This is a genomic window from Nonomuraea montanisoli, assembly GCF_013363975.1.
Lineage (GTDB): Bacteria > Actinomycetota > Actinomycetes > Streptosporangiales > Streptosporangiaceae > Nonomuraea > Nonomuraea montanisoli.
In genome coordinates, this window is the sequence record NZ_JABWGN010000002.1 from 460,036 (window position 1) to 517,706 (window position 57,671).

The 57,671-nt window shown below is 71.9% G+C and carries 48 protein-coding genes (2 of these 48 only partly in view); 31 read left to right on the top strand and 17 right to left on the bottom strand.

Annotated features, from left to right (window positions below; all coding sequences use genetic code 11):
- Both HTZ77_RS05595 and HTZ77_RS05600 read left to right on the top strand, forming a co-directional pair.
- A protein-coding gene (locus HTZ77_RS05595) for a DUF3159 domain-containing protein (RefSeq protein WP_175588325.1) crosses the window boundary here: on the top strand, positions 1-120 show its 3' end. The gene continues 549 nt to the left of window position 1, outside the view; only the last 120 of its 669 coding nucleotides appear in the window; its start codon lies off the left edge, out of view; its stop codon occupies positions 118-120.
- A 121-nt stretch (positions 121-241) separates the two neighbouring features.
- The gene (locus HTZ77_RS05600; protein ID WP_268959920.1) at positions 242-865 is read left to right on the top strand and encodes a DUF6000 family protein; all 624 of its coding nucleotides are present in this window, start codon (positions 242-244) and stop codon (positions 863-865) included.
- Between the two features lie 37 nt (positions 866-902).
- On the opposite strand, the gene HTZ77_RS05605 is transcribed toward HTZ77_RS05600, so the two are convergent.
- Positions 903-1,562 (bottom strand): potassium channel family protein, encoded by a 660-nt coding sequence (locus HTZ77_RS05605; RefSeq protein WP_175588327.1) that lies wholly within the window; start codon positions 1,560-1,562, stop codon positions 903-905.
- A complete protein-coding gene (locus HTZ77_RS05610; RefSeq protein ID WP_175588328.1) occupies positions 1,562-2,227 on the bottom strand; it encodes a potassium channel family protein in 666 nt (221 codons plus the stop codon). The genes HTZ77_RS05605 and HTZ77_RS05610 overlap by 1 nt, the downstream gene beginning before the upstream one ends.
- A gap of 101 nt (positions 2,228-2,328) precedes the next feature.
- Between HTZ77_RS05610 and HTZ77_RS05615 the strand changes: the two genes are divergently transcribed.
- Both HTZ77_RS05615 and HTZ77_RS05620 read left to right on the top strand, forming a co-directional pair.
- On the top strand, positions 2,329-4,371 hold the full coding sequence (locus tag HTZ77_RS05615; protein WP_175588329.1) for an APC family permease: 2,043 nt from the start codon (positions 2,329-2,331) through the stop codon (positions 4,369-4,371).
- A gap of 92 nt (positions 4,372-4,463) precedes the next feature.
- Positions 4,464-5,720, top strand: a complete 1,257-nt coding sequence (locus tag HTZ77_RS05620; protein ID WP_175588330.1) for a class I SAM-dependent RNA methyltransferase — start codon at positions 4,464-4,466, stop codon at positions 5,718-5,720.
- A 1-nt stretch (position 5,721) separates the two neighbouring features.
- Here HTZ77_RS05620 and HTZ77_RS05625 read toward each other — a convergent pair whose 3' ends face one another.
- Positions 5,722-6,729, bottom strand: a complete 1,008-nt coding sequence (locus HTZ77_RS05625) for an SMP-30/gluconolactonase/LRE family protein (RefSeq protein ID WP_175588331.1) — start codon at positions 6,727-6,729, stop codon at positions 5,722-5,724.
- A 100-nt stretch (positions 6,730-6,829) separates the two neighbouring features.
- Between HTZ77_RS05625 and HTZ77_RS05630 the strand changes: the two genes are divergently transcribed.
- The 4 genes from HTZ77_RS05630 (at position 6,830) to HTZ77_RS05645 (ending at position 9,538) form a co-directional block, all read left to right on the top strand.
- Positions 6,830-7,273 carry a MarR family winged helix-turn-helix transcriptional regulator gene (locus HTZ77_RS05630; RefSeq protein WP_205302097.1) on the top strand — a complete coding sequence of 148 codons (444 nt, stop codon included), beginning with the start codon at positions 6,830-6,832 and terminating at the stop codon, positions 7,271-7,273.
- A gap of 136 nt (positions 7,274-7,409) precedes the next feature.
- Positions 7,410-8,327 (top strand): class I SAM-dependent methyltransferase, encoded by a 918-nt coding sequence (locus tag HTZ77_RS05635; RefSeq protein WP_175588332.1) that lies wholly within the window; start codon positions 7,410-7,412, stop codon positions 8,325-8,327.
- 323 nt (positions 8,328-8,650) lie between these two features.
- Complete coding sequence (locus tag HTZ77_RS05640; RefSeq protein WP_175588333.1) at positions 8,651-8,809, top strand: hypothetical protein; 159 nt, start codon at positions 8,651-8,653, stop codon at positions 8,807-8,809.
- Positions 8,810-9,028: 219 nt separating this feature from the next.
- Complete coding sequence (locus HTZ77_RS05645; RefSeq protein ID WP_175588334.1) at positions 9,029-9,538, top strand: DUF732 domain-containing protein; 510 nt, start codon at positions 9,029-9,031, stop codon at positions 9,536-9,538.
- A gap of 7 nt (positions 9,539-9,545) precedes the next feature.
- Here the strand turns inward: HTZ77_RS05645 and HTZ77_RS05650 are convergent, their stop codons facing one another.
- The 3 genes from HTZ77_RS05650 to HTZ77_RS05660 form a co-directional block, all read right to left on the bottom strand.
- Positions 9,546-12,014, bottom strand: a complete 2,469-nt coding sequence (locus HTZ77_RS05650; RefSeq protein WP_175588335.1) for a polynucleotide kinase-phosphatase — start codon at positions 12,012-12,014, stop codon at positions 9,546-9,548.
- A complete protein-coding gene (locus HTZ77_RS05655) occupies positions 11,998-13,491 on the bottom strand; it encodes a 3' terminal RNA ribose 2'-O-methyltransferase Hen1 (protein ID WP_175588336.1) in 1,494 nt (497 codons plus the stop codon). The genes HTZ77_RS05650 and HTZ77_RS05655 overlap by 17 nt, the downstream gene beginning before the upstream one ends.
- Before the next feature lie 75 nt (positions 13,492-13,566).
- Positions 13,567-14,481 carry an LLM class F420-dependent oxidoreductase gene (locus HTZ77_RS05660; protein ID WP_175588337.1) on the bottom strand — a complete coding sequence of 305 codons (915 nt, stop codon included), beginning with the start codon at positions 14,479-14,481 and terminating at the stop codon, positions 13,567-13,569.
- A 118-nt stretch (positions 14,482-14,599) separates the two neighbouring features.
- On the opposite strand from HTZ77_RS05660, the gene HTZ77_RS05665 reads away from it, so the two are divergent.
- The 5 genes from HTZ77_RS05665 (at position 14,600) to HTZ77_RS05685 (ending at position 20,375) form a co-directional block, all read left to right on the top strand.
- The gene (locus HTZ77_RS05665; protein WP_175588338.1) at positions 14,600-15,790 is read left to right on the top strand and encodes a glycoside hydrolase family 18 protein; all 1,191 of its coding nucleotides are present in this window, start codon (positions 14,600-14,602) and stop codon (positions 15,788-15,790) included.
- A 67-nt stretch (positions 15,791-15,857) separates the two neighbouring features.
- The gene (locus HTZ77_RS05670; RefSeq protein WP_175588339.1) at positions 15,858-17,012 is read left to right on the top strand and encodes a sensor histidine kinase; all 1,155 of its coding nucleotides are present in this window, start codon (positions 15,858-15,860) and stop codon (positions 17,010-17,012) included.
- On the top strand, positions 17,009-18,145 hold the full coding sequence (locus tag HTZ77_RS48035; protein ID WP_175588340.1) for a sensor histidine kinase: 1,137 nt from the start codon (positions 17,009-17,011) through the stop codon (positions 18,143-18,145). Before HTZ77_RS05670 ends, HTZ77_RS48035 begins: the two co-directional genes overlap by 4 nt.
- Before the next feature lie 148 nt (positions 18,146-18,293).
- Positions 18,294-18,893: a response regulator transcription factor gene (locus tag HTZ77_RS05680; protein ID WP_175588341.1), complete on the top strand. Its 600-nt coding sequence runs from the start codon at positions 18,294-18,296 to the stop codon at positions 18,891-18,893.
- An 81-nt stretch (positions 18,894-18,974) separates the two neighbouring features.
- A complete protein-coding gene (locus HTZ77_RS05685) occupies positions 18,975-20,375 on the top strand; it encodes a sugar porter family MFS transporter (RefSeq protein WP_175588342.1) in 1,401 nt (466 codons plus the stop codon).
- Between the two features lie 12 nt (positions 20,376-20,387).
- Here HTZ77_RS05685 and HTZ77_RS05690 read toward each other — a convergent pair whose 3' ends face one another.
- On the bottom strand, positions 20,388-20,804 hold the full coding sequence (locus tag HTZ77_RS05690; protein ID WP_175587991.1) for a LacI family DNA-binding transcriptional regulator: 417 nt from the start codon (positions 20,802-20,804) through the stop codon (positions 20,388-20,390).
- Between HTZ77_RS05690 and HTZ77_RS05695 the strand changes: the two genes are divergently transcribed.
- From HTZ77_RS05695 to HTZ77_RS05725, 7 genes are all read left to right on the top strand, one after another.
- Complete coding sequence (locus HTZ77_RS05695) at positions 20,797-21,123, top strand: beta-xylosidase family glycoside hydrolase (RefSeq protein WP_175588343.1); 327 nt, start codon at positions 20,797-20,799, stop codon at positions 21,121-21,123. The two genes, HTZ77_RS05690 and HTZ77_RS05695, sit on opposite strands and share 8 nt — an antisense overlap.
- 5 nt (positions 21,124-21,128) lie before the next feature.
- Complete coding sequence (locus tag HTZ77_RS05700) at positions 21,129-21,845, top strand: alpha/beta fold hydrolase (RefSeq protein ID WP_205302098.1); 717 nt, start codon at positions 21,129-21,131, stop codon at positions 21,843-21,845.
- Positions 21,846-21,889: 44 nt separating this feature from the next.
- Positions 21,890-22,390 carry a G/U mismatch-specific DNA glycosylase gene (mug, locus tag HTZ77_RS05705; protein WP_328808432.1) on the top strand — a complete coding sequence of 167 codons (501 nt, stop codon included), beginning with the start codon at positions 21,890-21,892 and terminating at the stop codon, positions 22,388-22,390.
- Positions 22,391-22,684: 294 nt separating this feature from the next.
- Entirely contained in the window at positions 22,685-29,758 is a 7,074-nt protein-coding gene (locus tag HTZ77_RS05710; protein WP_175588345.1) for a LamG-like jellyroll fold domain-containing protein, read from the top strand.
- A 1,449-nt stretch (positions 29,759-31,207) separates the two neighbouring features.
- Positions 31,208-32,287, top strand: a complete 1,080-nt coding sequence (locus tag HTZ77_RS05715) for a polyprenyl synthetase family protein (protein WP_175588601.1) — start codon at positions 31,208-31,210, stop codon at positions 32,285-32,287.
- Positions 32,288-32,464: 177 nt separating this feature from the next.
- Positions 32,465-33,877, top strand: a complete 1,413-nt coding sequence (locus HTZ77_RS05720; RefSeq protein WP_175588346.1) for a phytoene desaturase family protein — start codon at positions 32,465-32,467, stop codon at positions 33,875-33,877.
- Positions 33,874-34,830 (top strand): phytoene/squalene synthase family protein, encoded by a 957-nt coding sequence (locus tag HTZ77_RS05725; protein ID WP_175588347.1) that lies wholly within the window; start codon positions 33,874-33,876, stop codon positions 34,828-34,830. The genes HTZ77_RS05720 and HTZ77_RS05725 overlap by 4 nt, the downstream gene beginning before the upstream one ends.
- 28 nt (positions 34,831-34,858) lie before the next feature.
- Here the strand turns inward: HTZ77_RS05725 and HTZ77_RS05730 are convergent, their stop codons facing one another.
- The 4 genes from HTZ77_RS05730 to HTZ77_RS05745 form a co-directional block, all read right to left on the bottom strand.
- On the bottom strand, positions 34,859-35,557 hold the full coding sequence (locus HTZ77_RS05730; RefSeq protein ID WP_205302100.1) for a spheroidene monooxygenase: 699 nt from the start codon (positions 35,555-35,557) through the stop codon (positions 34,859-34,861).
- Positions 35,558-35,622: 65 nt separating this feature from the next.
- The gene (locus HTZ77_RS05735) at positions 35,623-36,786 is read right to left on the bottom strand and encodes a glycosyltransferase family 2 protein (protein ID WP_175588348.1); all 1,164 of its coding nucleotides are present in this window, start codon (positions 36,784-36,786) and stop codon (positions 35,623-35,625) included.
- The gene (locus HTZ77_RS05740) at positions 36,783-38,228 is read right to left on the bottom strand and encodes a phytoene desaturase family protein (protein ID WP_328808433.1); all 1,446 of its coding nucleotides are present in this window, start codon (positions 38,226-38,228) and stop codon (positions 36,783-36,785) included. Before HTZ77_RS05740 ends, HTZ77_RS05735 begins: the two co-directional genes overlap by 4 nt.
- Entirely contained in the window at positions 38,216-39,046 is an 831-nt protein-coding gene (locus HTZ77_RS05745; RefSeq protein WP_328808434.1) for a carotenoid biosynthesis protein, read from the bottom strand. The genes HTZ77_RS05740 and HTZ77_RS05745 overlap by 13 nt, the downstream gene beginning before the upstream one ends.
- Positions 39,047-39,247: 201 nt before the next feature.
- On the opposite strand from HTZ77_RS05745, the gene HTZ77_RS05750 reads away from it, so the two are divergent.
- The 3 genes from HTZ77_RS05750 to HTZ77_RS05760 all read left to right on the top strand — a co-directional run bounded on the left by HTZ77_RS05750 (position 39,248) and on the right by HTZ77_RS05760 (position 40,296).
- Positions 39,248-39,418 carry a hypothetical protein gene (locus HTZ77_RS05750; protein ID WP_175588349.1) on the top strand — a complete coding sequence of 57 codons (171 nt, stop codon included), beginning with the start codon at positions 39,248-39,250 and terminating at the stop codon, positions 39,416-39,418.
- A 59-nt stretch (positions 39,419-39,477) separates the two neighbouring features.
- The gene (locus HTZ77_RS05755) at positions 39,478-39,915 is read left to right on the top strand and encodes a hypothetical protein (RefSeq protein ID WP_175588350.1); all 438 of its coding nucleotides are present in this window, start codon (positions 39,478-39,480) and stop codon (positions 39,913-39,915) included.
- Positions 39,916-40,116: 201 nt separating this feature from the next.
- Entirely contained in the window at positions 40,117-40,296 is a 180-nt protein-coding gene (locus HTZ77_RS05760) for a hypothetical protein (protein ID WP_175588351.1), read from the top strand.
- On the opposite strand, the gene HTZ77_RS05765 is transcribed toward HTZ77_RS05760, so the two are convergent.
- Entirely contained in the window at positions 40,297-40,695 is a 399-nt protein-coding gene (locus HTZ77_RS05765) for a barstar family protein (protein WP_175588352.1), read from the bottom strand.
- A 2-nt stretch (positions 40,696-40,697) separates the two neighbouring features.
- Positions 40,698-41,099: a ribonuclease domain-containing protein gene (locus HTZ77_RS05770; RefSeq protein ID WP_175588353.1), complete on the bottom strand. Its 402-nt coding sequence runs from the start codon at positions 41,097-41,099 to the stop codon at positions 40,698-40,700.
- A 236-nt stretch (positions 41,100-41,335) separates the two neighbouring features.
- Between HTZ77_RS05770 and HTZ77_RS05775 the strand changes: the two genes are divergently transcribed.
- The 4 genes from HTZ77_RS05775 (at position 41,336) to HTZ77_RS05790 (ending at position 49,877) form a co-directional block, all read left to right on the top strand.
- Complete coding sequence (locus HTZ77_RS05775; RefSeq protein ID WP_175588354.1) at positions 41,336-42,559, top strand: NAD(P)/FAD-dependent oxidoreductase; 1,224 nt, start codon at positions 41,336-41,338, stop codon at positions 42,557-42,559.
- 147 nt (positions 42,560-42,706) lie between these two features.
- Entirely contained in the window at positions 42,707-48,550 is a 5,844-nt protein-coding gene (locus HTZ77_RS05780; protein WP_175588355.1) for an SDR family NAD(P)-dependent oxidoreductase, read from the top strand.
- A complete protein-coding gene (locus tag HTZ77_RS05785) occupies positions 48,547-48,996 on the top strand; it encodes an acyl-CoA thioesterase (protein ID WP_175588356.1) in 450 nt (149 codons plus the stop codon). Before HTZ77_RS05780 ends, HTZ77_RS05785 begins: the two co-directional genes overlap by 4 nt.
- A gap of 38 nt (positions 48,997-49,034) precedes the next feature.
- A complete protein-coding gene (locus HTZ77_RS05790; protein WP_175588357.1) occupies positions 49,035-49,877 on the top strand; it encodes a class I SAM-dependent methyltransferase in 843 nt (280 codons plus the stop codon).
- Positions 49,878-49,933: 56 nt separating this feature from the next.
- Here HTZ77_RS05790 and HTZ77_RS05795 read toward each other — a convergent pair whose 3' ends face one another.
- Entirely contained in the window at positions 49,934-50,341 is a 408-nt protein-coding gene (locus HTZ77_RS05795) for an acetyltransferase (RefSeq protein ID WP_175588358.1), read from the bottom strand.
- 137 nt (positions 50,342-50,478) lie between these two features.
- Between HTZ77_RS05795 and HTZ77_RS05800 the strand changes: the two genes are divergently transcribed.
- Positions 50,479-50,961, top strand: coding sequence for an NUDIX domain-containing protein (locus tag HTZ77_RS05800; protein ID WP_175588359.1), 483 nt, complete (start codon positions 50,479-50,481; stop codon positions 50,959-50,961).
- Positions 50,962-51,027: 66 nt separating this feature from the next.
- A complete protein-coding gene (locus tag HTZ77_RS05805; protein ID WP_175588360.1) occupies positions 51,028-52,929 on the top strand; it encodes a glycoside hydrolase family 15 protein in 1,902 nt (633 codons plus the stop codon).
- A gap of 27 nt (positions 52,930-52,956) precedes the next feature.
- On the opposite strand, the gene HTZ77_RS05810 is transcribed toward HTZ77_RS05805, so the two are convergent.
- A complete protein-coding gene (locus HTZ77_RS05810; RefSeq protein WP_205302101.1) occupies positions 52,957-53,505 on the bottom strand; it encodes a DUF1707 SHOCT-like domain-containing protein in 549 nt (182 codons plus the stop codon).
- A 4-nt stretch (positions 53,506-53,509) separates the two neighbouring features.
- Positions 53,510-54,244 carry a PadR family transcriptional regulator gene (locus HTZ77_RS05815; RefSeq protein ID WP_235994333.1) on the bottom strand — a complete coding sequence of 245 codons (735 nt, stop codon included), beginning with the start codon at positions 54,242-54,244 and terminating at the stop codon, positions 53,510-53,512.
- A gap of 339 nt (positions 54,245-54,583) precedes the next feature.
- On the opposite strand from HTZ77_RS05815, the gene HTZ77_RS05820 reads away from it, so the two are divergent.
- Positions 54,584-55,312, top strand: coding sequence for a metal-dependent hydrolase (locus HTZ77_RS05820; RefSeq protein WP_175588361.1), 729 nt, complete (start codon positions 54,584-54,586; stop codon positions 55,310-55,312).
- A 51-nt stretch (positions 55,313-55,363) separates the two neighbouring features.
- On the opposite strand, the gene HTZ77_RS05825 is transcribed toward HTZ77_RS05820, so the two are convergent.
- On the bottom strand, positions 55,364-55,591 hold the full coding sequence (locus HTZ77_RS05825) for a hypothetical protein (RefSeq protein ID WP_175588362.1): 228 nt from the start codon (positions 55,589-55,591) through the stop codon (positions 55,364-55,366).
- A 425-nt stretch (positions 55,592-56,016) separates the two neighbouring features.
- On the opposite strand from HTZ77_RS05825, the gene acnA reads away from it, so the two are divergent.
- Positions 56,017-57,671: the 5' portion of an aconitate hydratase AcnA gene (gene acnA, locus HTZ77_RS05830; RefSeq protein WP_407940479.1), read on the top strand. Its footprint extends 1,138 nt past the window's final position; 1,655 of the gene's 2,793 nt are visible here — the first part of the coding sequence; the start codon lies at positions 56,017-56,019; its stop codon lies beyond the right edge, outside the window.

Below are 57,671 nucleotides of genomic sequence, written 5' to 3' on the forward strand. Positions count from 1 at the left end.
GCGGCGCTGGGCGTGGCCAAGATCGCCATGGGGTGGCCGCTGCAGATCGCCGCGCTGGCGGCCATGGTGTGGATGCTCGGCCGCGGCCGCACCCCGATCAACCCCGTGGCCCCGGCCTGATTCTGCCGCGGGCCTCGGAGGGCGGGGCCGGTAGCCCCATGCCCCCGTGGCGGGGCCCCGGCCCCTTCTCGGAAGGGAGGATGGGCGCGTGCCCTTACCGACCTCTTCCGAACTCCGGCTCATGCTGGCCGTTCGGCGTTACGTCACCCCCGGAAGCGGAGCGGCCCGCCGCTATATGCAGCTCATGGGCGGATTCATGATGCTTCCCGACCGGGAGTTGATCCGCTTCGGCCGTTCCTTGGCCCGGGACGCACGACGGATCAGCGACAAAGATCTTCAGCGGCTCCTGGCGTTCGAGTGGCGCTCGCGGATGACCGCCGCCTGGCTGATCGGCCTCGACCGGCGTGCGCGTTTCCGTGAGCAGCTCGGCCGCGTGCTCCTGGAGAGCCCGCTCGGCCACGCGAGCCACGGATACTGCTTCGCGCTCGCCCGCTTCGGGGAGGAGCGCGACGTCGACCTGCTCACCGCCTACCTCGATCGCCGTCCGCCCCGAGTGGACAACCCCCATGAATGGGGTGACGCGATCAGTGCGCTCGGATACCTCGACGAGCTACGGGGCACGGATCACGCCGCACGCTTCGTCGCCCGGGGCGGGGCGGGGGAGGAGTCGGCGGCGGATGGGACAGATCTCGCTGAACGCTCGGCCTACATGGCGGAAAGGTGCGCGTTCGCGGAGAGTTGCATGACCGGCACGGTCGAGGAGTGGCTGCCCCGGCGGCGGCTCTTCCTCGACCGGTGGTCCTGACGTCATCCCAGGCCGGGCGCCGGCAGGGGCGCCCGGGTCAGTGCTGCGACAGCAGGTGGGCGAGCTCCTGCTCCACCTCCTGGGTGGCCACGAACAGCAGCTCGTCCCCCGCCTCCAGCGGGTCGTCGTCGGACGGCACCAGGACCCGCCCCTCGCGCAGGATCGCCACGAGCGCCGAGTCGGCCGGCCACGGCACCGAGCCGGCCCGCTGGCCCACCACGGGCGCGTCCTCGGCGAGCGTGAGCTCCACCAGGTTGGCCTGCCCCTGCCGGAACGTCAGCAGGCGCACCAGGTCGCCGACGCTGACCGCCTCCTCGACCAGGGCGCTCAGCAGGCGCGGCGTCGAGACGGCCACGTCCACGCCCCACGACTCGTTGAACAGCCACTCGTTGTTGGGATGGTTGATCCGGGCGACCACGCGCGGCACGCCGTACTCGGTCTTGGCCAGCAGCGACACGACCAGGTTGACCTTGTCGTCCCCGGAGGAGGCGACGACGACGTGGCAGTTGTTGAGGCCCGCCTCGTCGAGCGAGGCGATCTCGCAGGCGTCGGCGAGCAGCCACTCGGCCCGCGGCACGCTGTCGATCTTGATGGCCTTCGGGTCGACGTCGATGAGGAGGACCTCGTGGCCGTTCTCCAGCAGCTCGGCGGCGATGGACCGGCCCACGGCCCCGGCCCCCGCGATCGCGACGCGCATCAGTCGTCCTTCTCCGGTGCGGCGGCGAGCACCTTGTTGATCCGGTCCATGTCGTTCTCGGCGCCGATCACGTGCAGGATGTCGCCCTCCTGCAGCACGGTGTCGTCCGCGACGACCAGCGACTCGCCCATGCGGTTGATGAACGCGGCCCGGCACCGCGCCCTGGGCTCCAGATCGACGGCGCGGGTGCCGATCCACGACGGGTGGACGGGCACCTCGGCCAGGACGACGCGGCCGGTCGGGTCGCGCCACAGCGGCTCGGCCCCCTCCGGCAGGACGCGCCGCAGGATCTGGTCGGCCGTCCAGCGCACGGTGGCCACCGTGGGGATGCCCAGGCGCTGGTAGACCTCGGCCCGCCGCGGGTCGTAGATGCGGGCCACGACGTTGTCGACGCCGAACGTCTCCCGCGCCACCCGGGCGGAGATGATGTTGGAGTTGTCGCCGCTGGAGACGGCCACGTACGCGGCGGCGGACTCGATGCCCGCGTCGGTGAGCACGTCGCGGTCGAACCCGATGCCCGTCACCCGCCGGCCGCGGAACCCCGCCCGCAACCGGCGGAACGCCTGCGGGTCGCGGTCGATGATCGCGACCGAATGGCCGCCGTCCTCGAGGATGTGGGCCAGGGTCGAACCGACCCGCCCACATCCCATGATCACTATATGCATACTCCCCCGCATCTCGCGGTCGGCCGGTTGCTCGACACCAGTATGGCCTGATAGGGGAGCGCTCCGATGCGTGGCCATAACGGAGACTAGGCTCTGGTTACGTGGCGAAGGTGACAGATCTTCTGAAACGCGTCCTGGTGGGCCGGGCGCTGCGCAGCGGCCAGCTGCACGAGCAGCTCCTGCCCAAGCGCATCGCCCTGCCCGTGTTCGCGAGCGACGCGCTGTCCTCCGTGGCGTACGCGCCGCAGGAGATCCTCGTCATCCTGTCGCTGGCCGGGGTCTCGTTCTACTCCTACAGCCCGTGGATCGCCCTGGCCGTGGTGGTCGTCATGCTGACGGTCGTCGCGTCGTACCGGCAGAACGTGCACGCCTATCCCAGCGGCGGCGGCGACTACGAGGTGGCCACCACCAACCTCGGCCGCAACGCCGGCCTGACCGTGGCCAGCGCCCTCATGGTCGACTACGTGCTGACCGTGGCGGTGTCCGTGGCCAACGGCGTCGACTACGTGGGCGCCACGATCCCGTTCGTCGGCGAGCACAAGCCCGCCGTGGCCATCGCCATCGTCGTCCTGCTCACCGTGGTCAACCTGCGCGGCCTGCGCGAGTCGGGCGTCGCCTTCGCCGTCCCGACGTACGCGTTCATGGTGGCGGTGATCGGCCTCGTCGCGTGGGGCGGGTTCCGGCTGCTCGTCCTCGGCGACGAGCTGCGCGCGCCGAGCGCCGGTTTCGGCATCGTGCCGGAGCAGACCAACCTGACGGCGTTCGCCGCCGCGTTCCTCGTGCTGCGCGCGTTCTCCTCCGGCTGCGCGGCGCTGACCGGCGTCGAGGCCATCAGCAACGGCGTGCCGGCCTTCCGCAAGCCCAAGAGCAGGAACGCCGCCACCACCCTGCTCATGATGGGCGTGGTCGCGATCACCATGTTCGGCGGCATCATCGCGCTGGGCCTGGCCTCCGGGGTGACGGTGGCCGAGCCGTCCGTGGTGGCCACCGACCTGCTCAAGCCGGACGGCACGCCCGTCGGCCCCGGCTACTACCAGCAGCCGATCATCGCGCAGGTGGCCGACGCGGTGTTCGGCGGCGGCTCGGCGGCGTTCGTGGTGATCTCCGCAGTGACGGCGCTCATCCTGTTCCTGGCCGCCAACACCGCCTTCAACGGCTTCCCCGTGCTGGGCTCGATCCTGGCCCAGGACCGCTACCTGCCACGCCAGCTCCACACCCGCGGCGACCGCCTGGCCTTCTCCAACGGCATCGTCATCCTCGCCGCGGCGGCCTGCCTGCTGCTGTGGGGGTTCAACGCGGACGTCAGCCGCCTGCTGAACCTCTACATCGTCGGCGTCTTCGTCTCCTTCACGCTCAGCCAGACCGGCATGGTCATCCACTGGACCCGCCACCTGCGGACGGAGACCGACCCGGGCGCCCGCCACCGCATGCACCGCTCGCGGGCCATCAACTTCTTCGGCGGCATCATGACGGGGCTGGTGCTCATCGTCGTGCTGCTCACCAAGTTCCTGGTCGGCGCGTGGATCGTGTGCCTGGCCATGCCGATCCTGTTCCTCATGATGAAGGGCATCCGCCGCCACTACGACAACGTGGCCGCCGAGCTGGAGATCACCGGCGAGTACGACGCCTCGATGCTGCCGGCCCGCAACCACGCGATCGTGCTCGTCTCCAAGATCCACAAGCCGACCCTGCGGGCCCTCGCCTACGCCCGGGCCACCCGGCCCTCCACACTGGAGGCCGTCACCGTGGGCGTGGATGACGAGGAGTCGCGCCTGCTCCAGGAGGAGTGGGAGCGGCGGGGCATCCCGGTGCCGCTCAAGATGCTGCACTCCCCGTACCGGGAGATCACCCAGCCGATCCTCGACTACGTCAAGACGCTGCGCCGGGGCTCGCCGCGCGACGTGGTGACGGTCTTCATCCCCGAGTACGTGGTCGGGCACTGGTGGGAGCACCTGCTGCACAACCAGAGCGCGCTGCGGCTGAAGGCGCGGCTGCTGTTCAAGCCCGGGGTGATGGTGACGAGCGTGCCGTGGCAGCTGCACTCCTCCGACCGGCTCAAGGGCCGCCCGGAGCCGTTCGCGGCCGGCTCGGTGCGCCGGCCCTGGCACGACGTCGTCAAGGACCAGGAGATCGAGACCCGCTGACGACGAGCCCCGGCGGTGGGCCCTGGCGGCGAGGGCCCGGCCGGGCAAGGCGTGCGGCGAGGGCCCGGCCGAGCAGGGCATAGGGTGTCGATGTGGAAGCGGAACAGGCATCTCTGGAGCTCACGGTCGGCCCGGTCGCGCACGGAGGCTGGTGCGTCGCCCGGCACGAGGGCCGCGTGGTCTTCGTCCGGCACGCGCTGCCCGGCGAGCGCGTCGTCGCGGCCGTGACCGAGGAGACGGCCCGCTTCCTCCGGGCCGACGCCGTGGAGATTTTGGAGCCCTCGCCTGACCGGGTCGTCCCGCCCTGCCCCTACGCCGGCCCCGGCCGGTGCGGCGGCTGCGACTGGCAGCACGCCACGCTGGAGGCGCAGCGCGCGCTCAAGGCCGACGTGGTGGCCGAGCAGCTGCGGCGGCTCGCCGGCATCGACCGCAAGGTCGTGGTGGAGGAGGTGCCGGGAGCGCCCGACGGCCTCGGCTGGCGCACCCGCGTGCAGCTCGCCGTACGCGGGGACGGCGTGCCGGGCTTCCGCAAGCACCGCTCCCACGACATCCAGCCCGTCGACGCGTGCCTGATCGCCCACCCCGAGGTGGAGGCGGTCGGGGCGGAGCTGCGCGAGTGGCCCGGCGCGGCGGGCGTCGAGGTGATCGCCTCCACCGGCGGCGACCGCGCCGTCGTGGTCAAGCCGCGCCCGCGCCGCACCGTGACCGTGCCCGACCTCGACGCGCCCGCCTCGATCCTGCTCGACCAGGGCAAGGGCCGCACGGTGCCGCGCCGCGGCCCGGGCGTGCTGCGCGAGCGGGTCGGCGACCGGGAGTTCCGGGTGTCGGGCAGCGGGTTCTGGCAGGTCCATCCCGGCGCCGCCGAGACCCTGCTGGACGCCGTCCTGACCTTCGCCGCGCCGGAGCCGGGGGAGTGGGCGCTCGACCTCTACTGCGGGGTGGGGCTGTTCGCCGCGGGCCTGGCCGAGGCGGTGGGTCCGGAGGGGGCGGTCTTCGGCCTGGAGTCGGAGGAGGCGGCGGTCCGCGACGCCCGGGCCAACCTGCGCGACCTTCCGCAGGCGCGGATCGAGCGCGGCCGGGTGGAGGAGGCGCTGGACCGCTTCCAGATCGAGCGCGCCGACGTGATCGTGGTGGACCCGCCCCGCGCGGGTCTCGGCCGCGAGGTGGTGGACCGCATCGCGAGCCTGGAGGCGCCGCGCGTGGTGTACGTCTCGTGCGACCCGGCGACGCTGGCCCGCGACCTGGCGTGGCTGGCCGAGCGGGGCTACGGCCTGGCCGACCTGCGCGCCTTCGACGCCTTCCCCCAGACTCATCATGTGGAGTGCGTGGCGCTGCTCGTCCGCGGGTGAGCTAGAGCCCGCGCACCAGCGCGACGGAGAAGGGCAGGCTCGGCGTGCCCTCGCCCATCGGGCCGCCCTTGTCGAACTGCGAGCGCACGACGTACAGACCGTCCCGGTGCCACGTCAGCGTGGTCGGCAGCGCGAGGGCGTCGTCGGTCAGCCGCCGCTCGGCCCGCGCCGCCGTGCCGTCCCGGGTGACCCGCCACCGGCTGATCGTGTCGACGGTGTTGTGCACCGCCCACAGCGTCGCGCCGCGCAGTTCCAGCCCGTCGGCGTGCAGCATGTCGCCTCCCTTCAGCGCGACCTTCCGGACGGCGCGGGTGGCGAGGTCGACGCGGTAGAGGTCGCCGCCCGTCATGTCGGCCGTCAGCAGGTAGCGGCCGGCGGGGTCGGCGACGATCCCGTTCAGCGTGAACGTGCCGGGCGCGTTCGGGCCGACCGCGTCGCTGAGATCCGCGTACGGCGTGAGCGGCGCGCTGCCGCCGCGGGCCTGGGCGAGCCGGCGCGGGGTGACCCGGTAGACGACGGCCCGCGCGCTGTCGGTGAGGTAGGCGGAGCCGTCCGGCGCGATGGCGACGTCGTTGACGAACGTCGGCTCGTCCCCCTCGACCTCGAAGCGGGCGAGCGGCGCGCGGGTGCGCGTGTCGTAGACGGTGACGCCGCTGGTGGAGTCGGTGACCCACAGCCGGCCGGAGCGGTCGGCCTCCAGGCCGTTGGCGGTGTGCCAGCCGTCGGCGCCGGCCGGCAGGAAGGTCTCGGCGACCCGCCGCCCGGGCGTCATGCGGAAGACGGTGCCGTCGGTGTAGGAGCCGGCGTACAGGTCGCCGGTGCGCGGATCGGCGGTGATGCCCTCGGGGTAGACCCGGGCGCCGGGCAGCTCGAACGCGGTCGAGACGGTCACGGCCGGGGCCGTGACCGGCGCGGCCGGGCCGGCCGCCAGGGCCGTGGAGGTGGAGCCGGCGAGCGCGAGGGCCAGGGTCGTGCCCGTTGCGGCGGCGAGGGAACGCAGGGAAGGCATGAGTCACTCGCAAGGGTTCGATGATTAGAACGAGTACGTACGATAGTTAGAGTTCTAATGCGTGTCAACGTTGGCTGAACAGGGTCGTTACCATGCGGAGATGACCTCGATGCCCGTTCCCGAGCGCCTGGGCTTCCACCTGAAGCGGGCGGAGCAGGCGCTCAACGCGGCCAAGAACGCCGCGCTGAGGCCCGCCGGACTCACCGTGCCCCAGTACGCCGCGCTGCTCCACCTCGCGCAGAGCCCGGGCATCTCGGCCGCCGCGCTCGCCCGGGCGTGCGGCGTGACGCCGCCCACCATGAACACCGTCCTCAAGAACCTCCAGGAGCAGGGCCTGATCGAGCGGACGCCGCACGAGTGGCACAAGAACATCCTGGAGACGCGGCTCACCGCCAAGGGCGCGCAGGTGATGGCCACGGCCGACGCCAACGCCGTACGCGTCGAACGCGGGCTCGCCGGCGCCTTCAGCGACGAGGAACGCGAGACCCTGATCGCCCTGCTGGCGCGCTGCGTCGAGCAGTTGGAGGGGGCCCGGTCCGCCTAGCGGACGCGGAGGACAGGGCGTCGGCCGCGCCCTCCACGTCGATCTCGCCCGCCACGGAGACGCGCCGAGCCGTTCCACCAGCGCGCGGCGCGAAACTCGATGGCGTCCGCGGGGGCGGCGTGGCTAGGGTCGCGTCGTGATCTACGAACATCCCCTGGCCTACCTGCTCGGCGTCGAGGGGGTCGCGCTGCTGCGCTCCTTCAGGGGCGAGTTCGGCCGCGACTTCGTGGAGGCGCGACTGGCCGAGCTGCGTCGGCTGCTCGACGACGAGGCGCTGGCGGAGGCGGGCGTGGAGGTCGCGCGGGTGGACGCGGTGGAGGGATACCGCATCTGGGCGCGTACCTATGACGGGCCCAACGGCCTGTTCGACATCGACGAGCCCGTCGTCGGGCAGATCCTCGACGCGCTTCCGGCGGGCGTCGCCCTGGACGCCGCGTGCGGCACCGGCCGGGTGGCGGCGTCGCTGGCCGGGCGCGGCCATCAGGTCATCGGCGTGGACAACTCACCCGACATGCTCGCGAAGGCGCGCGCCCGGGTGCCGCAGGGAAAGTTCCTGGACGGGGACCTGCCGCACCTGCCGGTGCCGGACGACTCCGTGGACCTCGTGGTCTGCTCCCTGGCGCTGACGCACGTCCCGTCGCTCGGGCCGGTGATGGCCGAGTTCGCCAGGGTGCTGCGGCCCGGAGGGCACCTGGTGATCTCGGACATGCATCCCGAGGGGGTCGCGCGGGGCTTCGTCCCGCCCGTACGGCTGGCGGACGGGCGGCCGGGCCGGATCGCGACCTATCGTCACGCGATCGGCGACTACCTGCGCGCCGCTCTGACGGCAGGGCTGCAGGTGCGCCGCTGCGAGGAGCCCAAGCCGGCCGACACGCCGCCCAAGGCAGACACGCCGCCCAAGGCCAAGTCCGCCGAGGCGGCTGAGGTGGTCAAGGTCTGGGACGTCTGGCCCTGGAGCCTGACCGATCTGGTGCCGGAGGCCGCGCGGGCCGCCTACGGCGACGCGCCCTCGATGGTCATCTGGCACTTCCAGCTCGCGGCGTCCGGCCGCTGACCCCGTCGCGGCGTCCGGCCGCTGACCCCGTCGCGGCGGCGCAGTACGTCCTGGCTGTCAACGTCTCGCCTGATTCGCTCGGATAAGGGCGGATATGTGCCGGGCAGGTCTTCCTCCGAGGCGCATAGATGGCCCTCCGAGTCGGGGGTGTCTCTACCTGCTGCCCTCGGCGCCAGATGTCCCGGAGCCCTCGGCATGGCAGGCTGACCCACGGTGGCCGGGTCTTCACGGAACGGGGCGACGCGGGCGGCTGCGAGACGTCGTCCGCGCAGGCTCGGAGGCATGGCCACCGGCAGGCAGGTCTCCCGACGGAAGGAGCACGAATGAGCAGCAGTGTCGTGGCGCGCCGGCTCAACGACCACGTCGAGATCCACCACGTCGACCGGCCGGACGTGGTGCTGGAGGTGCCGCGCAAGGACTTCGCCGACCTGATCGCCGCGGTCATGCCGCTGGAGGCCGAGGTCACGGAGTCAGCGGCCTGACGTCCACGGCGCGGGCGGGCGTCACGGAGTTCGCGGCCTGACGTCTCATCCCCTGCCGAAGCCCCCGCCGGCCTGGTGCCCGGCGGGGGCTTCCCCGCCTCACCCGTACGGCCCGCCATCGCTGCGCAGCGTCAGGGGATGGCCTCTTATCGGCTTTTCGGTCGTCCTTTTGCCGGGAAAGCGGACGGCGGTGGTCATCTGGGGCGTACGGTGCGCCACATGCGTCCCCAGCCGCAGGCCCCGCAGTCGCAGACCCCGCAGCCGCAGACTTCCCTGCCGTCCCCCCCAGGCCCCGCGCAGGGCCGGCCGGGTGGCAGACGGGTTCTGGCGCTGACCGGGACCGCGCTCGTCGGCGGCGTGAGCGTCGCCCTGGTCGTGGCCGGGCTCCTCAGCCCCGGCGCCCCGGAGCCGCTCCCTTCCTGGAACGCCCAACACGCCGCCATGCCGCCCCCGGCCGCCGGGGAGGACGTCCCCGGGCCGGCGCGGCAGCCGAGCCCCGACCCTGGGCAGCGCGCCGCGTTCCTGCACCGGCTCGAAGGCATCGCCCCATGGCTGGCGCCCGAGGAGGGCGCGGCGATGAGCCGGGCCCGCGCCACCTGCCGCGACATCCTGCGGGGCGAGTCGCCGGGCCGGCTGGTGAGCGACGCCCAGGAGCGCTTCACCGACGTGACCAGGCAGCAGGCCGCCGAGATCGTCGAGGCCGTCCGGGAGTGGTGTCCCCACCCCTGAACACCGGCTACAGGCGCGGGTCCACCGGCTCCGACTCCAGGGCGAGCACCGCGAAGACCGGCTCGTGGACCCGCCAGGCCGGCTCCCCCTCGCTCAGCCGGGTCAGGGCCTCAAGCCCCAGCGCGTACTCCCGCAGCGCCATCGACCGCTTCTTGCCGAGGAAGCGCCGGCGCAGCACGTCCAGCGACTCGGTGTAGTCCGGCCCGTAGATGATGCGCAGGTACTCGCGGCCCCGGACCTTCACCCCCGGCTGGACCCGTCCCGGCGCGTACGCGGCGGGCTTGACCACCATGCCCTCGCCGCCCTCGGCCGTCAGCGACTCCCACCAGGCCACCGCCCCGGCCCGCGACTCCTCCGAGTCCAGCGACACGAACCGGTGGCGCGTGTGCGTGATCAGCGGCGAGTCCAGCAGCGCCAGCGTGGACAGGTGCCAGGCGTGCGGCTCCAGCGCCGTGGCCCGTCCCTCGCACGCGAGGATCTGGAACGGCGCGACCCGCACCCCGTCCAGCCCGTCGACCGGCCAGCAGTAACGGGCGTAGGCGTCGCGGAACAGGGCAGCGTTGGAGGAGCGGCGCCGGGTGCGCGACAGCAGTCCGCCCACATCCAGTCCGCGCCCGGCCGCCGCTTCCAGGGCCGACACGGCCTCCGGCAGCGCCACCCGCGCCGCCGCGCCCACCGAGGCGTACTGGGACCTGATCAGCTCGCCCGCCTTGGCCGACCAGGGCAGCAGCTCGCAGTCGAGCGCCACCCAGTCGGAGCCGAGCTCCGCCCACAGCGGCGCGCACGCCTCCCGCAGCCGCTCCACGAGCGGCCCGTTGTCGGCGAAGAGCGGCCGGCCGGTACGCGTGTAGACGGCGCCCGTGCTCCCGTCCGTCACGCCGAACCGCTCGCACGCCACCTCCGGCGTCCGCGCGAGGACGGCCACCGCCCGCGAGCCCATGTGCTTCTCCTCGCACACGACCTCGCCGACCCCGGCGGCGGCGAACTCCGCGAACGCCTCGGCCGGGTGCTCCAGGTAGCCGTCGAGCGTGGACGTCTCCGGCGGCGCCATCGTCGGCGGCAGGTAGACCAGCCAGCGCGGGTCCACCGCGAACCGGCTCATCACCTCCAGCGCGGCGGCGGCGTTCTCCTCCATCACCTTGACCCGGGTGCCGAAGCGGGTCTCGACGTACCGGGTGCCCCGCACGTCGTCGATGTCCAGCATGCCCGGCTCGCGCGCCGAGCCCGCCGGGCCGCCGAGCGGCTTGACCGGCTCGTACCAGACCTTCTGCGCCGGTACGCTCACCAGCTCCCGCTCGGGGTAGCGCAGCGCGGTCAGCGCGCCGCCGAACACGCAGCCCGTGTCGAGGCAGATCGTGTTGTTGACCCACTCGGGCCGCACGGTCGGGGTGTGGCCGTAGACGACCATGGCCCGGCCCCGGTAGTCGTCGGCCCACGGGTAGCGCACCGGCAGGCCGTACTCGTCGGTCTCGCCGGTCGTCTCCCCGTACAGGGCGAAGGAGCGGACCCGGCCGGACGCCCGCCCGTGGAAGGACTCCTTCAGGCCGGCGTGCGCGACGACCAGCCGTCCGTCGTCGAGCTGGTAGTGGCTGATCAGAGCGTCCATGAAGGCCCGCGCCCGCTCCCGGAACTCCGGCGGCTGCGCGCCGAGCTGGTCCAGCGACTCCTGGAGCCCGTGCGAGGTCCGGACGTTGCGGCCGTTGAGCGCGCGCACCAGCTTCTGCTCGTGGTTGCCGGCCACGCACAGCGCCGTGCCCGCCTCGACCATGTCCATGACCAGTCGCAGCACGCCCGGCGTGTCGGGGCCGCGGTCCACCAGGTCGCCGACGAACACCGCCGTGCGCCCCTCCGGGTGCCGCGGGCCCTGCCAGCCGAGCCGCGCGAGCAGCTCCTCCAGCTCGGCGCGGCAGCCGTGCACGTCGCCGATGATGTCGAACGGGCCCGTCAGCTCGCGCCTGTCGGTCCACGCCTTCTCGTACGTCACCGAGGCGTTCTCGACGGCGTCGAGCCCGCGCAGCACGTGGACCTTGCGGAAACCGTCCTTGGAGATCTTCGACAGGGAGCGGCGCAGGTCCTTGCGCTGCCGGATCACCACGCCCGGCCCGAAGTCGCGCTCGGGACGGGCGGCGTTGCGCTCGATCGCCGTCTCCTCCGGCACGTCCAGCACGATGGCGTCGGCCAGCACGTCGTGCCGCCGGGCCAGGTCGATGAGCGCCTTGCGGGCGCCGTACTGCACGTTCGTCGCGTCCACCACGGTGAGCAGACCGCGCGACAGGCGCACGCCCACGATGTGGTGCAGCAGCTCGAACGCCGCCGGCGTCGCCGACTGGTCGTTCTCGTCGTCGGAGACCAGGCCGCGGCAGTAGTCGGACGAGATCACCTGCGTCGGCTCGAAGTGCCGGGCCGCGAACGTCGACTTCCCGCTGCCCGACACCCCGACCAGCACCACCAGGGACAGCTCAGGAACGCTGATCACGGGTGAACACTCCCATCTGCGTCGGCGGGCCGACCTCGGGGTCGTCCTCGCCCACGGGTAGCAGGGCGACGGTGTAGCCGTGGCGGGCGGCCACCTCGGCGGCCCACGCCGCGAACTCCGCCCGCGTCCACTCGAAGCGGTGGTCGGGGTGGCGCAGCCCGGTCAGGAACGCGTAGTGCACGTTGTACTCGATGTTCGGGGTGGTGACGAGCACGTGCCGAGGCCGGGCGTGGCCGAACACCACCCGCTCCAGCGCGGCCAGGCGCGGCGGGTCCACGTGCTCGATCACCTCCATGAGCACGGCCGCGTCGTAGCCGGTCAGCCGCTTGTCGGTGTACGTCAGCGCCCCCTGGAACAGGGTCAGCCGCTCGCGTTTCACGGCCGGCATGCGCTCCAGCTTCAGCTTGCGCGCCGCGATGGTCAGGGCCATGGGGGAGACGTCCATGCCGCCCACGCGGGCGAAGCGGGGCCGGGCCAGCAGCGCGCCGACCAGCTCGCCCTGGCCGCAGCCGAGGTCGATGACGCTGGTGGCGCCCAGCTCCTCCAGGGTGCGCAGCACGGCCTCGCGCCGCTTCCCGCTGAGCGACCGCGGCCCGGCGGGCACGACCTCATCCGGCGGGCCGTCGGCCGGGGCCGCCTCATCCTGCTCGCCGTCCGGGGCCGCCTCTTCCGGCTCGCCGGCCGGGGCCGTGGAGGGGGGCTTTTCCGGGATGGCCGGCTCCAGCGCCTCCTCCGTCTCGTCGCCCAGCTCAGCCAGCCGCGCCAGCGCCGTACGGGCCAGCGTCCACCGCCGGCCGAGGTAGCGCCGCGTGATCAGCGTCCGCTCCGGGTGCGCGCCGAGCCAGCCCTCGCCGGCCCGGACGAGCTTGTCCACCTCGTCCGGCGCGATCCAGTAGTGCTTGGCGTCGTCGAGCACGGGCAGCAGCACGTACAGGTGGTTGAGCGCGTCGGCCAGCCGCACGGTCCCGGTGAGGGCGAGCGCCACGTACCGCGAGTCGCCCCACTCGGGGAACCCCTCGTCGAGCGGCACGGCGTCGGCCGACACCTCCCAGCCGAGCGGCTCGAACAGCCGCCGCGCCAGGTCGGGGCCGCCCCGGCAGGGCAGCGCGGGCAGCCGGATCTCCAGCGGCAGCGGCGTGGCCGCCAGCTCCGGCCGGGCCGCGCACCGCCCCGCCCGCGCGGTGCGGAACACGTCGGCGAGCGCGACGGCCAGCAGGGACGAGGCGGCGTAGGGCCGGTCGTTGACGTACTGCGACAGGCTGAAGTCCGGCGAGCCCTTCCCGCGTGAACGGGCCAGCGTCACCGGGTCGACCTCCAGGAGGAGGGCGGCGGTGCAACGCTCCTCGCCCGCCTCCGGGTAGAACACGGTGGCCTTGCCGGACGACTGCCCGAACTCCTGCACGCGGTCGGGATGCTTGTGCAGCAGGAAGCCCAGGTCGGTCGCCGGTCTCGCGGTCGTCGAGATCGTCAGCAGCACGCGGCCAAGTGTGCCGGTCCCGGGCGAACGGCGCCAACCGATATGTCGGCCGCTCACCGGCGCAGGCCGGACGGATCAGACGTGCGGCAGCACCTCGGCGGCGATCAGCTCCAGGTGGTCGGCGTCGGACAGATCCATCACCTGCAGGTACACCCGCTCGGCCCCCAGCTCCCCGAGCCGCCCGAGCTTGTCGACCACCTCGGCGGGCGTGCCGGCGAGCCCGTTGCGGCGCAGGTCGGCGAGGCCCGTGCCGATCGCCGCCGCGCGCCGCTCCAGCTCGGCCCGGTCGCGGCCCACGCACACGGTCTGCGCCGCCGACAGCACGAGCGCGCGCCCGGTCTCCTCGGCCGCCCGCCGTACCCGGTCGAACGCCGCGCCCGTCTCCTCGGGCGCGTGGAACGGCACGTTGTACTCGTCGGCGTACGTCGCCGCCAGCCGGGGCGTGCGCTTGGCGCCGAGGCCGCCGACGATGATCGGCGGGCTCGGGCGCTGCACCGGCTTCGGCAGCGCGGGCGAGTCGACCAGCCGGTAGTAGGCGCCCTCGAACGAGTACGGGCCGTCGGACGTCCAGAGCCCGCGGATGATCTCCAACTGCTCCTCGAACCGGCCGAAGCGCTCCTGCACCGGCGGGAACGGGATGCCGTACGCCGCGTGCTCCCGGTCGTACCAGCCCGTGCCGAGACCCAGCTCGACCCGGCCGCCACTCATCTGGTCCACCTGCGCGACGGTGATCGCCAGCGGGCCCGGCAACCGGAACGTGGCCGGGGTCACCAGCGTGCCGAGCCTGATCCTGGAGGTCTCCCGCGCCAGCCCGGCCAGCATCGTCCACGCGTCCGTGGAGCCCGGCCCCGGGTCGCCGGACGTGATGCGCAGGTAGTGGTCGGACCGGAAGAACGCGTCGAAGCCCAGCCGCTCGGTCGCCTGGGCGACGGCGAGCAGGTCGTCATAGGTGGCGCCCTCCTGGGGCTCCGTGAAGATCCGCAACTTCATGTCGTCATTATCGGCATAGAGCGGACGGCATCCGGAGAACGGCCCCGGCGAACCCGTCCGGCTTGCTACCGTCGTCGGTCGACGCTCTGTGTGATCGGCCGACGACTCGGGGTGGCGCATGTCTGGTCCGCGGCTCTCCGGCCCGCGGTCGTCCGGGGGGCGGCGCGCGCGGCCCGACGGCACGCTTCCGCGCCCGCTGGCGTACCTGGCCGCGCTGGGGCTCGCGGGCGCGACCGCGGTGTCGGTCACGCTGCTGCCGGCCCGCGCCCTGCCCGACCTCGTACCGCCGTCGGTGTCCCCGGCGTTCGCCCGGCCCCGGCCGCCCGGGGCGCCCCCGTCCGCCGCGACGGGGCCCGCGTCGTTCGTCCGCTTCGCCGAACCCGGCCGCGACCCGGGCTTCGACCTCGCCGACGACGCCCGGCGCACCGGGACGCGCTGGTACGCCCTCGCCCACCTGGTCGCCGGCTCCGCTCCCTGCACCGCCGCCTGGACCACCACCTCCACCCCGCCCTCGGCGGACGAGGCGCCCACGCCCGCGCCTTCTCCCACCCTCCTGGCGGACCCCGGAACGACCGGCGACGAGAGCGCGCCGGTCGAGAAGCCCAGGACCACGGCCACCGACGAGGAGGCCGGAGCCGGCGGCGAGGAGGAGCGGGAGCGCGCGCTGGCCACGGAGATCCGTACGTTGCGCGACGAAGGGGGCGGCGCCGGCCTCGTGCTCGGCGGCCCCCGGGGCCGTGACCTCGCCGCCGCCTGCCCCACCCCGGAAGGCCTGGCCGCCGCCTACGGCGCCGCCGTCTCCCGCCTCGGCGCCGCGTACCTCGACGTGGAGGCGCGCGACGCCGCCGACCGGCCCGCCGTGGTCCGCCGGGCGCGCGCCCTGCGGCTGCTCCAGCAGCAGCGACGGCTGCCCGTGGTCTTCACGCTGCCCCTGCACGAGGACGGCCTGGCCGAACGCGACGTCGCCATGCTGCACCAGTCCCGCCTGTACGGCGCCGACATCACCACCGTCAACCTGCTGGCCACGGTCGAGCCGTCCGGCTCGTCCACGGGCAGGCTGCGCCGCGTCGCGTCGGCCGTGCGCGCGGCCGTCCGGCAGGTCGCCCGGGTGCAGGGGCTGGACGACCCCGCCGACGCGTGGCGCCAGGTCGCCCTCACGCCCGTCCTGGACGACGCCGCCGACCTCGACGAGACCGACGCCCGGGCGCTGGCCGCGTTCGCCGCCCGCAACGACCTGGCCTGGCTGTCCCTGCGCGGCGCCGAACCGGAGCCCGCCGTGGCCCGCGTCCTGGCCCACACTCTGGCCTGACCGGTTTCCCGGCCTCCGGACGTTCCCCCCATGCCGCATCGGCCCCCGAACTATAGGATTTCGGCAAATGAAGACGACGTCGCCGGCGAGGGGGAGGGCGGTGGCAGGCCAGGCGGGCACGGCGCGGAAGCTCCTCGTCTACTGGATGGACGGCTCGATCGCCCTGCTGGCGATCACCTTCGTGGCCATGGTGGTGACGGCGGCCATGGACGGGAAGGTCTCCGTGCCGCACGCCGTGGCCGCGGGGGCCTGCCTGATCGGCGTGTGCGGGCTCTTCCCGTTCCTGCTGCGCGAGGCGTTCGACACGCGCCCCGCACCCAGCGTCCGGCTGGTGGCGGCGGGGCTGCTGGCGGCGGGCGCGGTGGCGCTGCTGCCGTCCGACGGCGGCGACGGGCTGTGGGCGATGGTGACGTGCCTGTGGCTGTCGGCGGCGGTGCTGTACCTGCCGGTCTGGGCGGCCCTGTGCACCGGTGCGGTCGTGGTGGTGCTGACGACCGCCGCGGTCGTCCTCATCACGCGCCTGCCGTGGCAGCCGGTCCTGCTCGGCCAGGCGCTCACCGCCGGGTTGATGAGCGTGGCCATGTGGTTGTGGCGGTGGCTGTGGTGGACGATCAGGGACGCCCACGACGGCAAGGAGGCCAAGGCGAGCCTGGCCGTGGCGGAGGAGCGGCTGCGCTTCGCCCGTGACCTGCACGACCTGCTCGGGCACAGTCTGTCGGTGATCTCGCTGAAGAGCGAGCTGGCCGCCAAGCTGGCCACCCGGGCCGGGGCCGAGGGCGACGCGGCGCGGGAGATGGCCGACGTACGGCGGCTGGCCGCGGAGGCGCTGGCGGAGGTGCAGCTCGCCGTGGACGGCTACCGGACGCTCGACCTGGAGGACGAGCTCCACGGGGTGCGCGCCGCGCTGGAGGCGGCCGGCGCCCGCTGCGAGATCGACGCCGCCACCGCCGGCCTGTCGCCCGCCGCCCGCGCGCTGCTCGCCTGGGCGGTCCGCGAGGGGGCCACGAACGTCCTCAAGCACAGCACCGCCACCCGGTGCTCGATCACGATCCGCGACGGCGCCCTGGAGATGCGCAACGACGGCGTCCGCGCCCCGGGCGACCCGGCCGGCGGCAGCGGGCTGCGCGGGCTGGCGGAGCGGATGACCGCCGCGGGCGGCACGTTCGCGGCCGGGCCCGACCCCGCCGGCGAGTTCGTGCTGAAGGCGGGGGTGCGCGCGTGAGCGGGCGGACGGGCCGGGTCCGGGCCGGGCGGTTACGGTGGCGACGGGCGACGAAGCTGGACAAGGTCCGGTGGCTCGCCGTCTACTCCACGGACCTCATCCATCTGGCGGCCCTGACCGGCCTGGCCCAGCTGTACGTGCGCTGGGAGCAGGGCGGGCTGGCGGCGTTGCCGGCGATCGCCGTGGGCGTGCTGCTGGTCGTTCTCGTCGTGCTCGCCGCCCGGACGTTCCGCCGCGCGGTCAGGGGCGGCAGCCGGCCCACGGCCGTGCTGTGGGTGTCCGGCGTCCTCGCCCTCGCGCTGTCGCTCTGCTGGGTGATCTGGGCGCCGGTGCTCTGGCTGGGCATGCTGTTGCCGTTCGCGCGCCGGCGCACCGTCGTCGCGGCGGCCGTGGCGTCGGTCGTGGGGTTCAGCGCGTACCTGACGCTGTTCGCGGGAGGCGTGCTCTGGGCCATCGTCCTCCTCATGACGGCCATCACCGCGTTCGTCCTGGGCTGCCTCGGCGCGAACCTGTGGCTGTGGCGGCTGGCCAAGGAGGCCCACGAGGGCCAGGAGGCCAGGGCGCTGCTGGCCGTCTCCGAGGAGCGGCTGCGCTTCGCCCGCGACCTGAACGATCTGCTCGGCCAGAGCCTGTCCGGCATCTCGGCCGAGGCGGCGCGGGCCGAGGAACTGCTGGACTCCGACCCGGAGGCTTCGGCGGCCCGCATGTACGAGGTGCGCGACGCGGCGCGGCAGGCGCTGCGCGAGGTGCGCGCGACCGTGCAGAGCTATCGCCGGCTCGACCTCGACGAGGTGCTCGCCGGCGTGCGGGCGGTCCTGGAGGCGGCGGGCGTGCGCTGCGCCGTGGACGCCGACACCGCGGCGCTCGGCCCCGAGACCCGCACGCTGCTCGCGACCGTCGTCCGGGAGGGCGCCACGAACGTCCTCAAGCACAGCAAAGCCGAACGCTGCACGATCACGATCAAGGATGGGGTGCTGGAGATGTCCAACGACGGGGTGAGCGGCCCGGTGGGCGAGCACGCGCCGGACGGGCTCGGCGGCCTGTCGCGGCGGGTCAGCGCGGCGGGCGGCACACTGCGGGCCGCTCCCACGGGCGAGGGCGCGTACGTGCTGCGCGCGGCGGTGCCGGCATGACCGCGCCGACGGCCCGGATGGTGGTTCGTACGGCCGGGACGACTGTTCGTACGGCCGGGACGACTGTTCGTACGGCCGGGACGACTGTTCGTACGGCCCGGATGACTGTTCGTACGGCCGGGATGATCGACGATGAGGGGACGGCGGGATGACGACGCGGGTGCTGCTGGCCGACGACGAGCACCTGATCCGCGGCGCCCTGGCCGCGCTGCTCGACCTGGAGGACGGCATCGAGGTGGTCGCCCAGGTGGGCAGGGGCGACGAGGTGCTGGCCGCCGTGACCGAGCACCGCCCCGACGTGGCCGTGCTCGACATCGAGATGCCCGGCATGGACGGCCTGAGCGCCGCCGAGCAGATCAGCTCCCAGTGCAAGATCGTCATCCTGACCAGCCTGGGCCGGCCCGGCTACCTGCGGCGGGCGATGGCCGCGGGCGTCAGCGGCTTCCTCGGCAAGGACGCCTCGGCCGAGGAGCTGGCCATGGCCATCCGCAAGGTCCAGTCGGGCGGGCGCTACCTCGACGCCGAGCTGGCCGCCGCCGCGATGGCCGCGGGCGACAGCCCCCTCACCGACCGGGAGCGCGACGCGCTGCGCCTGGCGGGCGACGGCGCGACGATCGCGCGGATCGCGGGCGAGCTGCACCTGACCGAGGGCACGGTGCGCAACTACCTGTCGAGCGCGATGACCAAGCTCAACGCGCAGAATCGGCTGGAGGCCATCCGCACCGCACAGCGCATGGGCTGGCTCTGAGCCCCCGCGTCAAGATTGCGTAAGCCTGGCGGTATAGGTGCCTTCTGACGGGTAGATGCCGGTTCCATAAGGAGGGACCGCATGGCTGCTCAGCCCGCTCATCAGGAGAACCTGGGACATGTCGTCTTCATCACCGCCGCGGCGGCCATAGGCGGGTTCCTGTTCGGTTACGACAGCGCCGTGATCAACGGCGCTGTCGTCGGCATCCAGAAGTACTTCCACGTCGGGCCGGTGGAGATCGGCATCGTGGTGGCCATCGCGCTGCTCGGCTCGGCCATCGGAGCGTGGGTGGGCGGCAACCTGGCCGACCGCTGGGGACGCACGCGGACGATGCAGGTGGCGGCCATCCTGTTCGCGATCAGCTCCATCGGGCAGATGCTGCCGGTCGCCGTCTGGGACCTCGGGGTGTGGCGGCTGCTGGCGGGCGTGGCCATCGGCATGGCCTCGGTGCTCGGGCCGGCGTACATCGCGGAGGTGGCGCCCCCCGCCTACCGGGGACGGCTGGGGTCCTTCCAGCAGCTCGCGATCGTGCTCGGCATCGCCGTGTCGCAGCTCGTCAACTACGCGCTGGCACGGGTGGCCGGCGGCAACGTGAACAACCCCCTGTGGGGGCTGCAGGCCTGGCAGTGGATGCTCGGCGCCTGCGTCGTGCCGGCCCTGCTCTACCTGCTGTTCGCCTCGACGATCCCCGAGTCGCCCCGCTATCTGATCATGGCGGGCCGTACCGAGCAGGCCCGGCGGGTGCTGCAGGAGGTCGAGGGCGCCGACGTCAACATCGACGACCGCGTCCACGAGATCCAGCACGTGCTGCGCACCGAGCGCCGGCCCACGATGAAGGACCTGCGCGGCCCCGCGCTCGGGCTGCTGGGGATCGTGTGGGTCGGCATCACCCTGTCGGTCTTCCAGCAGTTCGTCGGCATCAACGTGATCTTCTACTACTCGACCGTGCTGTGGCAGTCGGTCGGCGTCACCCAGGCCAACTCCCTGCTGATCAGCTTCTCCAGCTCGGTCATCAACATCATCGGCACGTTCATCGCGATCGCCCTCGTCGACCGGATCGGCCGCAAGCCGCTGCTGCTCATCGGGTCGGCCGGCATGGCCGTCTCGCTCGGCACCGCCGCCTGGGCGTTCAGCTTCGCCCGCACGGTGAACGGGGCGGTCTCCCTGCCCGACCCGCAGGGCCTCATCGCGCTGGTGGCGGCCAACGTGTTCGTGCTGTTCTTCGCCCTCTCCTGGGGCGTGGTGGTCTGGGTCCTGCTGGGGGAGATGTTCCCCAACCGGATCCGCGCCGCCGCCCTGGGCGTGGCCGCCGCGGCCCAGTGGATCGCCAACTGGGCGATCACGGTGTCGTTCCCGGCGCTGGCGGACTGGAACCTGCCGCTCACCTACGCCATGTACTCGGCCTTCGCCGTCCTGTCGTTCATCTTCGTCACCAGGTGGGTGAAGGAGACCAAGGGGCGGCCGCTGGAGGAGATGGGCTGAGCCGGGGACCGCTCATCCCCGCGAGGGAGCGCCCTGGCGGGGCGGCCGGACGGAGTCGCGGACGACGATGTGCGTGCCGAGCACGACGTGCTGGCGCTCCTCCGGGTGCAGGGCGAGCCGCACCGCCGTGCGCCCCAGCTCCTCGGTGGGGATGCGCACGGTCGTGAGCCCCGGGGTGATGTCGGCCGCGAACGGAATGTCGTCGTAGCCCGCCACCGACACGTCGTCCGGCACGCTGATCCCGGCCTCGCGCAGGGCGGCCAGCACGCCGATGGCCACCATGTCGGTGGCGGCGAAGACCGCGGTGAAGGACGCCCCCGCGGACAGCAGCCGTCTGGTCTGCTCGTAGCCGTCGGCGCGGTCGAACCCGGACGGGATCAGCAGCGCGGGGTCGTGCGGGACGCCGAACGGGTAGTCGCCCTTGATCACACGGGAGACCCTGACGTGCGACGGGCTGGTGCTGACCACCAGCGACCGGGGCACGCGCACCGAACACCGGCTCGACGGCCCGGCGGGGCCCGAGGTGAGGCTGCGGGTGGAGCTCGACGGCCCGGCGGTGCGGTTCGCCCACGTACCGGAATCCCTGTCGCTGGACGCGGGCATCCTGTCGGACGAGCACGCCGACGAGCACATCGACGGCCACGTGCGAACCTTCGGCTTCACGGGCGCGTTCGTCGGCTTCTGGGTTCAGGACCTGGCGGGCGAGGGGTGCGCGGCCCGCTTCGAACAGATCTCCTACCGAGAATGACCGGTATGAAGCTGCACGTCGAAACCCGGGGACACGCCGGCCCCCCGCTCCTGTTGGTGCACGGCTGGGGCGGCGACCACCGGGCATGGCACCCCCTGGACTTCGGCGGACGCTGGGTGATCGCCCCCGACCTGCGCGGCCACGGCCGCTCGCCGGCGCCCGCGACCGGATATCGGCCCGCCGACCTGGCCGGTGACCTCGTGCCTCTGCTCGACCAGCCGGTGGTGGCCGTCGGGCACTCGATGGGCGCCCAGGTGGTGACCGCGCTGGCGGTCGAGCACCCGGAGGCGGTCCGCGCGCTGGTCGTGATCGCCCCGGCGTACGGCGCCGACGAGGAGGAGGAACGGCTCATCCCCGGGCGGCTGGCCGCGTTGCGCGCCGAGGGCGCCGCCGCGGCGCTGCGCCGGCTCGGACCTCTGCCCGCACCGGTCACCCGCCAACTGCTGGCCACGCCGGGTCACGTGCTGGCCGAGTGCTACGCCGGCATGTACACCGAACCCGGCGCGTTCGGCGTGCGCCGCGCATCGGCGCGCTACCTGGCCGGGCTCACCCGCCCGGTGCTGGCCGTCCACAATGTCCCGGAGGCCGCGCAGTGGGAGGGCGGCCTTACCGGACGGCATCCGCGCTCACGGACCGTGGTGTGGCCGGAAGCGGGACACTTCCTGCACGTGGAGCATCCGTCGGCGTTCGTGGACCTGATGACGTCGTGGTGGGACGCCTGACGGCGACCGCCGCGACCACGCCGAACCGGGGTACCCTGCGGGAGGTGATCGACGACGTGCTCGGCCCTTCCCTGGACGTCCTGTTCTGCGGCATCAACCCCGGCCTCATGTCGGAGGCCACGGGCCACCACTTCGCCCGCCCCGGCAACCGCTTCTGGCCCGCCCTGCACCTGTCCGGCTTCACCCCCCGCCTCCTCGCCCCGTCCGAGCAGCGCCTGCTCCCGTCGTACGGCTTGGGCATCACTAACGTCGTCAGCCGTGCCAGCGCGAAGGCGTCGGAGTTGACGCGGGAGGAGTTGGTGGAGGGCGGTCGTCGGCTGGCCGGGTTGGTGGCTGAGGTCCGTCCGAGGGTGCTGGCGGTGTTGGGGGTTTCGGCGTACCGGGCTGCTTTCGCTCGTCCGAAGGCGGTGGTGGGGTTGCAGGGGGAGTCGGTGGGTGGGGTGCCGGTGTGGGTGTTGCCGAATCCGAGTGGGTTGAACGCGCATTGGACGTTGGCAGGGATCGCGGACGAACTGCGGCGGGTGCGCGAGCACATCGGTCGTTGAGGCGGATCTCCCTGGTGGTGATCAAGAGTGGTAAGTCACCATCCGTGATCTTTGTATGACTTAATTCGATCTTGTGGCCGTTTCAGGCGGAAGTTACGCTTTGCCCGTTTGAATAACGCGCTCCGAGCCGCGCGAGTCAGGGACCTTGTCACCTGACTCGGACGGGGGTGGAGCTTCGTCCGGCGTCCCTTGGGGCGCCCCACGTGGTTCGGAGTGTGACGGCGTATGCGCCGGATTTTGTCATGGGCTCGTGTTCGGGCTGCGCTTGTGCTCATCGGCCTACTTCCGGGGCTGATGGTCACGATGTCGGAGCCGGCGCAAGCACAGGCCGTTGCCGCGCTTTCCGCAGTGGTGGGCCAGGAGCGGGTTGAGACGCCAAGGCAGATGGCCGGGAATGCGGTAAGGGCGCTGCCGCCGCTGACGCCCACGAAGGCTGTGAAGCAGCCGCAGTTACGCGATGCCGACGAGCGTCCCAAGGGGGCATTGCCGCTGGAGCGCGGACGCAACGAAGAGCTACCAAGCCCCAAGGAGCGTCAGCTGCCCAGCGGCGTGGCACGAGCTGAGCAGATTGATGCCGGCTGCTGTTCCCCGCTGATCCAGGACAGGTTCCCCGCGAACCGAGCTCTCGTGGATAGTTTGACCCCCACCCTCACGGCCTACGTCTCCAGCGCAAATGCGCTGGAGTACACCTTCAACGTCTGCGATTCCATTATCATGCAGTGGGGGAAGTGCGTCTCATCGGGAGCGTTGAACCAGATCCACAGTTGGCGTGTCCCCGAGGGAAAGCTGGAATGGGGCAAGCAGTACTACTGGGAGTTGATCGCGAAGGATCTGGGGACCTCGGCAACTACCAAAAGCCCGATCGACACGTTCACCACCGGAGTGCGACAGCCCATGATGGGGTCGCAGCTTTCGGCCCGTGGAGTGAACGGCCAGGAGTTCAACCAGCTGTCGGGCAACTACACGACCGCCTTCACGGACGCGCAGGTCGCGGTGGCGGGACCGCCGTTGTCGGTGACGCGGTCCTACAACACGCTGGACGCACGCGTGGACGGCATGTTCGGCGCGGGCTGGTCGACCCTCTGGGACATGAAGATCGTGGCGGAGTCGAAGTCATTGTTGGTGACGCAGGCCGACGGCAGGGTGCTGCGGTTCGCCACCAAGGGAGACGGCACGTACCAGCCGCCGCCCAGCATGCATTACACGCTCGCCGACCAGCAGGGCGGCGGCTGGCGGTTGATGGACAAGTCCTCGACGTCGTACCTGTTCGACGCGTCGGGACGGCTGGTGAAGATCCGGGACGGCCGAGGGCGTAGTCAGGATCTGCTGTACGGGTCCAACGGCCGGCTGGAGTCGGCGAGTGTCGCGGGACGGACTCTGCGGTTCGGCTGGACGGGTGCCCATGTGACGAGCGTGTCCACTGACGCGGTGGACGGTAAGCCGTTGACGTGGACGTACGAGTACGACGGGGATCGGCTGATGGCGTCGTGCTCACCGACCACGGCACCCAACTGCACTCGATACGAGTACGGTAGTGGGTCTGCCTATCGTTCACGGATCCTCGACTCGGAGCCGTATGGCTATTGGCGGTTCAATGAGACCTCCGGAACCCGGGCGGCAAATCTGGGTTGGGGGGCGGAACCTGCCACGTACAGCTCCCCCTCTCTTGGACAGCCTGGCGCACTCGCCGGCACAGGAGATACGTCGGTAGGCATCGACAGCGAGTACAACGAAGGCATATCGCTGCCACCCCACACGATCGGCCGGCTGGTCGGTCGGGCATCCATCGAAGTGTGGTTTAAGACCAGTAAGCCTGGCGTGTTGTTCTCGGCCGGCGAAGACACCTGGGATGACTCGGCCATCTATATCGGCACTGACGGCAAACTCCGCGGGCAGTTCCACGAGCTGTTGGGCGACGACGTTCGGTACACGCCGATCACCACTACGGGCGCGGTGAACGACGGCCAGTGGCATCACGCAGTTCTCACAGCTGATGAGGGAACTGACCATCTCTATCTGGACGGGAAACTGGTCGGAAAGCTGGTCGCCCCACGTAGTGAGTATTGGTGGGAGCCGCAGGCGCAGTTCGTCGATGGGCAACTCATCTCCGGGTGGCCGGCCGAGAGCAGAGGGTTCGAAGGGCAACTGGACGAGGCGGCGGTTTACGACCGGCCACTGACGCAGGCCGAAGTGGAGGCTCACTACGCGGCCCGGCTTGAGGCGCCCAACAAGCTGACCAAGATCACCCTGCCGTCCGGGCGGGTATGGGCGAGCAACACCTACGACGCGGCCACCGATCGCATCAAGACGCACACCGACCAGCACGGCGGTACGTGGCAGATCGGTGCCCCCGTCATTGATGCCGCGTGGGCCACGTCGACGGTCACGGTGACGGACCCCAACAACAAGACCGTCAAGACCGTTCACGACGGCTGGCGCGGGTACCGGGTCGTCTCGGTGACGGACCAGCTTGGCGAGAAGACCACCTACGACTACGACACCGGCGGTTTCCGGGCCAAGGTCGTCGACCCCAACGACAATGTGTTCACCTGGGCCAATGACGAGCGTGGCAATCCGATCAGCACTACGTCATGTCGCGGCTCGAACGACTGTCAGACCGCCTACGCCACGTACTACCTGAATGCGAATGACGAGTTCGATCCGCGCAACGACCGGCAGCTGACCTCTCGCGACGCGCGCTCGTCGAGTCAGACCGACAACACCTACGCGACCGTCTTCGAGTACAACAGCTATGGCGAGCAGACCAAGGAGACGACTCCGGCGACGGCGGACTTCCCCAACGGCCGCTCGGTGACGGTCGCCTACACCGATGGCACGGAGCCGGCCGTCAACGGCGGGACCACTCCGGCCGGTCTGGTGGCGAAGAAGACCGACGCACGGGGCAACGCGTGGACGTATCGGTACACGGCGGCGGGTGATCTGGCCGAGCAGACGAACCCGGCCGGGCTGGTGACGAAGCTGGAGTATGACACGGTCGGCCGTCTGTCGGCGTCCACGCAGGTGTCGCAGGCGCATCCGGACGGGGTGAAGATGACGTTCGCCTACGACGGGGTGGGCCGTTTGGTGACGCAGACCGAGCCGGGGGTGAAGAACGAGGTCTCGGGGGTCACGCACACCAAGCAGACGACGTTCGGCTACGACCCGGACGGCAACAAGCTGAGCGAGAAGGTCGCCGACCTGACCGGCGGGGACGCGGAGCGGGCGACGGTCTACACCTATGACGGGCAGGGTCGTTTGGAGACGACCACCGATCCGGAGGGCGGGGTGGTCCGGCAGGCGTGGAACACCGTCGGTCAGGTGACACGGGTGACGGACGCGCGCGGCACGGTGATCGAGAACGGCTATACCGACCGTGGCCAGCTGGCGACGCGCACGTTGAAGGGGTGGACGGGCAGCCCCGTCAATCCGCAGCCGGCCAAGGACGTGCTACTGGAGTCGTACTCCTATGACGCGGCCGGCCGGTTGGCGGCTCAGGCCGATGCGATGGGGCGTAAGACGTCATTCGAGTACTACAACAACAACCTGCTGCGTAAAAAGATCGCCGACGATGTGAAGCTGAACGGTTTGTCGACGCCGCGTGATGTGGTGCTGGAGGAACACACCTATGACGCGGCGGGCAACCGTTTGACGCTGGTCACGCCGAATGGGACGACCTCGGTGGTGACCGTGACGACGCACTATGTCTATGACACGGCGTCCCGCCTGGCGTCACAGACGTTCAGTCCAGGCGGCCTGGATCGCAAGACCGCGTTCGTGTACGACGCGAACGGCAATGTGCTGCGCAAGACGCTGACCGGCGCTGGAACGTCTCGCGCGGAAGTATCCGAGTTCGTCTACGACAAGATGAACCTGGTCACCAAGACGACGGTGGAGAACGGCGCCGACGACCTCATCTCGACCTCCGACTATGACGATCGGAGCCTGGTCGTCGCCACCACGGACCCGCGTGGCAACGCCACCGGGGCCGACAAGGCCGCTTTCACCTCGACGCTGCGCTACGACGCGCTGGGCCGTCTGGTGGAGGCGACGGGTCCGCAGGTGAAGGTGGACAAGGCCGGCTCGTCCAGCGATGCGCGGCCGTCGGCGCGCTATGGCTATGACACCTTTGGCGCCACGACCCATGAGCGGGACGCTGAAGGTCGTACGGTCACGTCGGTGTTCGACAAGGCGGGCCGGTTGGCGAGCAAGAGCGCCCCGCCGTACACGCCGCCGGGCGGCACGGCGGTCACGCCGACCACCTCGCACGGCTACGACAAGGCCGGTCAGCTGATCCGCACCACCGATCCGCGTGGCTACACCAGCACGTTCGAGTACGACCAACTCGGCCGTCAGGTGCGAGTGACGGACCCGGTGCCGGAAGGTGAGACGCCGGGCCGGTGGGTGGCCGAGTACGACATGGCAGGTGAGCAGCTCGCGGCGGTTGACCCAACCGGTGCGCGGAGCGAGGCGACCTATGACGACCTCGGGCGGAAGATCACCGAGACGCAGGTGGAGCGCAAGCCGTCTGCCGCGGCGTACACGACGAAGCTGGAGTACGACGACGCCAGCCGCCTGACCAAGTCGGTGGCGCCGGGCAACCGCACCACCACGTACGAGGTGAACGCGGCCGGCGAGGTGACCGAGCAGACCGACCCGGCCGCCAACACCACGACGATGGCCTACGACCAGGCCGGCCGGCTGACCAAGACCACCAACGTGGCGCTCGGTACGGCGACGCTGGCCGAGTACGATCTCGCCGGCCGCAAGACCGCACTCAAGGACCTGAAGGGCGAGACGGTGCTACGTACGATGAGCACTGGCTACGACCCTGCGGGCAACCCGACCACGCTCACCTCGGGCGAGGGGCACGTCACCAAGCAGAACTTCGATGCCCTCAACAGGCTCACCAGTCTGATCGAGCCGGTCAAGGACGGCGAGACCATCACCACGTCCTTCGGCTACGACGCCACCGGCGCCCGCACCCGCCTCACGGACGGCCGGGGCAACGCCACCTGGACTACCTACAACGTCCTCGGCCTGGTGGAGACGGTGACCGAGCCGTCCACCACCGCCCACCCGGACGCGGCAGACCGCACCTGGATCGCCGTCTACGACAAGGCCGGCAACCCGACCGCGCTCATCCAGCCCGGTGGCGTGCGCATCGACCGTACTTTTGACCACCTCGGTCGCCTGACCAAGGAAACCGGCGCGGGGGGAGGGGCGACCAGCGCTGAGCGCAGCTTCGGCTACGACCTGGCCGGCCGGCAGACCACGATCGGCGACCTGACCGTCGACTACAACGACCGCACCCTCCCGCTGGCGATCAAGCGGGGCGCCGCCCAGCAGACCGGCTACTCCTACGACGAGCTGGGCAACCCCACCCAGCGCGTTGACGCCGCCGGCACGGCCACGTTCACCTGGGACAACGCGGGACGTTTGTGGACGGCCACGGACCCGGTGACCACCCGGAAGATCACCTACGATTACGACCAGGCCAACCGTGTCAAGACGATGACCGCCAAGGTCGGCACCACCTCAGCCGACACCCAGGTCTTCACCTACGACGACCTCGACCGGGCCAAGACCCACACCCTCAAGTCCAGCACGGGCGCGCAGCTGGCGCAGATCACCTACGGCTGGGACAAGGACGACAACCTCACCACCAAGACCACGGCCGGCCTGGCCGGGGCGGGCACCAACACCTACGGCTACGACCACGCCGGACGGCTCACCTCCTGGACCGCGCCCGGCGGCGCGAAGACGTTGTATGAGTGGGACGCGGCCGGCAACCGCACCAAGGCCGGCGACAAGACCTACACCTACGACGAACGCAACCGCCTCACCACCGGCGACGGATCGACCTACACCTACACACCCCGCGGCACCCTCGCCACCGAGACCAAGAACGGCGCCACCACCCAGCTCACCTTCGACGCCTTCGACCGCCTCATCGCCGACGGCGACAGCCTCTACAGCTACGACTCCCTCGACCGCGTCACCACCCGCACCCGCGGCACCACCAAGCAGACCTTCGCCTACACCGGCCTGACCAATGACCTGGCCGCGATCAGCGACAGTAGCGGCGCAGTCCAGGCCAAGTACGGCCGAGACGCGTTCGGTGGCCTGCTTGGGCAGAAGGAAGGCACCAGCCCCGCCCTGGCCACGCTGACCGACCTGCACGGAGACCTGGTCGCCACCTACACCAGCACCGCCCTCGCCACCACCACCCACTATGACCCGTTCGGCATCAGCACTGCCCAAACTGGTGCCAAGACCAACCTCGGCTACCAGGGTGCCTACACCGACCCGGACACCGGCAAGGTCAACATGCACGCCCGCTGGTACCAGCCCGGCACCGGCTCCTTCACCAGCCGCGACACCGCCACCCTCACCCCCACCCCATCAGTCCAAGCAAACCGCTACACCTACGCCAACGCCTCCCTCCTCACCGGCATCGACCCCACCGGCCACTCCACCGTCATTACCAGCGGCGTCGGGACCACCTGGGACACTCCCAGCTACGCTGGATCGGAAGTCGGGGGAGTTTGGGGCACTTCCTATGGGCCTGTCCGCGACAACTACGAAATCGGCGACTGCACCGTTTGTTTTGGTGCCGGAGAAATAATCGTCGATCCCCGTTGGGTCCGTAGCGTCGAATACAACCCGGAGTGGGGCGAGGACGAAGCGCGCCGGGCAGGGGTGGTTGCATCGGGGCCGGGGGTTGGCCGTCAGGCACCCTCAGGGTACTGGGCAGCTGACGCAGAACGTCGACAGACCCTGGCAGACCTTTATGATCCTCAGATGTCCCAGAAAGAGATAAACAGGCTTTGGAATAATCTCAAGCACGTTTCAAAGGATGGGTGGTACGGACCATCAAGTGCCGGCGGGCTTCAGGTTAGGCGGGTTGAATCTAAGTATGGATTCTACTATCAGTTCCGCTACGTCATCGGCACACGGCTGGGAGTTACGTCGACCGAAGCGATGAATTGGGTGAAGCAAAACTTCGCAAAAGTCTTTCCTTTTGGCGGATGTGGGGCGACTCTCGAACTGGGCGAAAGATGTAATCTGACTGGAGTCCCTGGATGGAGTCTTCTCGGGAAGACGGCGCCCATCAAGGTGGTTCACGCGTCCGCTCGTACGTTCACCTTCGAAGCGCTCGACGGTCATTTCGATCCTACTGGTTCCCGGATCACGTTCCGTATCAGTAGCCTTGGAAATGAACGTCTCGGCCTCACCGTCACCGCATTCGGTCCAGAAGGCGGTATTCAAAGCACCGGAATAGGGCGCTGGTTCTCCGCTCTCACAGCTCGCGATACATGGATCAAGTTCCAGCAGGGAATCCAAACCAAGATGCCATATGATCTATGATTCTCGCACCTCGAGTGAACGTTTCGTCCCCGGTGTCAGCGAATCTGATCACAGCATGATCGCGTGATTCGACCGATCAGATACGGGGCTGGTGATGTTCTGTGGTGCTGCAGTCGAATTCAATGCTGGGCCACGTGGTCAGTCTGATCCGCTGGCACCGGGGGCCTGGCGAGTGCTCCCCGGGCGGCAGGGATTGCTGGTGCTGATCTACGTGTGCAAAGGAGAAACTGTAGAGCTGAGAGCGGCTTCGGAGTGTCGACGGCAACGGCGCGGCGGTATGTGGAAGAGGCGGCAATGCTGGCTGCTGCCCCCCAGGTTCGACCAGACGCTACGTAAGGCCGCGCTAGGACGGCCGCACCATCTGATGGTGGACGGCGCGCTGTTCGAACCGATCGGATCGAGACTCATCGGCCGTACTTCTCGGAAGCATCGCCTGAACGAGATGAACGCCCAGGTCATCGCCTCGTCAGATGGGGCAATTCTGTGGATGGGAGAGTGCAGCCGGGCAAGACGCACGAGTTGAGCGCGGCCCGCACGTGGGGCATTACAATCAACTTGGTGGATCTGCCCCGTGAACCGTGGCCTATAATCTTGGAGTAGCTGTGCAGAGGAAGTCGCCGATAATTTTCGGATTGGCTGGTGCGGTAAGCGCGGCGCTTGCCTTTATTGTCGCTTTCGCTATTCTTGCCATCGCGTTCGGGCCGCTGGGCATATATGCCGGGTCTTGGATTCTGCCTGTCGCCCTTTTTCTCCTTGGTGGACTTCTGGCGACTAAAGCGCAACGACGGATGTTCGCCGTTGGAGTCATGGCATCCTCTCTCATAATACTTGTATACATGCTTATGTCTTGGAAATAGGAGACAGTCGCGGGTGCGGCAATGTCGCTGCGCTCGCCATACGCGTGGCTCGGGTATCCATCAGGAACACGAGGGCTTAACGTCGCCCTGCGGCTCGGTGGACGCGGCGACCACCGCGCCGTCGGACGTCCTTTCGTGCGGCCTGCGCAGCGCCGAGGTCGGAACGTCGTCAGCCGAGCTAGCGCTGAGGTGCCGGAGCTGACGCGGGAAGAGCTGGTGGAGGGTGGCCGCCGGCTGGCCAAGGTGACGGAAGTCCGTCCCAGGGTGCTGGGGGTGTAGGCGTACCGGACTGCTTTTGCTCGTCCCAAGGCGGTGGTGAGGTTGCAGGGGGAGTCGGTGGGTGGGGTGCCGGTGTGGGTGGTGCCGAATCCGAGTGGGTTGAACGCGCATTGGACGTTGGCGGGGATCGCGGAGGAGCTGCGGCGGGTGCGCGAGCACATCGGCCGGGCTTGAGTGGCATGCGACGCCCACAGATGACACGCGGCGCCCACGGGTGACACGCGGCGCCCACGGGTGAAACGACCCTGCCGAGTGCATCCGAACGTCCGTCCGCTCTCGAAGGTCATGGTGACGAGCGGAGGCATTCGTGACCATGACCGTACTGACCGGCTCCGTCCGCGAGCTGGTCGACCGACATCTGACGGAGATCGTCGAGCGTGAGACGGGCGAGCTCGGCTTCGTGGGGGACGAGGGCGTCGGGACCGTGCGCCGCTTCCTCGCGGACTTCGTCCTGCGTGGCGGCAAGCGGCTGCGGCCGTCCTTCGTGTACTGGGGACACCGGGCCGCGGGCGGGCGGCCGGAGGACCTGGACGCGGTGCTGTCGGCCGGCTGCGCGGTGGAGCTCGTGCACGCCTGCGCGCTGCTGCTCGACGACGTCATGGACGAGTCGGGCACCCGGCGGGGCCGCGTCACGGCGCACCGGGCGCTGGCCGAGGAGCACCGGCGCGCCGAGTGGCGGGGCGATCCCAGGCGGCACGGGGAATCGGTGGCGACGCTGCTCGGGCTGCTCGCCTACACCTGGGCCGACAGCGCGATGCTGGCCGCCGGCGGGCCGTACCGGGCGTGGGAGGTGTTCACCCGGCTGCGCGTGGAGCTGATCGGCGGTCAGTACCTGGACCTGGTCCACGCCGCTCACGGCCGCGCCACGCGCCGCCGGATCATGGAGATCGGCGCGTACAAGTCCGGCAAGTACACGGTCGAGCGCCCCCTGCACCTGGGGCACGCGCTCGCCGGCGGCGACGGCGCGACGCTCGCGGCGCTCAGCGCGTACGCGGCGCCGCTCGGGCAGGCGTTCCAGCTCCGCGACGACGTGCTCGGTGTCTTCGGCGACCCGGCGCGCACTGGCAAGCCCGCGGGCGCCGACCTGCTGCTCGGCAAGCAGACCTACCTGCTGGCCGAGGCTCGCGCGCGCACCGGCGAGCTCGGCGCCGCGATCCTCGGCCCCGTACGCGACGAGGCCAAGGTGGGTGGCGCGGCCGACGTGCGTCACGAGGTGGACTTGGCCGCCGCCCGTGAGCTGATCGTCGCCTGCGGCGCTCTTGAGGCGGCCGAGCGGCGCATCGGCGCGCTGGCGGGTGAAGCGGCGGCGGCGCTCGAAGCGCCCTGTCTGCCCGCCGACGCCGCGGCTGCCCTCGTCGAACTGGCCCGCCAGGCCACGGAACGGGTGGCGTGATGGTCATGGGGTGGGCGACTTGCCAGGTCGCTGAGGGGTCGGCGTGATGGTCACGGAGCGGGTGTCTCGTCAGGCTACGGAGCGGGTCGGCGTGATGGTCATGGAGTGGGTGGCCCTCCAGGCCACGGAGCCGGGTGGCGTCATGGCCATGGAGCTAGCCGCGGAGCGGGTGGCGTGATGGACGTGGTCATCGGGGCCGGGCTGGCCGGCCTGTCGGCGGCGATCCACCTGGCCGCGGCCGGGCGCGAGGTGACCGTCGTGGAGACGCGGGACGTCCCCGGCGGCTGCTGCGGCACGGCCGAACTCGGGCCGTACCGCTTCGACACCGGGCCGTCGGTGCTCACCATGCCCGGCGTGCTGGCCGAGGTCTTCGGCGCGGCCGGGGAGGAGCTCGACCGGTGGCTGCCGCTGCGCCGCCTCGACCCCGCCTACCGGCTGCTCTTCCACGACGGCTCCCGGCTGGACGTGCTGCCGGACGCCGACGCCATGATCGGGCAGGTGCGCGAGCTGTGCGGGCCCGCCGAGGCCGAGCGCTACCGGCGCTTCCGCGCCCTGCTGGGCCGGCTGTTCGCCGCCGAGTGGAGCGTGTTCGTCGACGCGGACATGACCCGCCTGCGCGCCCTGGCCAGGCCGGTCGCGCTGCTGCGCCTGGCGGCCATGGGCGGCTTCCGCCGTCTCGACCGGCTCGTGGCCGCCCATCTCACCGACGAGCGGCTCATCCGGGCGCACACCTTCCAGGCGCTGTACGCGGGACTGTCGCCGCGGCGGGCGCTGGGCGTCTACGCCGTCATCTCCCACATGGACACCGTGGGAGGCGTCTACTTCCCCGAGAGCGGCGGCATGCACGCCGTGCCCGTCGCCATGGCCGCCCTCGCCGGCAAACTCGGCGTGACGTTCCGGTACGGCACGCGCGCCACCCGGGTCGAGGCCGGCGGTGACGGCGTCACGGCGGTGCGCCTGGACACCGGGGAACGGCTTGCCGCCCGCGCCGTCGTGGTGGCCGGCGACCTGGTGCGCGCCCACGCGGAGCTCCTGCCCAGGGCCGCGGCCGACTGGCGGTTGCGCCGGCCGCGCTTCTCCCCGTCGTGCGTCGTGACCCACATCGGGCTGGACCGTCCCCTGCCCGGCCAGGCCCACCACACGCTGCACCTCGGCAGGCAGTGGGCGCGCACGTTCGCCGCACTGGAGGCGGGACGGCCGCAACCCGACCCCAGCATCCTCGTCACCCACCCCTCCCCGGACACGCTCAGCGTCCTGGAGCCCGCGCCCAACCTGCTCGGCCGCGGCTGGGACACCGTGGAGGACCGCCTCCTGGCCCGCCTGGACGCGCTCGGCTACGGCGACCTGTCCCGGGCGCCCCGGCTCACCTGGAACCCCCGCCGGTGGGCGGCCGAAGGCCACACCGCGGGCACCCCCTTCGCCCTGGACCACCGCTTCACGCAGACGGCCTGGTTCCGGCCGTCCGGCGCGGCCCGCCGCGTCCCCGGCCTGCACTTCGCGGGCATGCACACCGCCCCGGGCGTCGGCGTGCCGCCCGTGCTGCTGTCCGGGCGGCTGGCCGCCCGCCGCGTTCTCAAGGAGGCACGATGACCTGCCTGGGCACCCGGGCCGCCGCCCCGGCGATCGCCGCCGCGGAGGGCACGACCGGCCTGACCGCCGCCTACGAGCGTTGCCGCGCCCTGCACGCCCGTTTCGGCCGCTCCTACTACCTGGCCACGCTCCTCCTGCCCGCCTGGAAGCGCCGCCACGTCCACGCCCTGTACGGCTTCGCCCGGTACGCCGACGAGATCGTCGACTCGTTCACCATGGACGGCGACCGCGCCGGCGCCCTCGACGCGCTGGAGGCCCGCGTCGCCGCGGCCCTGGCGGGCGAGCGGTCCGACGATCCCGTCCTGCCCGCCTTCGCCCACACCGTACGCTCCTTCGGCATCGGCCGCGGCGAGGTGGCCGCGTTCCTGCGCTCCATGCGCGCCGACCTGACCGTGACCCGCTACGCCACCTACGACGACCTGCTCGGCTACATGGAGGGCTCGGCGGCCGTCATCGGCACCATGATGCTGCCCGTCCTGGAGCCGCTGCCGGGGATGGAGGCCGCGGCCCGCGAGCCGGCCCGGCAGCTCGGCCTGGCCTTCCAGCTCACCAACTTCCTGCGCGACGTGGCCGAGGACCTCGCCCGCGGCCGGGTCTACCTGCCCGGGGCCGACCTCGACCGGTTCGGCGTCACGGAGGCGGCGCTGCGCGGCCCGCGCACGCCTCCCGAGGCCCGGCGGCTGCTGGCCTTCGAGGCCGGGCGCGCCCGGGATCACTACGCCCGGGCGCTGGAGGGCATCCCGCTGCTGACGCCGTCGTCGCGGCCGTGCGTGCGGGCCGCGTACGAGCTGTACGGCGGGATCCTGGCGGAGATCGAGCGCGGCGGGTACGAGGTGCTGGCCCGCCGCGCGCGGGTGCCGCGCCGCCGCAGGCTGGCGATCTTCACCCGGCACCTCGTGGCCGCCCGGGCGGCGGGCCGCCGCGAGCGCCGCGTCACCGTGGAGGTGCCGTGATCCCGCCGCTCAGCCGTGATCTCTCCGCTCAACCGGCCAGCGGGTCGGTCCCGTTCCACGTGCCCTCGCTCCCGTACGGGGCGAAGCGGGCGAACAGCTCCTCGGCGTACCAGCCGTCGCGCCGCACGCGGCCGATCACGTCCCGGTGGACGTTCCCCCGGTAGGCGAACCGGCGGACGTCGGCCTCGTCCCGCCACAGGGAGAAGGTGGCCTGGCGGGCGAGCGGCCACTCGCCGGCGCCCAGGGAGGCGAGACAGCCGGGCTGCCCCAGCAGCTCGCGGTCCACGGACGGAACGGCGCGGTAGAAGGCGAGGAGCCGGGCGGGCCGGATCGACGCCCGCGTGAGCACCGCCACCGGCCCCTCGCGACCGCCCGGGAAGCCGACGGCGGCGAGCGAGTCACGGCCGCCGCCAGGGAAGCCTGCGGCGAATCGGTCCCGGCCGCCGGGGAGGTCGGCGGCGAACGGGTCGCGTCCGCCCCAGCGGCCGTGCCAGGACAGCGGAGTCAGCCGCACGTGCCAGGACTCCGCCGCCGCGCGCCGCCAGCGCCGCGCGATCGGCGAGCCGCACAGGAACGCCTCCAACGCCGCCTCGTCCCGCCACACCGCGAACAGCGCCCAGCGGCGCAGGTCCGCGCCGGGCGTCATGGAGGCGCCCCGGCCGGTGCCGAGCAGACGGTGGAACGTCAGGCCGCCGGTACGCCGCAACACCGGCCGGTCGAAGGCCATGTACCGCAGGGCACTTCTGTCCGGGTACCTGATGAGGTGGAAGGAGGCCACCCCGCCCTCCGGGCTCACCGCCCGCCGCCCGTTCCGCCGCCCGAGAGCGGGCCGAGGGGCCGTGGAGGGCCGTAGGAGCGCCCTCGCCAGGTGCGGCGCGGCCGGTACGTCGCCCGTGTGAGCTGGACGGCCGTCGCCGGATCGAGCAGCGGCGACAGCAGCAGGCCAGGGCCGGGACGTTCGTAGCTGCCGCGCAGCGCCCATGCCAGCAGCAGCCGCACCCCGAGCAGTCCCACGTCGAGCGGCGTGGCCCGGCCCGCCAGCAGCCGCGCCACGGGCAGCGCGGCGCTCAGCCACACCACGGCCAGGTCGGCGGCCTGCCGTCCGCGTCCCGTCACGTCGGCCAGGGCCAGCGTGCGCCCCCACTCCCGCCACACGCCGGCCACCGAGTCGTGCATGTCCACGACCAGCAAGTCACCGGCGTCCAGGAGCCCCACCCGCCAGCCGTCCGCGGCCAGCGTCCTGGCCAGCGCGACGTCGTCGGCCAGGTGCCCGCGTACCCGGGCGAAACCATCGGCGGCCAGCATCGCGGACCGGTGGAAGGCCAGGCACTGGCCGTTGGCCAGGACCCGGTGCGGCGGGGGCGGCGTCGCGGCCCCGATCGGCCCGAGCCGGTAGACGAGCGTCGCCAGGAACGAGGCGTGCAGCGCCTGCTCGACCGGGCCGTCGCAGACGAACCTCGGTCCGGCCGAGACCAGGTCGAACTCCTCAAGCCCGGCCGCCAGCGCCCCGAACAGACCGGGCCGCGGCCGGGCGTCGGCGTCCAGAGTCACCACGACCGGGCCTTTCGCGGCGGCCAGCCCCTGGTGGACGGCCCACGGCTTGCCCACCCAGCCCTCCGGCGGCGGCGTGCCGCGCATGACGGTCGCGCCCAGGGACGCGGCCAGCCGCGCCGTGCCGTCCGTGGACTCGTCGTCCACCACGATCACCTCGCGTACCGCCGGATCGGCCAGCGCGGCGGACACGCACGGCCCCAGCCGCTCCTCCTCGTTCCTGGCCGGCACGACCACCGACACGTTCCTGGCCGGCACGACCACCGACACGCCGCTCCGCGCGCCGGCGGGCGCGGGACGCAGCGGCGGCCTGCGCCGGCGTCCCCTCGCCAGCCGGGCGCAGACGACGGCCCCCGCAACGGCCTGCGCCGCGCCGAGCACCGCCGACCACCGCGCGGGCGTCATGAGGCCGCCTTCCCGGTGGGGAAGTCCTCGTCCACCATCGAGGCGACGATCCGCCCGCCCATCGCCACCAGCGGCAGCCCGCCCCCGGGGTGCGCCGAGCCGCCCACCAGGTACAGACCGCGCCGGGGCCCGCGGTTGGCCGGGCGCCGGAAGGGGGAGAGCGGGCCGGAGTACGCCGTCCCGTAGATCGCGCCGCCCCACGCGCCGTAGCGCCCCCGCAGGTCGGCGGGCGTGAACAGGTCCACGAAGCGCAGCCGTCCCGCCAGGTCCAGACCGCGCTCGGCGAGCCGTTCCAGCACCAGGTCCCGGTACGACTCCGGCGGCGCCGGCCAGCGGGACGGGTCGCGGGCGGGGACGTTCACCAGCAGCGTCAACGCCTCGGTGCCGGCCGGGGCCTGCGACGGGTCGTCGACCGAGGCGCAGCCGACGTAGACGGTCGGGTCGGTGGACGGCGTCCGGCGCCGGAAGAGGGCGTCGAACTCGGCCCGCTGGTCGGCCGAGAAGAGGATCGAGTGGTGGGCGAGGCCCTCGGTGCGGCCCTCCACCCCGGCCAGCAGCAGGAAGGCCGACGACGAGCGGCCGAGCGCGGCGACGCGCCGCAGCCTGTGCCGGTCGGGCAGCAGCCGTCCGTACAGCTCGGCCGCGTCGGTGTTCGCCACGACCACGTCGGCGGCGATCCGCTCGCCGTCCGCCAGCCGGACCCCGCCGACCCGCCGCCGGTCGGCGACGATCGCGTCGACCGGGGCCGACACCCGCACCTCCACACCGGCCTCGGCCAGCAGGGCGGCGAGGTCGCCGGCGAGACGCGGCAGGCCGCCGGGGACGTACCAGGCGCCGTGGTCGTGCTCGATGGCCGGGACGCAGCCGAGCGCGGCCGGGGCGCGGTACGGGTCGGACCCGGCGTAGGTGGCGTAGCGGTTGACGTACTGGCGCAGGCGCGGGTCGCGGAAGAAGCGGCGCGCGAGGCCCGCCAGCGTCCGGCCGGGCGCGACCGCGAGCAGGTCCGACAGGTGCGCAGCGCGCGGGGGCCGGTCCAGCGGGCCGGCGAAGAACGTGCGCGCGGACGCCGACAGGCAGCGCCGCGCCCAGGCGTGGAACGCCAGCCAGCGCGCGCCCTCCCCGGGCGCCAGCCGCTCCACCTCGCGCGCCATCCGGTCCGGGTCGCGATGCGCGGTCAGCACCGACCCGTCGGCGAAGCGGTAGCGGCACAGCTCCCTCACCTCCACCAGCTCGCGTCCCACGCCCAGGTCGCGGAACACGCCGGGCAGCGTGAGCAGCGACGGGCCCAGGGAGAAGCGAAAGCCGTCGCGCCGGTGCTCGGCCAGCTTGCCGCCGAGGCGCGGGAGCCGTTCCAGCAGGGTCACCTCGTGCCCGGACCGGGCCAGCAGCAGGGCGCTCACCATCCCGCCCACGCCGCCGCCCACCACGCTCACCGCCGCCACACGTCCTCCTCGATTCCTGTACGCGCTCCGGCTCCGGCTCTCGCCGCGACCCGTACGGCGACGAACACCCCCATGGCCACACCGCCGCACACGGCGACCAAGAGGTCGGGTGGCCGGAACACCAGCGCGAACCCGACCGTCTCCATCACCGCCATGACCGCGTACACCGCCGCCGGCCCCGCCGTGCCGGACACCTCCGGCAGCAGCCCATGGATCACCGCCATCACCACCAGCGACACCAGCAGCCATCCCGCGAAGTTGCTCAGCGGCACGCCGCGGTAGAAGCCGCCGTCGTGCCATGTCCACGCGCCGAGGCGCAGCATCTGCGGATCGAGGAACAGGTCCCACGCGGTCAGCGCCACGGCCCCGAGCAGGACGCGCGCGGCCCCACGGCCAGGGACGTGCGCGGCCCCACGACCAGGGAGGCGCGCGCCGCCACCACCCGGGGCGATGGCGTACGCGGCCAGCCCCATCCCGCCCCAGGCCACCGGCACGATCACCGGCACGCCCAGCACCTGCGGCTGGAGCACTTGGGTGTAGGAGTAGGCCCCGAACGGCACCCCGGTCGCCACCCCGGCCAGCTCGGCGGCGTAGCCGACGGCCACCACGGCGCCGAACGCCGCCACGGCCCGCCCCGGCCGGCCGGTCGCCCCGGCCGCGAACGCCACGGACGAGGCCGCCAGCAGCAGCACGACGAGGCCCGTCCATCCGCGCAGATCGTCTATCGCACCACTGACGACCTGCGCGGCGACCATCGCGCCCAGCAGGACCGTTCCGATGATCGAGGGGGCGCGTCGCCGGGCCGAGACTGCGGTCACGCCCGTACCTTCGGCCGGTCTGGCCGTTCGGATGCATCGTCCCGCCGGCTGCGCACCGCCACGGACCCGATCACCACTCGTAAGATCACCTATGACTGCGACCGGGCCACCGCGCCAAGACGACTTGAACACTGGTAGGTGTGCATGCAATGGGTAGTCGCATGGGAAAAATCATGGGGACATGTCCGGGGAGTGGCTGATGTGTTGGTGATCGATGTCGGGGCGGCCACTGGTGCGGCGGCATTGGACGAGGCTGCCGATTCTCTGTCCGGGCGCCAATGGGTGATCACCGACATTCTGAAGGCACTCAAAGGGCCGCCGGGCAAGCTGGAATCGTTTGTCTATGTGGAGGTCAACCAGGGTCTGCTGTGAACTCTCTCGGTGAGATCGCCTGGTATGAGTCGGCGGAAATGTCAAGTCGGAGGCGTTTCATGAAGAAGGGTTTGGCGTTGCTCGTCGTCGTCGGTGCGATGACGACGAGCTCTGGCTGTGCAGGGATTGATGCGACCTCATCATCGTCGGCGGACTGCTACAGGAAAGACGACCGTGAGGGCGAGCGGCTCGCCGGCGTCATAGGTCCGCTGCTGTCACCGGATGTGCGCTCAACGCTTGTCAAAGGTAGCGGCTGCGATTCCGCGCCTGAGGGAGGTGCATTCATATCCTATACTCTGTATTCTGATATTCCTCCGCACGTGGTCATGCAGAAATTCTATTCCGCTGGATGGGTCGACTTGCCGAGGGCCAAAGAGCCTTGCCCGGACTCCTGCATCGCCGGGGTGAGCAAGGAAACCGATGGCCGGCGTATTGAGGCGACAGTGGAAGACTCCGCTGGAGGTCCCCGCATGCTGGAGGCTGCGTTCGTCGACTAGGGCCGTCACAGTCGCTGCGACACCACGGGTTCCAGGTCAGGGGTCTTCCGGAAGAGGACTTTCGCGGGAAGGTTCTGATCTTCGTCGTGGGCGTCGTCCTGATGGTCGCGCTGCCGGGAGCCGCACTGCTGGAGCTGATCACGGCATCGACGATCCTCCCGGCGATCATCGACGGCTTGCACGACGGTCCTGTGTCTGGCGGTGCGCGGACGACTGGATCGCGGAAAGGGCGCGTTCGACCTCGGGCGGCTCGAGGTGCCTGTCGCCGTCGGGGCGCTGGCGTGGTCGGCCGTCGCCGTGTTCGTACTGGTGGCGCCGGCGGAGGCGTTCGTTCCCGCCTTGATCGCGGCGCTGGAGACGGAGCCCGGAGGGATGCTCTGATCAAGGGAGGGCCGCGGCGATCCGGCGGCGGAGGCCGGCTTCGTGGTCCGCGTCGGTGCGGAGCGTCAGGGTCAGCCCGGTGCCGGCGGCCTCGGCCAGGACGGCCAGCAGGGTGACGAGCTGCTCGGCGGGCTCGGCGCTGAGGAGCTCCTCGGCGTGCTCCACGAGCAGGTCCACCCTTCCGGTGTCACGCAGGGAGTCGGTCAGCGCGTCCCAGTTGCGGCCGAAGTAAGCGGGGAGACGGAGTGCCCGGGCCGCCTCCTCGAAGAAGGCGGCCCTGGTCCGGGCCGCGCGTCCGTCGATGACCGCGGGCGCCGGGATCCGGGCCGTGCGTCCGTCCGGGATCGCGGGCGCCGGGCCCGTGGACACGGTCAGCCAGGGTGGCAGCGGGTCGTCCATTCCTACAGTCTGTAGAAGTCGGTGTAGTGGTTCGGGGTGAACCAGGTCGCGCGGGTGCCGCGGTCGACGACGATCCGGTACGCGTCGCGGGCGGCGCCCCGCGGCCGGGAGTACACGTCGTACTCGTCGTACGTGGCGCCGCGGGGAAGGCGGCCTTCCCGGTTGCGGAAGCGTCCGCCCGTGTAGTTGTACGCGCCACCCGGCCAGGGGTACCAGCCGGCACGGGTGGGGTAGCCCTTGGCGGCCCAGATCGAGTTGGCCGAGCGCGCGTCGGCGCATCGGGAGACGGTGCAGGAGTCGTGGACCGAGGCCGCGGCAGGAGTCGTACCGGTCACCGCCGTGGCAAGCGTGACCGCCAGTGCGACGGTCAGAGCCGTCCGCCGTGAGAAGTCCTTCGTCCGCATCCCTCCACCTCCTCGAACGCACCCGTACGGACGCCGCGCGAACGGCCCGCCCTCGAAGGGCATCACATCACGTCAGAAGCGCCCGAGCGGGATTCCGATCAGGACCCTTGACGGTCTCAAGCCTCCATCCCTACCATTCAGTAACCTCTTAATGATCAACGCAATCCCCGTTTACGGTTCAACCACTTCCTTTCGCGTGGAAGCGGCGGAGCCGTAGTTCCGTAGGGAAATGTCGCATGTCAGATGACTATGACGTCGTCATAGTGGGCGCGAGCATTGCCGGATGTGCCGCCGCCATACTGTTCGCGAATCTCGGCGCCCGCGTCGCGCTTCTCGAAAAGCATTCCGGCATGGACGCGTACAAGGTCCTGTGCACCCACACGCTCCAGCCGAGCTGCATGCCGGTCATCAAGACCCTGGGACTCCTGCCCCCGCTGGAGCAGGCCGGGGCCCGGCGGCACGTCACCCACCTGTGGACGCGGTGGGGATGGATCGAGCCGCGGCCCGCTCCCGGCCGGGAGCCGCTCCCGCACGGGCTCAACGTCCGCCGCCAGACCCTCGACCCCCTGCTCAGGCGGCTGGCCGCCGAGACGCCGGGCGTCGACCTGCGGCTCGGCGGCGGCGTCAACGGGCTCCTGGAGGAGAACGGCCGCTTCACCGGTGTGAGCACCACGGACGGCGCCCGGCTGACGGCGCGGCTGGTCGTGGGCGCCGACGGCCGCGCCTCCACCGTCGGCTCCCTCAGCGGCCTCCCCGTACGGCTGAGCGCCAACAACCGCCTCGGGTTCCTCGCCCACTACCGCGGCCTGCCGGACGACGACGCGAGCCGCGTGTGGTTCCTCGACCCCGACACCGCCTTCGCCTTCCCCAACGACGACGGCGTCACCGTGATCGCCTGCAGCCCGGCCAAGGAACACCACGCCTCCGCCTTCCGCGCCGACCTGGAGGGCAGCTTCGAGCGGTTCGTCCGCGCCCTGCCCGACGCGCCCCCCATCGACCGGGGCGAACGCATCTCGAAGATCATCGGTACCCGCGACCTGCCCAACGTCTACCGCAAGCCGTACGGGCCGGGACTCGCCCTCGTCGGCGACGCGGCGCTGGCCACCGACCCGCTGTGGGGCGTCGGGTGCGGGTGGGCGTTCCAGTCGGCCCAGTGGCTGGTGGACGCGGTCGGCCCGGCCGTGGCCGGGGGAGGCGACGTGCTGCCGGGCCTCGAGGCGTACGGCGGGAAACATCGCTCCGCGCTCGACAGTCACCACAAACTCATGGAGGACTACTCGGCCGTGCGGCCGTTCAATGTCTTCGAACGGCTGCTGCTTTCCGCCGCGGCCCGCGACGCCGGAGCGGCCCGGCATTATCACGCCTTCGCCTCCCGCCTCATCGACGTCAAGGAATTCGCGTCACCGGGCTCGCTGCTGCGCGCCGCGCGGGTGAACGCCCTCCACCGTCTGCGCAAGTAACGGCCGCTCCGCCCGAAGCCGCCGAACAGCGGCCGAACCGCCGCCGGACGGCCGCAAAAACGCCCGCAAAAACACTCGCAAAAACACTCGCAAAAACACCCGCGGAAGCAGCCGCGGAAACAGCCGCCGAGACATCTAAGGATTCGCGTGACTTCTCGTATCGCCGTCGTCGGCATGGCATGCCGTTTTCCCGACGCCTCCACGGCCGGTGAGCTGTGGGACAACGCCGTGGCCGGCCGCCGGGCCTTCCGCCGGCTGCCCCGGGAACGCATCCGGCTGTCCGACTACTGGTCCGAGGACCGCACGGCGCCCGACCACTTCTACACGACCGAGGCGGCGTTGTTACGCGACTGGGAGTTCGACCGGCTGCGGTTCAAGGTGGCGGGCACGACGTACCGCAACACCGACATGGTGCACTGGCTCGCGCTGGAGGTGGCCGCCGAGGCGCTGGCCGACGCCGGCTTCCCGGACGGCAAGGGCGCGCCGCACGAGACCACCGGCGTGGTCGTCGGCAACTCGCTCACCGGCGAGGGCCAGCGCGCCGCCGGGATCAGGCTGCGCTGGCCGTACGTGCGGCGCGTCGTCGCCGGCGCCCTGGAGGGGACGATGGACACCGAGCAGCTCGCCGAGCTGCTCGCCCGCATGGAACGCGACTACAAGGCGCCCTTCCCCGTGCCCGACGGCGACTACCTGGCCGGCGGCCTGTCCAACACGATCGCCGGGCGCATCTGCAACCACTTCGACCTCAACGGCGGCGGCTACGCCGTGGACGGCGCCTGCGCCTCGTCGCTGCTCGCACTCACCACGGCCTGCAACGCGCTCGTCTCCGGCGACCTCGACGTCGCCGTCGCGGGCGGGGTGGACATCAGCATCGACCCGAACGAGCTGATCGGCTTCTCCCGGGCCGGCGCGCTCGCCGCCGACGAGATGCGCGTCTACGACCGGCGCTCCGCCGGCTTCTGGCCCGGCGAGGGCTGCGGCATGGTCGTGCTGATGCGCGAGGAGGACGCCGTCGCCCGGGGGCACCGCGTGCACGCCCTCGTCGCCGGATGGGGCGTGTCCTCGGACGGCGCGGGCGGCATCACCCGGCCCGAGTCCGACGGCCAGCGGCTCTGCCTCGACCGCGCCTACCGGCGCGCCGGGTTCGGCATCGACGAGGTGCCGTACTTCGAGGGGCACGGCACCGGCACCGCCGTGGGCGACGCCGCCGAGCTCCAGACGATCTCCGAGGCGCGCCACGCCGCCGCCCCCGGCGCGCCGCCCGCCGTCATCGGCTCCGTCAAGGCGAACATCGGCCACACGAAGGCCGCCGCCGGCATGGCCGGCCTGATCAAGGCGGTCATGGCGGTCAACAGCGCGGTGCTGCCGCCGACCACCGGGTGCGAACGGCCGCACAAGCTGCTGTCCGGCGAGTCGCCCGCCCTGCGCACCCTGCGCAAGGCCGAGCCGTGGCCGTCCGGCGCGCCGCTGCGCGCGGGCGTCAGCGCCATGGGCTTCGGCGGCATCAACACCCACGTCGTGATCGAGTCCCCGCGCCCCCGCCGGCCCCGCCTGGACGGGCGGACCCGCACCCTCATGAACTCCCCCCAGGACGCCGAGCTGTTCTGCCTGGACGCCGACACGGCTGACGACCTGCGCCGCGAGGCGGAACGCCTGGCCACGGTCGCCGTGGGCATGTCCCGGTCGGAACTGCCCGACCTCGCCGCGCACCTCGCGCGCGGGCTCGGCGCGCGAGGCGCCCGCGCGCGGCGCGCCGCGGTCGTCGCCGGGACGCCCGCCGAGCTGGCCGAACGGCTGCGCCGGGTCGCCGAGCTGGCCGGGCAGGGCACGGAGCGGCACATCGACGCCGCGGCCGGGATCTTCCTCGGCGCCCTGGGCGAGCTGCCGCGCATCGTGCTCATGTTCCCCGGCCAGGGCTCCGGCACGCGCTCCGACGGCGGAGCGCTGCGCCGCCGCTTCGACACGGTCGACGAGCTGTACGAGACGGCCGCGCTGCCCGCCGACGGCGACCAGGTCGAGACCGCCGTGGCCCAGCCGCGCATCGTGACCGCCTCCGTCGCCGGGCTCCGGGTGCTGTCCGAGCTGGGCGTCGAGGCCGGCACCGCGGTCGGGCACAGCCTCGGCGAGCTGGTCGCGCTGCACTGGGCCGGCTCGTTCGACGAGGCGGCGGTGCTGCGCGTCGCCGCCGCCCGGGGACGCGCGATGAGCGAGCTGTCCGAGAGCGGCGGGGCGATGGCGAGCATCACCGCCGACCACGACACCGTGGCCGCGCTCATCGGCGACGACCCCGTGGTCGTGGCCGGGCTCAACTCCCCGCGCCAGACCGTGGTCTCCGGGCCCGGCGAGGCGGTGACCCGGGTCGTGGAGCGGGCCACCCGCCAGGGCCTGCAGTCCGTCCGGCTGCCCGTCTCGCACGCCTTCCACTCGCCGCTGGTCGCCCCGGCCGCCGCCGTCTTCGCGGGCACGCTGGCCGAGGAGAGCCCGGCGCCCGTCCGCCGGAACGTCGTGTCCACCGTGACCGGGGCGCCGGTCGTCGGCGAACCCCTCGACCTGCTGCGCGAGCAGATCACCGCGCCCGTCCGCTTCGCCGAGGCGCTCGCCGCCGCCGCCAAGGACGCCGACCTGCTCGTCGAGGTGGGCCCGGGACAGGTGCTCACCCAGCTCGCGCGGGACATCGTGAACGTCCCCGTGGTCGCCACGCGCACGGACGACGACTCCCTGGGCGGCATCCTGCGGACGCTGGGCGCCGCGTTCGCCGTCGGCGCCGCCGTGAAGGTCGGCGCCCTGTTCGACGACCGCTTCACCCGCCCCTTCGACCCGGCCGCCACCCCCACCTTCATCACCAACCTGTGCGAGGTCGTCCCGGAGATCGACGCCGCGCTGCTGACCGGCATGACCGGCGGCGCGGCGGCCCCGGCGGCCGCGCCCGAGGCCGCCGCGGACGACGAGCCGACCGGCGACCCGCTGCTCCTGCTGCGCCGGCTGGTCGCCGCACACGCCGAGTTCCCGCTGGAGGCGGTGCAGGCCGACAGCAAGTTCCTGGACGACCTGCACCTCAGCTCGATCGTGGTGGGCGAGATCGTCGGCGAGGCCATGCGCCGCCTCGGGCTGTCCGAGCCCGCCGCGCCCACCGGGTACGCCACCGCCACGCTCGGCCAGGTCGCCGAGACGCTGGAACAGCTCGTCGCCACCGGCCAGGCGCCCGCCGAGGACGCGGAGACGGCCGCGGCCCGGATCGTCCCGCCCGGCGTCGCGCACTGGGTCCACGGCTTCGCCGTGGCGAGAAGGGAGGACGGCCCGCCGCGCCGTACGGCCCCGCGCAGCCCCGGCGCCTGGACCGTCGTCGGCGAGCACCCCGCCGCAGAAGCGCTGCGCGCCGCCCTGGAGGAGGCGGAGACCGGCGCCGGCGTGCTGGCGATCCTGCCCTCGGGGCCGGCCACCGGACGGGCGGATGGCGAGCGGCTGGACGCCGAGCGGCTGGCGGTGCTGCGCGCCGCCGCCGACGCGGTGCTCGCCGGAAAGGACGTGACCCGGTGCGCGATCGTCCAGGAGGAGCCCGGCGGGGCCGGCTTCGCCAAGACCCTGCACCTGGAGGCGCCCTGGGTCGCCACCACCGTCGTCACCCTGCCGCTCGACGCCGCCGCGCCCGCACGGGTCGCCGCCGAGGTCACCGCCACCAGCGGCTTCACGGAGGTCTTCCACGACGCCGACGGCACCCGCACCCGGCCCGTCCTGACCCCGGTCGAGCTCGGCGGCGGGCGGATCCCGCTCGGCCCGGACGACGTGCTGCTCGTCACCGGCGGCGGCAAGGGCATCACCGCCGAGTGCGCGCTCGACCTGGCCAAGGAGACGGGCGCCCGCCTCGCCCTGCTCGGCCGCTCCGACCCGGAGCGGGACGCCGAGCTGGCCGCCAACCTGGAACGCATGGCGGCCACCGGCGTGACCGCCCGCTACCTGCGCGCCGACGTGACCGACCCCGCGGCGGTGGCCGAGGCGGTCGCCGCGGTCGAGGCCGACCTCGGCCGGATCACCGGAGTGCTGTACGGGGCCGGCGGCAACGTCCCCAAGCTGCTCCAGGAGCTCACCGGCGACGACTACGCCGCCACCATCGACCCCAAGGTCGCCGGCCTCAGGGCCGTGCTGGCCGCCGTCGACACCGCGGCCCTGCGGCTGCTCGTCACGTTCGGCAGCATCACCGGACGGGCCGGGCTGCGCGGCGAGGCCCACTACGCGATCGCCAACGAGTGGCAGAGCGACCTCGTCGAACGGCTCGCCCGCGAGCTGCCGCACTGCCGGTGCCGGGCCGTCGAATGGTCCCTGTGGTCCGGCGTCGGCATGGGCGAACGGCTCGGCTCGGTGGAGAGCCTCGCCCGCGTCGGCGTCACCACCATCACCCCCGACCAGGGCGTGGCCATGCTCCGCGGCCTGGTCGCCGACCCCGACGCGCCCGCTGTCACCGTGGTCACCGGCCGCTTCGGCGACCTGCCGACGGTCACCTTCGCCGCCGGCCGCGAGGGCTGCGACGACCTGCCGCTGCTGCGCTTCCTGGAGCAGCCGCGCGTCCACTACCCCGGAATCGAGCTGGTCGCCGACTCCGAGGTGAGCTGGGCCGGCGACCCCTACCTCGCCGAGCACGTCTTCGGCGGCGGCGAGGGCGCCGTCGTCCCCGGCACGGTCGGCATGGAGATGATGGCCCAGGCCGCCGCCGGCCTGCTCGGCGCCGACGCCCTCCCCGTCCTGGAGGACGTCGAGTTCCTGCGGGCCATCGTGGTGCCCGAGGACGCCCCGGTCACGGTCCGGGTGGCGGCGCTGCGCCTCGGGCCGGGCCGGGTGGCCACCGCGGTCCGTACGAGCGCGACCAAGTTCCAGGTCGACCACTTCCGGGCGGTCTGCGCGTACTCCCGGGCCGAGGGCGAGCCGGAACCGCTCGGACTGGTGCGGCGCGACGACGTGGCGCTGCCGCCGATGGCTTTCGACCCCGCCACGGACCTGTACGGGCCGATGCTCTTCCACGGCCCGCGGTTCAAGCTCGTCGAGAGCATCCACCGCACCGGCGCCCAGCACGTCACCGGCCGGCTCCTGCCCGGGACGGACGCGTCCTGGTTCGGCCGCTACCTGCCCGACCGGCTGCTGCTCGGCGACCCGGCCGCCCGCGACGCGTACATGCAGCCGATGCAGACCTGCGGGCCGACCGTGCTGGCCATCCCCCTCGGCGTGGACCGCGTCGTGCCGGGGCCCCGCGCGGGCGCGCAGGCGACCGACGTCTACATCCGGCACCGGTACGACGACAAGTGCTGGGACATCGAGGTCACCGACCGCGACGGCCGGGTGGTCGAGACCTGGCAGGGCTTCCGGACGCAGCTCGTCAGCAAGTACGAGGTGCCTCGCGAATGGGTTCCCGTGCTGCTCGGCTCGTACCTGGAGCACGTGCTCATCGAGCAGGAGCTGGCGGGACGCGTCGTCCTCGACGTGGACGGCGAGGGGCTGGAGCGGCGGCAGGCGAGCCTGCTGGCGCTCCGGCGGCTGTTCGGGGCGGCGACCGAGGTCGTCTGGCGGCCGGACGGCAGACCCGAGGTGCTGGGCGGCGGCACGGTGTCCGTCGCGCACGCCGCCGGCGTCACCATGGCCACGACCACGGCCGGCTGCGACCTGGAGACCGTCACCCCCAGGAGCGAGGAGGCGTGGACATCGCTGCTCGGCGCCGACCGGCTCGCGCTGGCCGGCACCGTGGCCGAGGAGACCGGCGAGGACGCCGACACGGCGGCCACGCGGGTCTGGACGGCCGCCGAATGCCTGGTGAAGGCGGGCCTGCCCGTCGACACGGCCGTCACCTTCGACTCGGCCAGGGAGGGCGGCTGGGTGGGATTCGTCGCCGGCGGGCGCCGGATCCTGACGCTGTCCACCCGGCTGCGCGGCGTGCGGGCCCCCGTGGTGCTCGCCGTCCTCGCCGAGACCGACCCGGACGCGGGCAAGGCCGGTGAGCTGCGATGAACGGCGACGCCTACGAGTACCGGCACGTCGTCGGCATCGAGGACACCGACCTGCTGGGCAACGTCAACTACGTCAACTACATCCGCTGGCAGGGACGCGCGCGGGAGATGTTCCTGCGCGACTACGTCCCCGACGTGGTGGCGGGCTTCGCCGACGGGGTGCGGCTACTCACCGTGAGCTGCCGCTGCGACTACCTGCGGGAGCTCGCCGTGTTCGACGAGGTGGTCATCCGGATGCGGCAGGGTGAGCTGGGCCAGACCCAGTCCGTGATGACGTACGAGTACTGGCGCCAGCTCCCGGACGGGGGAGAGGAGCTGGTCGCCACCGGCGAGCAGCGGATCGCCTGCGTGCGCCCCGACGAGCACGGCCGCATGGTGCCCGCGCGGATCCCGGAGCAGATGCGGCGCCTGCTCGAACAGGTGCAAAGCCCCTCCACGCGCCGCTGACCCGAGAGGGCCCGCCGCTGACCCGGAAAGGACCGCCGATGCATTCCGTCGCCGCCACCGCCCGCTGGACCGCCGCCGCCCGGGCCAAGGAGTCGCGCCGCGAGGACGCGATCTTCACGGACCCGTACGCCGAGCGGCTCGCCGGCCGGGAGGGCGCCACCCTCTTCGCCCGCTACGACAACCCCGGGGTCGGCGAGTTCATCGCCATCCGCACCCGCTACCTGGACGACCTGATCCGCCGTGGGGGCTTCGGCCAGGTCGTGCTGCTCGCGGCCGGCATGGACACCCGCTCCGTGCGGCTGCCGTGGCCCCCGGGGACCGTCCTGTACGAGGTCGACCAGCCGGACCTGCTGGAGGAGAAGGACAAGCGGCTCGCGGACCTGGGCGCCCGGCACGCCTGCGACCGGCGGGCCGTCGGCGCCGACCTCACCGGCGACTGGCCGGCGGCGCTGCGTGCGGCCGGCTGGGACCCGTCGGCGCCCACGCTGTGGGTGGCGGAGGGCCTGCTGTTCTACCTGCCGGAGCCCGCCGCCCGCCTGCTGCTCGAACGGGTGGCGCAGGCCGCCGCCCCGGGGAGCGTGCTCGCCGGGGACCTGCTCAGCCACCAGTCCATGATCAGCGAGTTCTCGAAGGAGGGGCTGCGCCGGCTCACCGAGGACGGCTGCCCGTGGCTGTTCGGCACCGACGAGCCGGAGGAGTTCCTGTCCGGCTGCGGCTGGCGGGTGACGGAGCTGCGGATGCCCGGCGAGGAGGGCGCCTCCTACGGCCGGTGGCCGTGGAACCCGCCGCTGCCCCGGGAGGCCAGGGGCTTCCCGCAGAACTTCCTGTTCGTCGCCGCGAGGGACTTCGTCGCGAGGGACTTCGTCGCCGCGGGCGACTGAGGCTCCGGAGGGGGTGGCCGCGGGATCGTCCCCCCGCGGCCACCGCCGTACGGCGACTACCTGCAGTGCTCCCAGCCGCTGGTCCAGAGGGTGTCACCGTATCCGCCGCCCCACATGATGCAGCGTGCCCCGGCGTCGACCTTCACCGGCCCCGCGTAGTACTGGTAGTGGCCGGGGTCCACCCTGAAGTACATGCCGTCGTGCCGCAGTCTGGCCTCCACGTACGTGGTGTTGCCCCTGGCGCCCGTCTTCCAGGTCACGACGCAGTTGGTGGTGCCGTTGTAGAGCAGGTAGATGGTGGCGCTGGAGCCGAGGGCGTGGCTGTCGATGACGTGGTAACTGCCGCCGCCGCAGGCCTCGACAGGGGAGGACGCCGCCGCGGCGGGACCGCTGGTGACGATGGTGCCGGCCAGCGCGGCGACCAGGCCGAGCGCCGTGACGGCCGACTTCTTGAGCTTGCCCATGCTGTGCGTGATCCTTTCGTCGAACCAGACGACGCCGATCGAGAAGTGATCGACATGTCACAGATGAGAACGCCGGAACACGGCGGTCAGGTTGTAGGGCAGCCGGGCCCGGCTCGGGCTGATCTACCATCGCGGTTGTGGTGATCAAGAACGCGCACTGTTCCTTCTGCGGTACGGCCTTCGCCCCCGGCCAGGCGTGGCCGCGCACCTGCCCCGGCTGCGGGAACACCAGCTACCTCAACCCGCTGCCGGTCGCCGTGATGCTGCTGCCGGTCGACGACGGCGTGCTGGTCGTCCGCCGCGGGGTCGAGCCGCATCGCGGCCGGCTCGCGTTGCCCGGCGGCTTCATCGACCTGGGGGAGTCCTGGCAGCAGGCCGCCGTACGGGAGCTGCGCGAGGAGACGGGGATCGTCGTCGACGCGGACGCCGTGCGGCTGCTCGACGTGATGAGCGCTCCCGACGGGACCCTGCTGGTCTTCGCCCTGGGGCCGCGGACCCGCGCGGCCGACCTGCCGCCGGTCGCGCCCACGGCCGAGACGACGGAGTGGCTGCTGCTCGACGGGCCGGCGGACCTGGCGTTCCCGCTGCACACCCAGGTCGTCGCGAGGTACTTCGCGTAGCACGGCCGGAACCCGGAGTAGCACCATGGAAGGAGAGGACACCCGACGTCCGGGGAGGCCGCCGCCATGGCCACGACATTCGATCACGGAGCATCCGATCAGGGAGCATCCGATCAGGGAGCATCCGATCAGGGAGCATCCGGCCGCAGAGTCGCGTCCGGGGACAGTGACTCCCGCTACCTGCCGATCGCCGAGCACGGCCTGATCGGCGACCTGCGCACCGTGGCCCTGGTCGGCACCGACGGCACCATCGACTGGTACTGCTGCCCGACCTTCGACTCGCCCAGCGTCTTCGCCTCCATCCTGGACGCCGACCGGGGCGGCGCGTTCGAACTGGCCGCCGCCGTCCCCGCCAAGACCAAGCAGTTCTACTTCCCCGACACCAACGTGCTGATCACCCGCTTCTTCACCGGCGACGGCGTCGGCGAGATCCAGGACTTCATGCCGGTGACCGTCGACACCGGCGAGGCCGACCGCCACCGGCTGATCCGGCGGGTGCTGTGCGTGCGCGGGGAGATCCCGTTCCGGGCGCGGGTGGCGCCGCGCTTCGGGTACGGGGCGCAGCGGCACGAGCTGTCCCGGTGCGAAGGCCAGGTCGTCTTCTCCTCGCCGGACCTGACGCTGGCGCTGACCGCCACGGTGCCCGTCACGTGCGACGACCGCGACGCGCGCGCCGCGTTCACCCTCCAGGAGGGCGAGTCGGCGGTGTTCGCACTGGACCGGGTGCACGAGGACGTGGAGCCGCGCGGCTGCCCGCACGCGGAGGCGGAGGACGCGTTCGCCGCCACGGTCGGGTTCTGGCGGCGCTGGCTGTCGGCCTCCCGCTACCGCGGCCGGTGGCGGGAGATGGTGCACCGCTCGGCGCTGACGCTCAAGCTGCTCACGTACGCGCCCACCGGCGCGATCGTCGCCGCGCCGACCACGAGCCTGCCCGAGCAGCTCGGCGGCGAGCGCAACTGGGACTACCGCTACCTGTGGGTGCGCGACGCCGCCTTCGCCGTGTACGCGCTGCTCCGGCTCGGCTTCACCGGCGAGGCGGAGGCGTTCATGGACTTCCTCACCCGCCGCGTCTGCCGCCGCGAGGACGGCCCGTCCGGGCCGCTGCAGATCATGTACGGCATCGACGGCCGCACCGAGCTGCCCGAACGCGAGCTGACCCACCTGGAGGGACACCAGGGCTCGGCCCCCGTGCGGGTCGGCAACGCCGCCGCCGACCAGCTCCAGCTCGACATCTACGGCGCCCTCATCGACTCGGTCTACCTGTACGACAAGTGGGGCCGGCCGATCTCCAGCGAACACTGGGACGACGTCTGCGCCCTGGTGGACTGGGTCTGCGCCCACTGGAACCAGCCTGACGAGGGCGTCTGGGAGACCCGCGGCGGCCGCAAGAACTTCCTGTACTCGCGGCTGATGTGCTGGGTGGCGATCGAGCGGGCCATGCGGACGGCCCGCCGCCGCGGCCTGCCCGCCGACATCCCGCGCTGGCGCGACACCCGCGACACGATCTACCGGGAGCTCATGCGGCGCGGCTGGTCACCCAAACGGCAGGCGTTCGTCCAGCACGAGGACGACGACGTCCTGGACGCCGCCGTGCTGATGATGCCGCTGGTCAAGTTCATCTCGCCCACCGACCCGAAGTGGCTGTCCACCCTCGACGCGCTCACGGCCGACCTGGTGTCGGACTCGCTCGTCTACCGCTATGACCCGGAGGCCAGCCCCGACGGCCTGCGCGGCGAGGAGGGCACGTTCTCCATCTGCTCGTTCTGGTACGTGGAGGCGCTCGTGCGGGCGGACCGCGTCGAGGAGGCGCGCCTGGCCTTCGAGAAGATGCTTACCTACGCCAACCACGTCGGCCTGTACGCCGAGGAGATCGGCCAGAACGGCGAGCAGCAGGGCAACTTCCCCCAGGCGTTCACCCACCTGGCCCTGATCAGCGCCGCCTTCAACCTCGACCGCGCCCTCGGCTGACGGGCGCCCGTCAGCCCCGGGGCGAGCTCAGCGGCGGTGGGACTTGCGGTGGATGAGGCCGACCACCATGCCCACGATCCACAGCACGAACAGCACCTTCAGGATGCCCCACCCGCCGAAGATCGCGCCGAGGACGAGGAACACGCCCAGGATCGGCACGAACGGCGGCGGGCCGTGGTGGCGGCGGCCACCGCGGCGCATGTCGCGGTAGGCGCGGCGCGCCTGGCGGTGGGCGTCGTGCACGTGCTCCATCCGCTGATGATGGGCGTGCATCGCCGCCTTCCAGTCGTCCATGCCGGGCATGCCGGTCGTGCCGGGCGCGGGCGGGCCCGGGTGGACGGCGGGGGCGCCGGGCAGGTCGGCCGTGATCTCCGCGAGGTCGCGGGCGGTCCGGGCGGCCAGGGTGCGGTCCAGGCGCTCGTCGAGCTCCTGGTGGTCGAGCCGGCCCTGCGCGAAGTGCTCACGCAGGGCCTCCATCGTCTGCTCGCGTTCGGCGTCGCCGATGCGGAGATCCTTGGGGTCCATGGCCGGGGCCTCCCTCTCTCCGAGCCGGCTGTCCGTTGCGAAGCCGGTCATGCGGTCACTCCTCGCCCGGGTCGCCGTCGGCCAGAATCTGGTAGAGCTTGCGCCGGGTCTCAACAAGAGTCTTACGCGCTTCGCGGATCTGTGCGTCGGATCCGGTCTGGAGAACCTGAACCATCGCGAACGCGGACTGGCGCGCGATGTCCCACAGGTCGGCCGCGTTGTCGTCGATGTCGGGCCGCATGTCGTCCCAGGGGGCGCGGACCTCGTCGCTGTGGGACTCGATGTACGTGCGTCCGGCCTCGGTGAGGCGGAAGGTCTTGCGGCCCTCGTTCTCCTCGGCCACCACCAGGCCCTCGTCGGTGAGCTGCTGGAGCGCCGGGTACACGGCGCCGGGGCTGGGCTTCCAGCCGCCCTCGCTGCGCTCGGCGATCTCCTGGATGATCTGGTAGCCGTTGCGCGGCTCCTCGGAGAGCAGCGCCAGGATCGCGGCGCGCACGTCGCCGCGCTTGGCCTTGCGGCCCCGGCCGCCCCAGCCGCGGTGACCGAACGGGCCTCCCGGACCGAACGGCCCGCCCCCTCCCCAGGGGCCGCGGCCGAACTCGGGCGGGAACGGCCCGCGTCGCCCGCGGTGCCGCTCCTCGTGCGGGCCGTGGCGGTGGCGGTGGCCCGCCTCCTCCCAGGCGCCTGCCGCGGCCCTCAGGTTGCGGACGGCCTCGCGGGCGGCCCGCTTGAACTCGCGCGCGTCGGGCCACTGGCCGCCTGCGGACCCTGCTGCGTGTGACATTGCCATGACATTTCCTCCTTGGAGATACCTCGCGACTGTTCGCGATGCTTCAACGATATATCGGAAGAATGTCGTTGGCAACGCCAAGGGGAGAGTGAGGCAGATCACGAAAAAGCCGCGGAATTCGGGAACAGGATCCGGGACGGCGTCGTTGTTCAGTGCGGACGAGGTCGTTCCGCGTCGGCAGGGCTGGGGGGTGCTGTCGCCGTGGAGACGGCCTCGTCTGCGTTTCCGGACTTTTGGCTCGCCCTTTCCGGACCTTCGAGCGTCAGGCCAAGGCAGGGTCACGGGAACGTTCCCCGGCGGCATGCTCGCCTGTCCCCGCTTTGCCGTACAGTCCGGATCATGATGGGGCACACGCACGCGATGACCGGGGCCATCGCCTGGCTGGGGCTCGCGCCGACGCTCGCGGCGCTGCCGATGGTGACGGAGTCGAGCCGGTTCATCGAGACCGGCATCATGGCCAACGCGCTGAGCCCGGCCGAGTTCATCGCCGGGGCGCTCGTCTGCGCGGGCGCCGCCATGCTCCCCGACCTCGACCACCCCAGCGCGACGATCGCCCAGACGTTCGGCCCCGTCACCTGGCTGCTCAGCAAGGCGGTCTGCTGGGTGAGCGGCGGCCACCGCGGCGCCACCCACTCCCTGGTGTTCGCGGTCGCGCTCGGGCTGGGCGCCCACTGGCTGGCCGGCGCCTACCCGATCGGGCGCGACATCCTGGTGGTCCTGCTCATCGGGCTCGCCTTACGCGCCATCGGCATCGGCATCCCCGGCAACAAGATGGGCTCGGCGCTCGTCAACGTCGGCCTGACCGCCGGCCTGTACGCCGTCTTCCTCTCCCAGGGGGTGGGGTACGCCTGGCTCGGCATGGCCGTGGCCCTCGGCTGCCTGATCCACGTGCTCGGCGACTGCATGACCGAGCGCGGCTGCCCGGTGCTCTGGCCGATGTCGGTGAAGTTCGTGCTGCCGTGGAAGATCGGCATCAAGACCGGCAAGAAGTTCGAGCAGAAGATCCTCGCCCCCGTGCTGTCCGTCGCCATCATCGGCCTGCTCTTCCTACGCCTCGGGCCCGTCTGACCCTACGGTCGGGGTCCGCGTCAGGCAGCGTGACTCACTGCCCAGCCCGCCTCACCGCGTGAGGCGATGTTGCGGGCCGAAGGAGATCGGTTTGCTTTCAGCTTTGACTCGCCGCGCCGATCGTGGTTTGCCCAGGTTTCCGGCGGCCAGGTTGGCGTGCAGAGTGCGGTAGGCGTCGCAGACCTTCTTGATCACGTGCTGGGCGGCCTGCGCGGCCAGCCCGAAGACGGCCTTGACCTGCTCATAGGTGTGCTTACGCAGGTCGAAGTTACGAAACACCGCTCCGGCGTCGGCAGGAGTTTCACCTGCGCCACCAGTCTCACAACCGAACACAACATCGGCTGGCGAGGTCGCCCCGGTGAGAATCGATCACCGAGGGGACCCAGCTCCGCTGCCTCCCCTCGGACCACCAGTGGCTGTCCGGGCCAGAGATCAAGGCGTTGTGCCATCCAGCTTGTCCCGTCTCCGCCACTCACTTCGATGATGTGGGGGCGGTGCCGTTTAACTTGATGTCGAGATACTTTTCGGGATATCTTGATGTCGAGACACCGCTGCAACCGCCGGTTAGGGTCACCTAACGTGCTGATCAGTCCCGGGGTGCGGCAGGATTCAACTGGGAGCGAATCCGGCATAGCGCGCGCAATGCCGCGGGCAGGCAGCCGCGAGCGTCCCCACGATCACGCAACGGTCTATGGAGGAGGCGAATCACCGTGTCCGCGAACAGCTTCGGCAGCCGTGACACGCTACGCGTCGGCGACGCGTCGTATGAGATTTTCCGGCTGGACGCCGTCGAGGGCGCTGCCCGCCTCCCGTACAGCCTGAAGATCCTGCTGGAGAACCTCCTCCGCACGGAGGACGGCGCGAACATCACCGCCGACCACATCCGGGCGCTCGGCGAGTGGGACCCCGACGCGGCCCCCAGCGTGGAGATCCAGTTCACCCCCGGCCGCGTCATCATGCAGGACTTCACCGGCGTCCCCTGCGTCGTCGACCTGGCCACCATGCGCGAGGCCGTCCGCGACCTCGGCGGCGACGCGTCCCGCATCAACCCGCTGGCCCCCGCCGAGATGGTCATCGACCACTCCGTCATCGTCGACTACTTCGGCCACCCCGACGCCTTCCAGCGCAACGTCGAGCGCGAGTACGAGCGCAACCGCGAGCGCTACCAGTTCCTGCGCTGGGGCCAGACCGCCTTCGACGAGTTCAAGGTCGTCCCGCCCGGCACCGGCATCGTCCACCAGGTCAACATCGAGCACCTGGCCCGCGTGGTGATGACCCGCGACGGCAAGGCGTACCCCGACACCTGCGTCGGCACCGACTCCCACACCACGATGGAGAACGGCATCGGCGTCCTCGGCTGGGGCGTCGGCGGCATCGAGGCCGAGGCCGCGATGCTCGGCCAGCCGATCTCCATGCTCATCCCGCGGGTGGTCGGCTTCAAGCTGAACGGCAAGCTGCCGGCCGGCGCCACCGCCACCGACCTGGTGCTGACCATCACCGAGATGCTGCGCAAGCACGGCGTGGTCGGCAAGTTCGTCGAGTTCTACGGCGAGGGCGTCTCCTCCGTGCCGCTCGCCGACCGGGCCACGATCGGCAACATGAGCCCCGAGTTCGGCTCCACCTGCGCGATCTTCCCGATCGACGGCCAGACCGTCGACTACCTGCGCCTCACCGGCCGCTCCGAGGAGCAGATCGCGCTCGTCGAGGCGTACGCCAAGACCCAGGGCCTGTGGCTGGACCCGTCCGCCGCCGAGCCGGTCTTCTCCGAGTACCTGGAGCTCGACCTCGGCACGGTCGTCCCGTCCATCGCCGGCCCGAAGCGCCCGCAGGACCGCATCGTGCTGTCCGACGCCAAGAGGGCCTGGCGCGCGGCCGTCAAGGACTACGCCGACGCCAAGGACTTCACGCCCAGCGTGCAGGGCCCCGCCGACGAGGCGTCCGACGAGTCGTTCCCGGCCTCCGACTCTCCCGCGATCAGCCACGACGGCAGCGCCGACCAGCCGCACGCCGCCGCGCTCAACGGCGACCGCCCGCACAAGAAGGTGCCGGTCACGCTGGCCGACGGCACGTCGTTCGAGATCGACCACGGCATCGTCGCCATCGCCGCGATCACCTCCTGCACCAACACCTCCAACCCGTACGTCATGCTGGGCGCGGCCCTGCTGGCCCGCAACGCGGTGGAGAAGGGTCTGACCCGCAAGCCGTGGGTGAAGACCTCCCTCGCGCCCGGCTCCCAGGTCGTCACCGGCTACTTCGAGCGCTCCGGCCTCCAGCCGTACCTCGACAAGATCGGCTTCAACCTGGTCGGCTACGGCTGCACCACCTGCATCGGCAACTCGGGCCCGCTGCCCGAGGAGAT

Excerpts from the sequence above, each read along its gene's own strand:
- HTZ77_RS05765 (WP_175588352.1), bottom strand. The coding sequence starts at position 40,695 with ATGGACGACCCGCTGCCACCCTGGCTGACCGTGTCCACGGGCCCGGCG.
- HTZ77_RS05700 (WP_205302098.1), top strand. The coding sequence starts at position 21,129 with ATGAAGCTGCACGTCGAAACCCGGGGACACGCCGGCCCCCCGCTCCTG.
- HTZ77_RS05685 (WP_175588342.1), top strand. The coding sequence starts at position 18,975 with ATGGCTGCTCAGCCCGCTCATCAGGAGAACCTGGGACATGTCGTCTTC.
- HTZ77_RS05720 (WP_175588346.1), top strand. The coding sequence starts at position 32,465 with ATGGACGTGGTCATCGGGGCCGGGCTGGCCGGCCTGTCGGCGGCGATC.
- HTZ77_RS05795 (WP_175588358.1), bottom strand. The coding sequence starts at position 50,341 with ATGGGCAAGCTCAAGAAGTCGGCCGTCACGGCGCTCGGCCTGGTCGCC.
- HTZ77_RS05770 (WP_175588353.1), bottom strand. The coding sequence starts at position 41,099 with ATGCGGACGAAGGACTTCTCACGGCGGACGGCTCTGACCGTCGCACTG.
- HTZ77_RS05805 (WP_175588360.1), top strand. The coding sequence starts at position 51,028 with ATGGCCACGACATTCGATCACGGAGCATCCGATCAGGGAGCATCCGAT.
- HTZ77_RS05660 (WP_175588337.1), bottom strand. The coding sequence starts at position 14,481 with ATGAAGTTGCGGATCTTCACGGAGCCCCAGGAGGGCGCCACCTATGAC.
- HTZ77_RS05640 (WP_175588333.1), top strand. The coding sequence starts at position 8,651 with ATGAGCAGCAGTGTCGTGGCGCGCCGGCTCAACGACCACGTCGAGATC.
- HTZ77_RS05630 (WP_205302097.1), top strand. The coding sequence starts at position 6,830 with ATGACCTCGATGCCCGTTCCCGAGCGCCTGGGCTTCCACCTGAAGCGG.
- HTZ77_RS05815 (WP_235994333.1), bottom strand. The coding sequence starts at position 54,244 with ATGGCAATGTCACACGCAGCAGGGTCCGCAGGCGGCCAGTGGCCCGAC.
- HTZ77_RS05715 (WP_175588601.1), top strand. The coding sequence starts at position 31,208 with ATGACCGTACTGACCGGCTCCGTCCGCGAGCTGGTCGACCGACATCTG.
- HTZ77_RS05610 (WP_175588328.1), bottom strand. The coding sequence starts at position 2,227 with ATGCATATAGTGATCATGGGATGTGGGCGGGTCGGTTCGACCCTGGCC.
- HTZ77_RS05665 (WP_175588338.1), top strand. The coding sequence starts at position 14,600 with ATGTCTGGTCCGCGGCTCTCCGGCCCGCGGTCGTCCGGGGGGCGGCGC.
- HTZ77_RS05775 (WP_175588354.1), top strand. The coding sequence starts at position 41,336 with ATGTCAGATGACTATGACGTCGTCATAGTGGGCGCGAGCATTGCCGGA.
- HTZ77_RS05600 (WP_268959920.1), top strand. The coding sequence starts at position 242 with ATGCTGGCCGTTCGGCGTTACGTCACCCCCGGAAGCGGAGCGGCCCGC.
- HTZ77_RS05645 (WP_175588334.1), top strand. The coding sequence starts at position 9,029 with ATGCGTCCCCAGCCGCAGGCCCCGCAGTCGCAGACCCCGCAGCCGCAG.
- HTZ77_RS05785 (WP_175588356.1), top strand. The coding sequence starts at position 48,547 with ATGAACGGCGACGCCTACGAGTACCGGCACGTCGTCGGCATCGAGGAC.
- HTZ77_RS05820 (WP_175588361.1), top strand. The coding sequence starts at position 54,584 with ATGATGGGGCACACGCACGCGATGACCGGGGCCATCGCCTGGCTGGGG.
- HTZ77_RS05710 (WP_175588345.1), top strand. The coding sequence starts at position 22,685 with ATGGTCACGATGTCGGAGCCGGCGCAAGCACAGGCCGTTGCCGCGCTT.
- HTZ77_RS05790 (WP_175588357.1), top strand. The coding sequence starts at position 49,035 with ATGCATTCCGTCGCCGCCACCGCCCGCTGGACCGCCGCCGCCCGGGCC.
- HTZ77_RS05725 (WP_175588347.1), top strand. The coding sequence starts at position 33,874 with ATGACCTGCCTGGGCACCCGGGCCGCCGCCCCGGCGATCGCCGCCGCG.
- HTZ77_RS05755 (WP_175588350.1), top strand. The coding sequence starts at position 39,478 with ATGAAGAAGGGTTTGGCGTTGCTCGTCGTCGTCGGTGCGATGACGACG.
- HTZ77_RS05735 (WP_175588348.1), bottom strand. The coding sequence starts at position 36,786 with ATGACGCCCGCGCGGTGGTCGGCGGTGCTCGGCGCGGCGCAGGCCGTT.
- HTZ77_RS05730 (WP_205302100.1), bottom strand. The coding sequence starts at position 35,557 with ATGGCCTTCGACCGGCCGGTGTTGCGGCGTACCGGCGGCCTGACGTTC.
- HTZ77_RS05670 (WP_175588339.1), top strand. The coding sequence starts at position 15,858 with ATGAAGACGACGTCGCCGGCGAGGGGGAGGGCGGTGGCAGGCCAGGCG.
- HTZ77_RS05810 (WP_205302101.1), bottom strand. The coding sequence starts at position 53,505 with ATGACCGGCTTCGCAACGGACAGCCGGCTCGGAGAGAGGGAGGCCCCG.
- HTZ77_RS05605 (WP_175588327.1), bottom strand. The coding sequence starts at position 1,562 with ATGCGCGTCGCGATCGCGGGGGCCGGGGCCGTGGGCCGGTCCATCGCC.
- HTZ77_RS05680 (WP_175588341.1), top strand. The coding sequence starts at position 18,294 with ATGACGACGCGGGTGCTGCTGGCCGACGACGAGCACCTGATCCGCGGC.
- HTZ77_RS05625 (WP_175588331.1), bottom strand. The coding sequence starts at position 6,729 with ATGCCTTCCCTGCGTTCCCTCGCCGCCGCAACGGGCACGACCCTGGCC.